This window comes from Sphingobium sp. LMC3-1-1.1 (assembly GCF_040676285.1).
Classification (GTDB): domain Bacteria; phylum Pseudomonadota; class Alphaproteobacteria; order Sphingomonadales; family Sphingomonadaceae; genus Sphingobium.
The window spans coordinates 219,948-275,199 of record NZ_JBEGHQ010000001.1 but is presented as its reverse complement, the minus strand read 5'-3'; the positions used below and the strand labels follow the sequence as shown (position 1 = coordinate 275,199).

General features: G+C 63.6%; 57 protein-coding genes and 2 tRNA genes (2 of these 59 only partly in view). 12 read left to right on the top strand and 47 right to left on the bottom strand.

Translation table 11 applies throughout. The features are described from left to right. Positions 1 to 856, bottom strand: partial view of a 2-hydroxyacid dehydrogenase gene (locus MRBLMC3_RS01465; protein ID WP_363735174.1) — the 5' portion only. Its footprint begins 143 nt before the window's first position; the window shows 856 of its 999 coding nt (coding positions 1-856); it begins with the start codon at positions 854 to 856; the stop codon falls past the left edge of the window. Between the two features lie 118 nt (positions 857 to 974). Between MRBLMC3_RS01465 and MRBLMC3_RS01460 the strand changes: the two genes are divergently transcribed. After that, positions 975 to 1,445, top strand: a complete 471-nt coding sequence (locus MRBLMC3_RS01460; protein ID WP_363753944.1) for an SH3 domain-containing protein — start codon at positions 975 to 977, stop codon at positions 1,443 to 1,445. Between the two features lie 7 nt (positions 1,446 to 1,452). Here MRBLMC3_RS01460 and MRBLMC3_RS01455 read toward each other — a convergent pair whose 3' ends face one another. After that, positions 1,453 to 2,973: a peptide MFS transporter gene (locus MRBLMC3_RS01455; RefSeq protein ID WP_363825330.1), complete on the bottom strand. Its 1,521-nt coding sequence runs from the start codon at positions 2,971 to 2,973 to the stop codon at positions 1,453 to 1,455. 242 nt (positions 2,974 to 3,215) lie between these two features. Here MRBLMC3_RS01455 and MRBLMC3_RS01450 point away from each other — a divergent pair, with 242 nt between their 5' ends. Beyond that, on the top strand, positions 3,216 to 3,794 hold the full coding sequence (locus tag MRBLMC3_RS01450) for a nitroreductase family protein (protein WP_363735402.1): 579 nt from the start codon (positions 3,216 to 3,218) through the stop codon (positions 3,792 to 3,794). Between the two features lie 73 nt (positions 3,795 to 3,867). Beyond that, positions 3,868 to 4,212, top strand: a complete 345-nt coding sequence (locus tag MRBLMC3_RS01445; RefSeq protein ID WP_133651779.1) for a GntR family transcriptional regulator — start codon at positions 3,868 to 3,870, stop codon at positions 4,210 to 4,212. 597 nt (positions 4,213 to 4,809) lie between these two features. Here MRBLMC3_RS01445 and prsR read toward each other — a convergent pair. The 7 genes from prsR to MRBLMC3_RS01410 all read right to left on the bottom strand — a co-directional run bounded on the left by prsR (position 4,810) and on the right by MRBLMC3_RS01410 (position 11,965). Continuing rightward, positions 4,810 to 6,174 carry a PEP-CTERM-box response regulator transcription factor gene (gene prsR / locus MRBLMC3_RS01440; protein ID WP_363753938.1) on the bottom strand — a complete coding sequence of 455 codons (1,365 nt, stop codon included), beginning with the start codon at positions 6,172 to 6,174 and terminating at the stop codon, positions 4,810 to 4,812. Next, complete coding sequence (gene prsK / locus MRBLMC3_RS01435; protein ID WP_363825327.1) at positions 6,174 to 8,243, bottom strand: XrtA/PEP-CTERM system histidine kinase PrsK; 2,070 nt, start codon at positions 8,241 to 8,243, stop codon at positions 6,174 to 6,176. Before prsK ends, prsR begins: the two co-directional genes overlap by 1 nt. After that, on the bottom strand, positions 8,240 to 9,628 hold the full coding sequence (locus MRBLMC3_RS01430) for a TIGR03013 family XrtA/PEP-CTERM system glycosyltransferase (RefSeq protein WP_363753933.1): 1,389 nt from the start codon (positions 9,626 to 9,628) through the stop codon (positions 8,240 to 8,242). The genes prsK and MRBLMC3_RS01430 overlap by 4 nt, the downstream gene beginning before the upstream one ends. A 244-nt stretch (positions 9,629 to 9,872) precedes the next feature. Continuing rightward, the gene (locus tag MRBLMC3_RS01425; RefSeq protein ID WP_363753930.1) at positions 9,873 to 10,124 is read right to left on the bottom strand and encodes a hypothetical protein; all 252 of its coding nucleotides are present in this window, start codon (positions 10,122 to 10,124) and stop codon (positions 9,873 to 9,875) included. A gap of 48 nt (positions 10,125 to 10,172) precedes the next feature. After that, on the bottom strand, positions 10,173 to 10,829 hold the full coding sequence (locus tag MRBLMC3_RS01420; protein ID WP_363735186.1) for a sigma-70 family RNA polymerase sigma factor: 657 nt from the start codon (positions 10,827 to 10,829) through the stop codon (positions 10,173 to 10,175). Positions 10,830 to 10,945: 116 nt separating this feature from the next. Then, positions 10,946 to 11,080 (bottom strand): hypothetical protein, encoded by a 135-nt coding sequence (locus MRBLMC3_RS01415; RefSeq protein WP_363735187.1) that lies wholly within the window; start codon positions 11,078 to 11,080, stop codon positions 10,946 to 10,948. A 90-nt stretch (positions 11,081 to 11,170) separates the two neighbouring features. After that, positions 11,171 to 11,965, bottom strand: coding sequence for a response regulator (locus tag MRBLMC3_RS01410; protein WP_133651773.1), 795 nt, complete (start codon positions 11,963 to 11,965; stop codon positions 11,171 to 11,173). Between the two features lie 155 nt (positions 11,966 to 12,120). Between MRBLMC3_RS01410 and MRBLMC3_RS01405 the strand changes: the two genes are divergently transcribed. Both MRBLMC3_RS01405 and MRBLMC3_RS01400 read left to right on the top strand, forming a co-directional pair. After that, complete coding sequence (locus MRBLMC3_RS01405) at positions 12,121 to 12,570, top strand: NepR family anti-sigma factor (protein WP_363735188.1); 450 nt, start codon at positions 12,121 to 12,123, stop codon at positions 12,568 to 12,570. A gap of 231 nt (positions 12,571 to 12,801) precedes the next feature. Continuing rightward, positions 12,802 to 14,310 carry a sensor histidine kinase gene (locus MRBLMC3_RS01400; RefSeq protein ID WP_363735404.1) on the top strand — a complete coding sequence of 503 codons (1,509 nt, stop codon included), beginning with the start codon at positions 12,802 to 12,804 and terminating at the stop codon, positions 14,308 to 14,310. A gap of 56 nt (positions 14,311 to 14,366) precedes the next feature. Here MRBLMC3_RS01400 and tgt read toward each other — a convergent pair whose 3' ends face one another. Further along, entirely contained in the window at positions 14,367 to 15,497 is a 1,131-nt protein-coding gene (gene tgt / locus MRBLMC3_RS01395; RefSeq protein ID WP_363826593.1) for a tRNA guanosine(34) transglycosylase Tgt, read from the bottom strand. A 53-nt stretch (positions 15,498 to 15,550) separates the two neighbouring features. Continuing rightward, complete coding sequence (locus MRBLMC3_RS01390) at positions 15,551 to 15,730, bottom strand: hypothetical protein (RefSeq protein WP_133651770.1); 180 nt, start codon at positions 15,728 to 15,730, stop codon at positions 15,551 to 15,553. A gap of 237 nt (positions 15,731 to 15,967) precedes the next feature. Between MRBLMC3_RS01390 and MRBLMC3_RS01385 the strand changes: the two genes are divergently transcribed. Continuing rightward, complete coding sequence (locus MRBLMC3_RS01385) at positions 15,968 to 16,921, top strand: crotonase/enoyl-CoA hydratase family protein (protein WP_363825324.1); 954 nt, start codon at positions 15,968 to 15,970, stop codon at positions 16,919 to 16,921. 6 nt (positions 16,922 to 16,927) lie between these two features. On the opposite strand, the gene MRBLMC3_RS01380 is transcribed toward MRBLMC3_RS01385, so the two are convergent. Continuing rightward, entirely contained in the window at positions 16,928 to 18,871 is a 1,944-nt protein-coding gene (locus MRBLMC3_RS01380) for a putative bifunctional diguanylate cyclase/phosphodiesterase (RefSeq protein ID WP_363826591.1), read from the bottom strand. A 215-nt stretch (positions 18,872 to 19,086) separates the two neighbouring features. Here MRBLMC3_RS01380 and MRBLMC3_RS01375 point away from each other — a divergent pair, with 215 nt between their 5' ends. Further along, on the top strand, positions 19,087 to 19,767 hold the full coding sequence (locus tag MRBLMC3_RS01375) for a GNAT family N-acetyltransferase (RefSeq protein WP_363825321.1): 681 nt from the start codon (positions 19,087 to 19,089) through the stop codon (positions 19,765 to 19,767). Positions 19,768 to 19,821: 54 nt separating this feature from the next. Here the strand turns inward: MRBLMC3_RS01375 and MRBLMC3_RS01370 are convergent, their stop codons facing one another. The 27 genes from MRBLMC3_RS01370 to tkt all read right to left on the bottom strand — a co-directional run bounded on the left by MRBLMC3_RS01370 (position 19,822) and on the right by tkt (position 47,626). Further along, positions 19,822 to 20,082 carry a DUF1467 family protein gene (locus MRBLMC3_RS01370; RefSeq protein WP_363825318.1) on the bottom strand — a complete coding sequence of 87 codons (261 nt, stop codon included), beginning with the start codon at positions 20,080 to 20,082 and terminating at the stop codon, positions 19,822 to 19,824. A gap of 10 nt (positions 20,083 to 20,092) precedes the next feature. Then, a complete protein-coding gene (locus MRBLMC3_RS01365; protein WP_363825315.1) occupies positions 20,093 to 21,730 on the bottom strand; it encodes a ribonuclease J in 1,638 nt (545 codons plus the stop codon). Next, positions 21,727 to 22,509 (bottom strand): type III pantothenate kinase, encoded by a 783-nt coding sequence (locus MRBLMC3_RS01360; RefSeq protein WP_133651765.1) that lies wholly within the window; start codon positions 22,507 to 22,509, stop codon positions 21,727 to 21,729. Before MRBLMC3_RS01360 ends, MRBLMC3_RS01365 begins: the two co-directional genes overlap by 4 nt. Positions 22,510 to 22,524: 15 nt before the next feature. Next, a complete protein-coding gene (locus tag MRBLMC3_RS01355; protein ID WP_363826588.1) occupies positions 22,525 to 23,232 on the bottom strand; it encodes a biotin--[acetyl-CoA-carboxylase] ligase in 708 nt (235 codons plus the stop codon). After that, positions 23,229 to 24,665: an NADH-quinone oxidoreductase subunit NuoN gene (gene nuoN, locus MRBLMC3_RS01350; protein ID WP_133651764.1), complete on the bottom strand. Its 1,437-nt coding sequence runs from the start codon at positions 24,663 to 24,665 to the stop codon at positions 23,229 to 23,231. Before nuoN ends, MRBLMC3_RS01355 begins: the two co-directional genes overlap by 4 nt. Continuing rightward, a complete protein-coding gene (locus MRBLMC3_RS01345) occupies positions 24,665 to 26,221 on the bottom strand; it encodes an NADH-quinone oxidoreductase subunit M (protein ID WP_363753917.1) in 1,557 nt (518 codons plus the stop codon). The genes nuoN and MRBLMC3_RS01345 overlap by 1 nt, the downstream gene beginning before the upstream one ends. Further along, complete coding sequence (gene nuoL, locus MRBLMC3_RS01340) at positions 26,221 to 28,278, bottom strand: NADH-quinone oxidoreductase subunit L (protein WP_363825312.1); 2,058 nt, start codon at positions 28,276 to 28,278, stop codon at positions 26,221 to 26,223. The genes MRBLMC3_RS01345 and nuoL overlap by 1 nt, the downstream gene beginning before the upstream one ends. Positions 28,279 to 28,284: 6 nt before the next feature. Continuing rightward, positions 28,285 to 28,590 (bottom strand): NADH-quinone oxidoreductase subunit NuoK, encoded by a 306-nt coding sequence (gene nuoK / locus MRBLMC3_RS01335; protein ID WP_004211745.1) that lies wholly within the window; start codon positions 28,588 to 28,590, stop codon positions 28,285 to 28,287. After that, positions 28,587 to 29,198, bottom strand: a complete 612-nt coding sequence (locus MRBLMC3_RS01330) for an NADH-quinone oxidoreductase subunit J (protein ID WP_363735197.1) — start codon at positions 29,196 to 29,198, stop codon at positions 28,587 to 28,589. Before MRBLMC3_RS01330 ends, nuoK begins: the two co-directional genes overlap by 4 nt. Positions 29,199 to 29,228: 30 nt before the next feature. Continuing rightward, a complete protein-coding gene (gene nuoI / locus MRBLMC3_RS01325; RefSeq protein ID WP_022682896.1) occupies positions 29,229 to 29,714 on the bottom strand; it encodes an NADH-quinone oxidoreductase subunit NuoI in 486 nt (161 codons plus the stop codon). After that, positions 29,711 to 30,760 carry an NADH-quinone oxidoreductase subunit NuoH gene (nuoH, locus tag MRBLMC3_RS01320; RefSeq protein ID WP_363825310.1) on the bottom strand — a complete coding sequence of 350 codons (1,050 nt, stop codon included), beginning with the start codon at positions 30,758 to 30,760 and terminating at the stop codon, positions 29,711 to 29,713. Before nuoH ends, nuoI begins: the two co-directional genes overlap by 4 nt. Next, on the bottom strand, positions 30,757 to 32,763 hold the full coding sequence (gene nuoG, locus MRBLMC3_RS01315) for an NADH-quinone oxidoreductase subunit NuoG (RefSeq protein WP_363825308.1): 2,007 nt from the start codon (positions 32,761 to 32,763) through the stop codon (positions 30,757 to 30,759). Before nuoG ends, nuoH begins: the two co-directional genes overlap by 4 nt. A 2-nt stretch (positions 32,764 to 32,765) precedes the next feature. Further along, positions 32,766 to 34,082, bottom strand: coding sequence for an NADH-quinone oxidoreductase subunit NuoF (gene nuoF, locus MRBLMC3_RS01310; RefSeq protein ID WP_363735200.1), 1,317 nt, complete (start codon positions 34,080 to 34,082; stop codon positions 32,766 to 32,768). Then, a complete protein-coding gene (nuoE, locus tag MRBLMC3_RS01305; protein ID WP_363825305.1) occupies positions 34,079 to 34,762 on the bottom strand; it encodes an NADH-quinone oxidoreductase subunit NuoE in 684 nt (227 codons plus the stop codon). Before nuoE ends, nuoF begins: the two co-directional genes overlap by 4 nt. After that, positions 34,762 to 35,997, bottom strand: a complete 1,236-nt coding sequence (locus MRBLMC3_RS01300; RefSeq protein WP_363825303.1) for an NADH-quinone oxidoreductase subunit D — start codon at positions 35,995 to 35,997, stop codon at positions 34,762 to 34,764. The genes nuoE and MRBLMC3_RS01300 overlap by 1 nt, the downstream gene beginning before the upstream one ends. Next, positions 35,997 to 36,758 (bottom strand): NADH-quinone oxidoreductase subunit C, encoded by a 762-nt coding sequence (locus tag MRBLMC3_RS01295; protein ID WP_363825300.1) that lies wholly within the window; start codon positions 36,756 to 36,758, stop codon positions 35,997 to 35,999. The genes MRBLMC3_RS01300 and MRBLMC3_RS01295 overlap by 1 nt, the downstream gene beginning before the upstream one ends. Position 36,759: 1 nt before the next feature. Continuing rightward, a complete protein-coding gene (locus MRBLMC3_RS01290; RefSeq protein ID WP_022682903.1) occupies positions 36,760 to 37,314 on the bottom strand; it encodes a NuoB/complex I 20 kDa subunit family protein in 555 nt (184 codons plus the stop codon). Then, entirely contained in the window at positions 37,305 to 37,679 is a 375-nt protein-coding gene (locus MRBLMC3_RS01285) for an NADH-quinone oxidoreductase subunit A (RefSeq protein ID WP_133651754.1), read from the bottom strand. The genes MRBLMC3_RS01290 and MRBLMC3_RS01285 overlap by 10 nt, the downstream gene beginning before the upstream one ends. A gap of 130 nt (positions 37,680 to 37,809) precedes the next feature. Further along, positions 37,810 to 38,622: an inositol monophosphatase family protein gene (locus tag MRBLMC3_RS01280; protein WP_363735205.1), complete on the bottom strand. Its 813-nt coding sequence runs from the start codon at positions 38,620 to 38,622 to the stop codon at positions 37,810 to 37,812. 148 nt (positions 38,623 to 38,770) lie between these two features. After that, a complete protein-coding gene (efp, locus tag MRBLMC3_RS01275; protein WP_025549544.1) occupies positions 38,771 to 39,334 on the bottom strand; it encodes an elongation factor P in 564 nt (187 codons plus the stop codon). A 99-nt stretch (positions 39,335 to 39,433) separates the two neighbouring features. Further along, on the bottom strand, positions 39,434 to 39,994 hold the full coding sequence (locus MRBLMC3_RS01270) for a M23 family metallopeptidase (RefSeq protein ID WP_363825298.1): 561 nt from the start codon (positions 39,992 to 39,994) through the stop codon (positions 39,434 to 39,436). Next, positions 39,991 to 41,079, bottom strand: coding sequence for a L,D-transpeptidase family protein (locus tag MRBLMC3_RS01265; RefSeq protein ID WP_363825295.1), 1,089 nt, complete (start codon positions 41,077 to 41,079; stop codon positions 39,991 to 39,993). Before MRBLMC3_RS01265 ends, MRBLMC3_RS01270 begins: the two co-directional genes overlap by 4 nt. Before the next feature lie 135 nt (positions 41,080 to 41,214). Next, positions 41,215 to 41,910, bottom strand: a complete 696-nt coding sequence (gene thiE, locus MRBLMC3_RS01260; protein WP_363825292.1) for a thiamine phosphate synthase — start codon at positions 41,908 to 41,910, stop codon at positions 41,215 to 41,217. Positions 41,911 to 42,318: 408 nt separating this feature from the next. Continuing rightward, positions 42,319 to 43,215, bottom strand: coding sequence for a fructose bisphosphate aldolase (locus MRBLMC3_RS01255; protein ID WP_363826585.1), 897 nt, complete (start codon positions 43,213 to 43,215; stop codon positions 42,319 to 42,321). Positions 43,216 to 43,342: 127 nt separating this feature from the next. Then, entirely contained in the window at positions 43,343 to 44,545 is a 1,203-nt protein-coding gene (locus tag MRBLMC3_RS01250; RefSeq protein WP_363825289.1) for a phosphoglycerate kinase, read from the bottom strand. 74 nt (positions 44,546 to 44,619) lie between these two features. Next, positions 44,620 to 45,630 (bottom strand): type I glyceraldehyde-3-phosphate dehydrogenase, encoded by a 1,011-nt coding sequence (gene gap, locus MRBLMC3_RS01245; protein WP_363735212.1) that lies wholly within the window; start codon positions 45,628 to 45,630, stop codon positions 44,620 to 44,622. A 28-nt stretch (positions 45,631 to 45,658) separates the two neighbouring features. Continuing rightward, the gene (gene tkt, locus MRBLMC3_RS01240) at positions 45,659 to 47,626 is read right to left on the bottom strand and encodes a transketolase (RefSeq protein ID WP_363825286.1); all 1,968 of its coding nucleotides are present in this window, start codon (positions 47,624 to 47,626) and stop codon (positions 45,659 to 45,661) included. A 173-nt stretch (positions 47,627 to 47,799) separates the two neighbouring features. Between tkt and MRBLMC3_RS01235 the strand changes: the two genes are divergently transcribed. From MRBLMC3_RS01235 to MRBLMC3_RS01220, 4 genes are all read left to right on the top strand, one after another. Continuing rightward, positions 47,800 to 48,006: a hypothetical protein gene (locus MRBLMC3_RS01235; RefSeq protein ID WP_363825283.1), complete on the top strand. Its 207-nt coding sequence runs from the start codon at positions 47,800 to 47,802 to the stop codon at positions 48,004 to 48,006. After that, on the top strand, positions 47,999 to 48,334 hold the full coding sequence (locus MRBLMC3_RS01230; RefSeq protein ID WP_363735218.1) for a cell division protein ZapA: 336 nt from the start codon (positions 47,999 to 48,001) through the stop codon (positions 48,332 to 48,334). The genes MRBLMC3_RS01235 and MRBLMC3_RS01230 overlap by 8 nt, the downstream gene beginning before the upstream one ends. 199 nt (positions 48,335 to 48,533) lie before the next feature. Then, positions 48,534 to 49,112: a 5-formyltetrahydrofolate cyclo-ligase gene (locus tag MRBLMC3_RS01225; protein WP_363825280.1), complete on the top strand. Its 579-nt coding sequence runs from the start codon at positions 48,534 to 48,536 to the stop codon at positions 49,110 to 49,112. Then, positions 49,109 to 49,351 carry a DUF2842 domain-containing protein gene (locus MRBLMC3_RS01220; RefSeq protein ID WP_363735221.1) on the top strand — a complete coding sequence of 81 codons (243 nt, stop codon included), beginning with the start codon at positions 49,109 to 49,111 and terminating at the stop codon, positions 49,349 to 49,351. The genes MRBLMC3_RS01225 and MRBLMC3_RS01220 overlap by 4 nt, the downstream gene beginning before the upstream one ends. Before the next feature lie 50 nt (positions 49,352 to 49,401). On the opposite strand, the gene MRBLMC3_RS01215 is transcribed toward MRBLMC3_RS01220, so the two are convergent. The 5 genes from MRBLMC3_RS01215 to MRBLMC3_RS01195 all read right to left on the bottom strand — a co-directional run bounded on the left by MRBLMC3_RS01215 (position 49,402) and on the right by MRBLMC3_RS01195 (position 51,746). Beyond that, a complete protein-coding gene (locus MRBLMC3_RS01215) occupies positions 49,402 to 49,653 on the bottom strand; it encodes a hypothetical protein (protein ID WP_363825277.1) in 252 nt (83 codons plus the stop codon). A gap of 149 nt (positions 49,654 to 49,802) precedes the next feature. Then, complete coding sequence (locus tag MRBLMC3_RS01210) at positions 49,803 to 50,027, bottom strand: hypothetical protein (RefSeq protein ID WP_363825274.1); 225 nt, start codon at positions 50,025 to 50,027, stop codon at positions 49,803 to 49,805. Positions 50,028 to 50,315: 288 nt separating this feature from the next. Then, positions 50,316 to 50,392: transfer RNA gene (locus MRBLMC3_RS01205), tRNA-Asp, on the bottom strand. Positions 50,393 to 50,473: 81 nt separating this feature from the next. Further along, a tRNA-Asp gene (locus MRBLMC3_RS01200) sits at positions 50,474 to 50,550 on the bottom strand. 41 nt (positions 50,551 to 50,591) lie between these two features. Next, positions 50,592 to 51,746 (bottom strand): AI-2E family transporter, encoded by a 1,155-nt coding sequence (locus tag MRBLMC3_RS01195; RefSeq protein WP_363735223.1) that lies wholly within the window; start codon positions 51,744 to 51,746, stop codon positions 50,592 to 50,594. Positions 51,747 to 52,022: 276 nt separating this feature from the next. Here MRBLMC3_RS01195 and MRBLMC3_RS01190 point away from each other — a divergent pair, with 276 nt between their 5' ends. Continuing rightward, a complete protein-coding gene (locus tag MRBLMC3_RS01190) occupies positions 52,023 to 52,490 on the top strand; it encodes a hypothetical protein (RefSeq protein WP_363825271.1) in 468 nt (155 codons plus the stop codon). A 95-nt stretch (positions 52,491 to 52,585) separates the two neighbouring features. Here MRBLMC3_RS01190 and MRBLMC3_RS01185 read toward each other — a convergent pair whose 3' ends face one another. The 3 genes in view from MRBLMC3_RS01185 to MRBLMC3_RS01175 are tightly spaced (at most 50 nt apart) and all read right to left on the bottom strand, a layout consistent with a single transcriptional unit that may run on beyond the window. After that, entirely contained in the window at positions 52,586 to 53,884 is a 1,299-nt protein-coding gene (locus MRBLMC3_RS01185) for a dihydrolipoamide acetyltransferase family protein (RefSeq protein ID WP_363825268.1), read from the bottom strand. Positions 53,885 to 53,893: 9 nt separating this feature from the next. Continuing rightward, positions 53,894 to 54,898 carry an alpha-ketoacid dehydrogenase subunit beta gene (locus MRBLMC3_RS01180; protein WP_363826582.1) on the bottom strand — a complete coding sequence of 335 codons (1,005 nt, stop codon included), beginning with the start codon at positions 54,896 to 54,898 and terminating at the stop codon, positions 53,894 to 53,896. A gap of 50 nt (positions 54,899 to 54,948) precedes the next feature. Then, positions 54,949 to 55,252 carry the 3' end of a 3-methyl-2-oxobutanoate dehydrogenase (2-methylpropanoyl-transferring) subunit alpha gene (locus MRBLMC3_RS01175; RefSeq protein WP_363735226.1) on the bottom strand. Its footprint extends 992 nt past the window's final position, so only the last 304 of its 1,296 coding nucleotides appear in the window; its start codon lies off the right edge, out of view; it ends in the stop codon at positions 54,949 to 54,951.

Sequence of the window (55,252 nt, the reverse complement as noted above, 5' to 3'; positions counted from 1 at the left end):
GGTCCAGCAGGCGCGGATCAACAGCCGGCTCATGGGTGTAGACGTCCAGCCCCGCCCCCGCGATCCGTCCTTCCGCGAGCGCGCCGATCAGGGCGGATTCATCCGTGATCTCTGCCCGCGACGTATTGATCAGATAGGCATCGGGCCGCATCAGCGCGATCCGCCGGGCATCGATCATCGCCCGGCTGTCGGCATTGAGCGGACAATGTATCGACACGATGTCGCTTGCCGCCAGCAGGGAATCGACATCCTCGTGCCAATGGGCCTGCAATTCCTGCTCGACCTCGAAAGGCAGGCGATGGCGGTTGTGGTAGGCGATGGACAGGCCAAAGGCCGCCGCGCGGCGGGCGACGGCGCGGCCGATGCGGCCCATGCCGATGATGCCCAGCTTCTTGCCGCCGATGCGATGCCCCAGCATGCCCGAGGGGCTCCAGCCGGTCCACGCGCCGGATCGCACCAGCTTCTCCCCCTCCGCCAGGCGGCGCGGCACCGACAGGATCAGCGCCATCGTCATGTCCGCCGTATCCTCGGTCAGAACGCCGGGCGTGTTGGTGACGATGATCCCCTTCTTCCGCGCGGCATTGAGGTCGATATGGTCGACGCCGCTGCCGAAGCTGGCGATCAGTTGCAGCCGTTCAGGCGCCGCATCGATCAGCGCGGCGTCGATCTGGTCGGTGACCGCGGGGACCAGCACGTCGCATTGCGCCATGGCGCGGGTCAGCGCTGGCCGGTCCATCGGCACGTCGCCGATGTTGAAGACGGTGTCGAACAGTTCGGCCATGCGCGCCTCGACATTGGGAGGCAGGCGGCGCGTGACAATGACGCGCGGCGTGGCGGGGCGCGGTTTCTTGGCCATGTCTGGCCGCTATTCCCCGTGAGGACGATGGTCAAGCGCTTATCCATATGCGCAAGAGAGCGGTTGTCGCTGGCGGCCGCGAACGGCTATGGTCGGGCGGTCAGATGATGGGGACGATATGGGCATGAAGGGCTATCTGGGCGCGGGCATGGTCGCGGCGCTGTGCTGGGCGGGCGGAGCATGGGCCACGCCAGCGAAGCCGGTGCCCTATTGGGCTTCGCTGACGCAGGCGGAGGCACGCATGCGGGTCGGCCCCAGCCTCGATTACCCGTCAAACTGGGTCTATCGCCGCCGCGACCTGCCGGTGAAGGTGGTGCAGGTGCTGGGCCTGTGGCGCAAGGTCGAGGATTCGACCGGCACGCAGGGGTGGATGCATGTCCGCTTGCTGAGCGATACGCCGACCGCCATCGTCACCGCCGACATCGCGCCGATGCGCGATTCCCCCAGTGACGACGCCCGCGCCCTGTTCCGCGCGCAGAAGGGCGTGGTGGGGCGGCTTTCCTCCTGCGGCAAGGGCTGGTGCGCATTCGACGTCGGCGGCCAGAAGGGCTTCGTCCGCGCCAGCGACATATGGGGCGCGACGCAGTAGCGCGGCCTTATTCGCCCTCTTGATCGAAGCGGTCGGCATGCATCAGGCGCTTCGCCAGGGGCGCCAGCGCCATGACGGCCAGCCCCGCGCCCACCGACCACCAGCCGATCGTCCCGTAGACCGCCAGCACATCGCCGCGGGAGGCCGCACCGCCCTCCCCGCCCGTGGCGGCCGCGATCAGCCCGGCGGCATATTCGCCAAGAGCCATGGCCAGGAACCAGATGCCCATCATCAGGCCGATCATGCGCGAGGGCGCCAGTTTCGACATGGCGGACAGGCCGACCGGCGACAGGCAGAGTTCGCCCAGCGTGTGGCAAAGGTAGAGCAGGAAGATGAACAGCACCGGCGTGAGCGTGCCGGGCGCGCCGGCCCCCGTCACCAGGATGAGGAAACCGGCACCGACAAGGGTAAGCGCGATGCCGAACTTGGCCGGGGTGGAGGGTTCCCATCCCCGCTTCGCCAGCCATATCCACAAACCCGCCAGCACGGGTCCGAACATCAGGATATAGGCCGCGTTGACCGACTGGAACATCGATGCGGGAACATTGAAGCCCCATATGTTGCGATCCGTATAGCGGTCCGTGAACAGGCTGAGCGATGATCCGGTCTGTTCATAGAGACCCCAGAAAAGCGGGTTGATGACCAGCAGGAACAATGCCGCCAGCATCCGGTCGCGACCGATCCGCTCCATGCGGCCAAAGGCTTCCCACAGGATGTACAGCACGACCGCGGCGCTCGCCACGGCAAGCATCCAGCCGACGATCACATGGTTCTGGATCAGGGCCCAGCACAGCCCGATCGACGCCAGGCTGGAGAGATAGACCAGCCATTCGCGGCTGACGATGCCGCCGACCCGTTCCTTCAGATGATCGGGATCGCGGGGTTCCCCCCTTCCCTGCAACAGTGGCTTGCACAGCATGAAGCCGATGACGCCGGCGATCATGCCGACCGATGCCGCGCCGAAGCCCCAGTGCCAGCCCCATGTCTGGCCCAGATAGCCGCAGATGACGGGACCGATGGTCGCGCCGGCATTGATGCCCATGTAGAAGATCGTATAGGCCGGGTCGCGCCGCATGTCGTCGCGCGGATAAAGCTGTCCCACCAGCGCCGACGCGCTGGACTTCAGGAAACCCGTGCCGGTGATCACCGTCGCCAGGCCGAGCCAGAACAGGCCAAGGCCCATGGCGCCCGCATCGTCGCTTTCCATGCCCAGGATGAGGTGGCCGATGGCGATCACGACGCCGCCGAACAGAACCGCCTTGCGCTGGCCCAGATAGCGGTCGGCCAGATAGCCGCCCATCAGCGGGGATATGTAGATCAGCGACATATAGGCGCCATAGGCATGGCTGGCGTCGCGGTCGGAAAAGAGGAAATGCTGCGTCAGGTAGAAGATCAGCAGCGCGCGCATGCCGTAGAAGGAGAAACGTTCCCACATTTCCACGAAGAACAGCAGGAACAGCCCGCGGGGATGGCCGAGCCAGGTCTTGCCCTTACCCGGTGCGTCGGCATTTGAAACTGAGGTCGCCATCCGGCCCCTTATCCTATCCTGTTGCGGACGCGCGAAGGGCATCCCTGGTCGGCCCCAGCCTGCAGCATTTTCCGGGCGGATGGAATCATCTGCCGCCGGGAAAACACTGCAAAACAAACATCTGGAGCAGCCGAGCCGACAAGGCCGGACCGGCACCTGCTCTTCTAGAGCCCGAATTATTCATCTGTCAAAGAGCGGCCATGCCCTTGCGTCATCGTCTCCGCCGCTCCATTTGGGCCAGCATGTTCAATGATCGCAGCTCCCCCCTCTCGCTCCTGCAGACCCGTCGGTCCGGCAAGCCGCGCGACCTGATCGCGCCGGGACCGGACGAAGACCAGCTTCGCACGATATTGGAAGTCGCGCAGCGCACGCCCGATCACGGCAAGCTGGCGCCATGGCGCTTCGTCATCGTGCCGCTGGAAAGGCGTGACGCTCTGGCAGCGCTGCTCGAACGGGCCTATCGCGCCGAGAAGCCCGATGCCGGGCGGCTGGAGATAGAGGCCATGCACCAGTTCGCGCACCAGGCGCCGACACTGGTCGTCGCGCTTTCCGCGCCGGTGGAGGGCAGCAAGATCCCGCTGTGGGAACAGGAGCTTTCGGCGGGCGCCGCGATCATGAACCTGCTTCACGCGACCCATGCCCTGGGATTTGCGGGCGGCTGGCTGACCGGCTGGGCCAGCTATAATGAGGATGTGCGCGCGGCTTTCGCCAAGGGGCAGGAAAGGATTGCCGGCTTCATCTTCATCGGCACGCCGGGCCGGCCGCAGGACGAGCGGCCCCGGCCAGAATATGACAATATAGTTTCGGTCTGGGACAGATAGTTACAGGATTGACGGGGTATTAGGTAAGGCCATCGCTTGACGCGCACCGCTGTATTATGGCACTGATGCACCCATGGCCGACGATACAAAACCCGTCTATCTCCGCCTTCGGGAGATCATCGCCGCTTCGATACTGGACGGGGAATTTCGCGACGGAGACATGCTGCCGTCGGTGCGCGCGCTTGCCGCGCAGCAGGGCGCCAATCCGCTGACGGTGGCGAAGGCCTATCAATGCTTTCAGGACGATGGACTGATCGTGGTGAAGCGCGGCGTGGGCATGTTCGTTGCCGACGGCGCTACCCGGCGACTGCGGGAGGCCGAGCGCATGCGCTTCCTGGAAACCGTCTGGCCGCCCGTGGCGGAGCAGATCAGGCGACTGGGGATCAGCGCGGCCGATCTGGGGGTCGAGCGGGTCTAGGGATCGGCATTCTGTGCCGGGCAGGGGCGGAAGGCCGGGCCGGGTGGATGAATTCGGGATGTCGGCAAACGACCAGAAATCGCCGTCCGCAGACAGTTTTTGCTTTCCCGACATCCGTCGTTACCTCAAAACTGTGGACACCTTTGGGTCTACAGAATGGCGACGGTGTGGGATGACGATATTCATTTTGTTATTAGCAGCGTCTGCGTCGCCGCTGCCGCCAACTAACTCTCTGACCGAATATAAAAAGTGCTTAATAGGTAGCCGACAGGATGAGGCTCCACCTGGATCGCCGGTTGAAGCTATGGCAGCCGCGATAGTGAGGTGCGGGGCAAAGCGTGAAGCTGCAATTACACTTTTACATGCGGATGCACCAAAGGACGAAGAAGCGCGAAACAGGGCAGAATTAGAGCTTATCCAACAGGAAATGAGTTTGATCTGGACGCAGGCCCGGCAACGTTTGCCGATATCAGTTCATAGCGACAGATGGGGTTCTAACGGGCCCTGCCTATGAGGTCCGCTTTCAACGAATACCGACCAAAAGCCGACAGTCCGCAATCCACCCAGATCAGTCGGTCCGCACAGCGGGGAACGCCCTCAATTCTGCATCTGATATTGCTTCAGCAGGTCGTAGAGCGTCGGCCGGCTGATCCCCAGCATCTTTGCCGCGCCTGATATGTTGCCGTCCGTCCGGGCGATGGCGCGGCGGATCGCGCGGCGGTCCGCCATTTCGCGTGCCGCCTTCAGGTTCACCGCATCGCCGCCTTCGGCGCGATCTCCGTCGAGGTCGAGATCCGCGGCGGTGACGTGCTTGCCGTCCGCCATGATGACCGCGCGCTTCATGCGGTTTTCCAGCTCTCGCACATTGCCGGGCCAACCCCATGCGTCAAGCGCCGCCAGTGCATCCGGCGCAAGGCCCTTGACCTGCGGATTCATGTCCTTGGCGAAGCGGCGCAGGAAGTGTCGCGCCAGCAGCGCGGGGTCGCCCGGCCGCTCCCTGAGCGCGGGAATGCGCACAACGATCTCCGCCAGGCGGTAATAGAGATCCTCGCGGAAGGTACCCGCGACGATCATGGCGTCGACATCCTGATGCGTGGCGCAGACGATCCGCGTGTCGACCGCAATGGGCTGGCGTCCGCCGATCCGCTCGATCGCCCGCTCCTGCAGGAAGCGCAGCAATTTGACCTGCAAGGCGAGCGGTATGTCACCCACTTCGTCCAGGAAGAGGGTGCCTCCCTGCGCCTGCTCGATCTTCCCCGGCACGGTCTTGATCGCGCCGGTAAAGGCGCCCTTCTCATGGCCGAACAGCTCTGCCTCCAGCAAGGTTTCGGGGATCGCCGCGCAGTTGATCGCGACAAAGGCCCCTTCCCGGCGCGGGCTGGCATCATGCAGGCCCTGAGCCAGCAATTCCTTTCCGGTTCCACTTGCCCCCAGCAGCAGGACGGAAACGTCCGCAGCCGCCACCCGCTCTATGGTGCGCGCGACCTTCATCATTTCCGGCGCGGCGGTGATCAGCCGGCCCAGCACGCGCCCGCTTTCCGGCGCGGTTTCGGCCATCCGGGCATTTTCCCGCTCCAGCGCATGGACGTGGAAGGCACGGCGGACGATCAGCCCCAGCTCGTCAATATCGACCGGCTTCTGGTAAAAATCATAGGCGCCGCCGGAAATGGCCTGAAGCGCGCTTTCCCGCGCGCCATGGCCGGAAGCGACGATGACCTTGGTATCCGGCTTGATGCGCAGGATCTCCGCCAGGGTCGCGAACCCCTCGCTGGTGCCGTCGGGATCAGGCGGCAGGCCGAGGTCCAGCGTCACCACATCGGGCGCCTGCTCGCGCAGCATCTCGATCGCTTCCTCGCGGTCGCCGGCGATGAAGAGCTGATATTCCTCATAGGCCCAGCGCAATTGCCGCTGCAGGCCCGGATCATCCTCCACGATCAGCAATTTCGGTCGCGTGTCGCTCATCAGGCGGCCTTCCCCCTCATATCCTGTTGCGCCAAGGGCAGGCGCAGCGTGAACCGGCTTCCCACGCCGGGCTTGCTTTCCACATCGATGCTCCCGTCCATGGCCTGCGCAAGCGCCCGCGCCTCGAACGCGCCGATGCCAAAGCCCCCCGCCTTGTTGGAGGAGAAAGGCTTGAAAAGTTCGCGGCGAATGAATTCCGCGGTCATCCCCCGGCCCTGGTCGATCACCGCCAGCGAAGCGCCCTGGTCATCGGCGGACAACCGCAGTTCGACGGAACTTTGCGGCTCGCTGGCGTCGATCGCATTCTGAAGCAGGTGGGTGACGATCTGTTCGACCCGCGCAGGATCGGCCATTACGGGCGGCGCGTCTCCGGTCACGCTTATCTCATGCTGGCGCGAGCGGGTGCGCGCGACCTGTTCCGCCACATCGCGCAGCGCCATGGGACGGGGTTCCTCCGCACGCCCCTTGTTATGCTGCGACAGGCGGGCGAGCATATCGTTCATCTTGCCCACCGATTCCTTCAGCGTCAGCACCATGTCGGCCCGGAAATCCGGATTGTCGGCGTGCCGCTCCGCATTGCGGGTGAGCAGGGAAAGCTGGCTCACCAGATTCTTGACGTCATGCATGATGAAGGCAAAGCGGCGGTTGAACTCCTCGAAACGCTGGGCATCGTCCAGCGCCTGTTGCCCCTGCGCCTCGCTCAGATAGCTGGCCGCTTGCCGTCCGGCGGCGCGCAGCATGTCGAAATCCTCCCAGTCCAGGCGCCGGTCGATCGGCGGGCGGGCCAGCAGGATCGCGCCGATCAGCCGGCCGAAATGGATCAGCGGCACCAGCGCCCAGGCGCGGCGGTCGAGGCTCATCCAGCCCGGCGCGCTGATTTCCCCGGCACCCGAAGGCGGGCGGTCGATGTCGATGATCCAGCCGCTCTGTTCGATCAGGGCGGCGAGCGGCGCGGGCACGACCGATCCGTCAGGCCTCTCGCCCTGCCAGTTCCAGTGCGTTTCGAACGCCAGCGCGCCGTCATCCGCGCGCAGCATCAGCAGCGCTGCGGGAGAATCGGTGATGTCGGCCACTGCCTTCGCCACCCGTTCCCCCAATGGCAGGGCATTGTCGCCCGGACGGCCTATGGTGTCGCCAAAACGCATCCATTCGGTGCGATAGTCATAGCGGTGCTGGAAAAAATGCTTGGCCACCTGCACCTTCCAGAAGGCGCGCAGCCGGCGGGAGGGCAGCAGCACGAGCGCGCTGACGGCCAGGAAGAAGACGCAGCCGATCTCCACGACCCGCGCATAGGGGCCGGCGACCAGTTCCAGCAGCACCGCCGCAGCAGCCAGCACCACGACGTAGAGCGCGATCGCCGCGAGCGAAAGCGACTGGAAGGTCAGCGCGCGCGACAGTTGCAGCCGTCCGGCCATGTCGGCGCGCATGCCCGCCCCGATCACCGGCGCCAGCAGCGCCATCATCGCCCCGCGCAGGGCATAAAGGTCGCTCGCGCGATCGATGGCAAAGGTGGCGATGGCATAGAGATTGAGGTCATATGTCCACATCGCCGCCAGCGCGCCCAGCAGCAGCGCCACCCGTTCCTTTTCCCGCGCCGGCCAGCTGACATAGAGGTGATGGACCAGCATCAGCCCGCCGATGGCGGTCATCATGTGCAGCACCAGCGAGACGTGAAGAAGCGCGCGGTGCAGATCGCTCGATGTCGGCAATTGCCGCCAGATGAGATCGGTAAATGTCTGGAGCAGGATGATCCCCGCCACGGCGGCGTAGACCGAGCCGATCGCCAACAGGGGTTCGCCCCGCGCCGCGCCGTTCCGGCGCATCATCGCGAAGAGCAGCAGCAGCCAGGCAGCGTTGCGGATATTCTCGCCAATGCCGGTCAGCGGCTTTTCGACCCCGCCGAAGGAAACATAGAGCGACCAGCAGGAGGTCAGCAACAGCGCGGCCGCCAGCAGGCGCTGTTCGGCTGCGTCGTCCCGGCGGCGCAGGACGAAGATGCCGAGCGCCGCGAACAGCACGGCGGCCAGGGCATGACCCCAGTCCCCGATGAAGTGCAGCAGGCTGCTCACCGCGCCCCCTCTGGCCAGAGCACGACGCGCAGGGTCTGGATGAGGATCAGCAGATCAAGGAACGGCGTGTAGTTCTTGGCGTAATAAAGATCATATTCCAGCTTGTTGCGGGCATCCTCTATCGATGCGCCATAGGGATAGTTGATCTGCGCCCAGCCGGTGATGCCGGGCTTTACCATATGGCGTTCCGCATAATAGCGCAGATGCTGTTCCAGATCCTCGACGAACTGGCGGCGTTCGGGCCGCGGCCCGACGAAGCTCATCTCGCCCTTCAGCACGGTCCAGGTCTGGGGCAGTTCGTCGATGCGCAGCTTGCGCAGCCAATAGCCGAGGCGCGTGATGCGCGGATCATCCTTTTCCGCCCACACCGCCTGGCCGGACAGTTCGGCATCCTGCCGCATCGTGCGCAGCTTCACGATCCAGAATTCCTCGCCATAGAGGCCGATGCGCTGCTGGCGGTAAAAGGCAGGCCCCTTGCTGTCGAGCTTCACCAACAGCGCGGCCAGCAGAATCATGGGCCCGGTCAGCAGCAGCAGTATCGAGCTGGCGATCACGTCGAACAGCCGCTTGGCGATGCTGGACAGGCGGCGACCGGCGGAAAAGCCGTCGGAGAAGATCAGCCAGCTCGGATTCACGCTGTCCAGGTCGACGCGGCCGGTTTCCCGTTCCAGGAAGGTGGAGATCTCGTTCACATGGACGCCAGTGGTCTTGATGCGCAGCAGGTCGCCCAGCGGCAGGGCGTTGCGCCGTTCCTCCAGCGCCAGCACGACCTCGCTCGCTGCCAGGCGGACCACGAAATCGGCGAGATTGTAGATGGCGCTGCGGTTGATCGCCTCCGGGATCACCTGCACGCCATCGTTCATGGCGATATAGCCGACGACAAGAAAGCCCGATCCCTTGCGCTGCTCGATCTCGCGGATGCGGTCGGCGCGATTGCCCGCGCCCAGCACGACCAGACGGCGCTTGAACGCCTCGCCACCCAGCATCGAGCCCAGAAGAATGCGGATCCCCAGCAGCAGGGCAATGGAAAGCCCCATGGCATAGAGCGAATTGGACCGCCACAGGGTGATGTCCGGCAGCAGGAAATGCATGACCGACAGGAACAGCACGCCCAGCGAAATCGCCACCAGCAGGCGCGCCAGCGCGTAGCGGATCGATTGCAGCGCCTCCGGCCCATAGACGCCGACCGCGATCATCGCGGTCTGGATGGCGATGCTGAAGCTGAGCAACGGCGCGATGCGAGTCGCGATATGATCGACGTCCATGCCGATCTGGCGCGCGCGCAGGATCCACCCGCCCTCGGCCGCCGCCATCAAGAGCATGAAGTCCAACAGGCCGAGCAGCAGAACAGCGTGCGGCACATAATGTTTGAACAATCTGATCATTCGTCGCGCGTTCCCGCTGCGCCCTGCGGGCAGGTGATGGCCGGATCATCTTACAGGCACTGTAAGAAAATCCGACACTGGCCGGCAGAATGCACGACAATCACAAAGATTTTCTGAACGACATCATCGCTGCGGGCCTTTCGCCCGCGACAGCGCGCTGGAAATGGGAACCGGTTTTCCGCTTGTTACGAATGACAATAAAGGCGCAACGCGCTCCACCGCACGGCTGGATGCCGCGGGGCGATCAATTGCGCTTGTGGAGGGTGTCGGCCGCGTTCCTGGCAGCATCGCCCACCACATGGGCGGCGCTGTCGACAGAGTCCACCGCCTGCGTCAACGCGTCGGTGCGGCTCGTATCGCGTTCCTTGGTCATGTAGAAGAAGCCGATTGCCAGCACGAGGGCGATGGCGACCAGCAGGAATATGATCAGGCTCCCCCGTGACCGGCGTGGCAAGGACCCCGGCCCGAAGGATTCGTCGTCACGACCTCCGTCCATTCTCCTTCTCCTGATCCTCGTATGCCGAGGTGGAGAGTATAGCACAGATCAATCGGGATCGGAGTCGGTATCTGCGTTGCCTTCCCTGACTTCCCGGCCGCGGCTCAATCTGTCCACATCGTCCATGATCTCGTCCAGTACGGCGCCCTCGCTGCTTTCCTGGCTCCGGCGTGACGGCAGTTCGCCATTTTCCAATATATGTTCGAGCGCGGCCCGACCGCGCGCCACGCGGCTCTTGATCGTGCCCACGGCAACGCCGCAGATTTCGGCGGCCTCCTCATAGGCGAAGCCACCCGCGCCGACCAGGATCAGCGCCTCCCGCTGGGGCTGCGGCAATTGCAGCAATGCGCGCTGCATGTCGGACAGTTCAACATGCTTGTCCTGTCCGGCGGGCGCCGCGAGCAGGCGGTCGGCCGCCAGATCATCCCAGTCGCCCCGGAAGCGGGAACGGCGCATCTGCGACAGATAGTGATTGCGCAGGATGATGAAGGTCCAGGCACGCATGTTGGTGCCCGCCTGGAAGCGGCTGCGCGCGGCCCATGCCTTCAGCAGCGTTTCCTGCACCAGGTCGTCGGCAACGTCGCGATTGCCCGACAGCGATCGGCCGAAGGCGCGAAGATGGGGAATGACGGCAGCCAGTTCCCGCTTGAAGTCCGTGTCGGACAGCGTCTCCCGCTCAACATCCTGACCTACGCCTTCGCTCATGGAAACAACCCCTTCACCGGCTGTCGCCCTCGCTGCATGAACGGAAGTCGTCAAAGCCATATGTCCGCCCGCATCCCAATCTTTTTCTTCTCAAGGACCAATTGCCGCAGAAGCATTCAATAGCCCCACAATATCACAATCATCACGATGATCGCGAGTGTCAGCGAAACGCCGAGAATATATCGCACCACATGCGGCGTGGAGCCCGCACGGGCCTCTTCCGTCGTAATGTGCCGCTCCTGTTCGGCCATGGAGTCTCTCCCGATCGTTACGCATCAATAACGCGAGTCGCGGACGGGGGTTCCCCTTTTTCCAGCCTATTTCGAACGCCGACCTGAATGTCAGGCCGGGGCGGTGGCTTCGTCGAAGAACAACGCCTGCGAAATCGCGGCCTTGACCGTCGAGCGCTGAAAGGGCTTGGTGATGAGGAAGGTCGGCTCCGGCCGCTCGCCCGTCAACAGGCGTTCGGGGAAAGCGGTGATGAAAATCACCGGCACGGAGAATTCGGCCAGTATGTCCTTTACCGCGTCGATGCCGCTCGAATCATCGGCGAGCTGGATGTCGGCCAGCACCAGGCCCGGCCGTTCGGCCATGGCCTCGCGAACCGCATCTTCCCGCGTCACGGCGATGGCGGTGACTTCGTGGCCCAGGTCGCGGACGATGGTTTCTATGTCCATCGCGATGATCGGCTCATCCTCTATGATCAGCACCTTGGCGCGGGTCTGCGCCTCGATCTCGCCCAGCGCTTCCTTGACAAGCGCCTCGACATCGTCGCTGTCCAGGCTGATCAGGTAACCGACGTCGTCGACGGTAAAGCCCTCCAGCGCGGTGAGCAGCAGCGCCTGGCGCGGCAGCGGCGTGAGGCGGGCAAGCCGCGCCTGCGCGATCGCCTCCTGCCCGTCCGCGCCGTTCAGCACCGGCACGTCTTCCAGATGGGATGACGACCAGATCGCGTGAAAAGTCTTGTAGAGCCCGAGACGTGGGTCGACATTCGACGGAAATTCGTCGGGCGCCGCCACGATCGCTTCCAGCGTGGCGCGGACATAGGCGTCGCCATGCGCCTGGCTGCCCGTCAACGCGCGCGCATAACGCCGCAGGAAAGGAAGGTGGGGGTGCAGTTGCTGACCAAGCGACATCTGTAAAACTTCTCCCAGCCCATCGGGCGCCTTGTCCCATGTTAAAGCGATGCCTTAACCCAATTCCGAAACATTCGCCGGATCGGGAGGATGGATGGACGATGCCGACGTGGCAAGCCCCCTGCCCCCCTTTTCAGAATGGAAAAGCTTCAGGCATGAGCGCCCAAATCCCCTCCATTCTCGCCGCCGACTGCGCGCGGCGGGCAAAAAATGCTTCGCGAAGGGAACCAACAACCCACCGATTTGTTTCACTGCCGTTCGGTTTTTTCGAAAAACTTTGGAATTTTGTGTTTTTATTTCCCGGACGTCGAATTGACGTCAGTCGGGGAAAGCCGCAAACAGAGCAGGCTGGCATGACATTGGCTGCAGAGGGACGTGTTTTGGTTGCTTCAACGACGGAACGGAATGTGACGGGAGGGGACAGGAAAGATGTCGGCACCAACACTCCGGATTCTGGTGTGAAAGGCAATGTCGCCCGAAAGAAGCGCGCCTTGGCCGCGAAGGACGAGGGGCAGGTCGCCAACGCCCTGCGATCTGTCTATCAGCGCGCAGTCGATGAGGATATTCCTTCGGAAATGCTTGACCTTCTGAGCAAGCTCGACTGACTCTCCCTGACGGCCGGACCCGGGGAGCCGGCAAAAAGCGGAGGGGACATGGGGCATCTGGTAAAATCCGGCAGGCGGGCAACGCTTCCTCGAACAGATCGGCGTTTGATGTTCAGCGTCAGATAAATGGACAAAAGCCCCCCTCCGCCGCCAGAAGCAGGCCCGCCGTCAACGGCCGCCGCTTCCTTGCTCAAAAGACTGAACACCCTGTCCCAATCGACCGGCGTCAAGATGTTCCTGATCCTGACGCTGGCGCTGTTGCCGCTGGGCCTGATCGCGCTGGTGGCCTCGCTCCAGGCGATCCGCACCACTGATCTGGAAAAGGAAGCGCTGCTGCGCATCGCGGTGACGCAGAGCGCGCGGAAATTGTCCGCCGACCTTGCGTCGGATCGAACGGCGCTGATGCTGACCGCCAATGCTTTCGAGACGTCGGGGCTTGATCCGGCGATGTGCGCGCGCCTTTCCGACTTCCTATCGTCTCACGATCGTGGCGGGGGCCGCTATTATATCTACGACCGGCTGGGCCGGAAGTTCTGCGGATCGAGCCTGCCCGAGCCGGCGGGGCTTTCGCTGTCGGACCGCTTCGACGATGCCGCGGCGCAACTGCTGCCGGGCTCGCCCTATCTGGTCAGCCGGGCCAGGAGCGCCAATGGCGCGGTGGTCGCCATCGCTTATTATTCTCGCGCCCGTCTGGAGACCATGACCAACCCGGCGGGCACCATGCAGAACCGGCAGATCAGCTTGCACGACGGCGAACGCAGCCTGCTCATCACCCACCCGGCCAGCCTTGAGGGCGGACGGAGCACGACGCTGTCCGCCCGGCTCGACCCGCCCAACATCGTCCTGACGATGACCGTGCGCGATCCGCCGGTCACGATCGCGCGCATGTTGTCGCTGTTCCTGCCGCTGGTGATGTGGTTCGCCGCGGCGGCCATTGGCTGGTTCGTCGTCAATCGCCTGCTGATCCGGCCCCTTGTGCTGCTTCGGCGCACGGTGGCGGCCTATGAGCCGGGCGAAGTTCTGGAGCCGATGCGGCGCATCCGCACGCCGGCGCAGGAGATCGTCGCGCTGGGCAACACATTCCGCGCCATCAGCGAGGATGTCGCCACCCATGAGGCGGAGATGGCAGAGGGCCTGGAAACGCAGCGCAAGCTGACACGGGAAGTCCATCACCGGGTCAAGAACAACCTGCAGATCATTGCCAGCCTGATCAACCTGCATGCGCGATCAGCCCATGACGCCGAAGCGGTCGAGGCCTATGCGACCATCCAGCGCCGCGTCGATGCACTGTCGGTCGTGCACCGCAACCATTATGCGGAGCTGGAGGAGCATCGCGGTGTCGGCGTCCGGTCGCTGATCAGCGAACTGTCGGCGAGCCTGCGCAGCACTGCCCCGGCCGAAGCGCGCCGATTCGGCATTCAGATCGACAGCGACAATCTGCACATCAGCCAGGATGTGGCCGTGCCGGTCGCCTTCCTGCTGACCGAACTGGTGGAACTCGCCATGCTGTCCGATCCACGCACGGCCATGCGCATATCCGTGCAGCTGGAACAGGGCCGGACGGACCGGGCGGTTCTCCATATCCTGTCCCCTGCGCTGCGCGGATCACCGGACATGACCGCGCGGCTGGAGGAACGCTATGGCCGCGTGCTTACCGGCTTGTCGCGCCAGTTGCGCGCGCCACTGGATCATGACCCCGACACCGGCGACTATGCGATCGCCATCACCGTGCTGCAATAGCCGCCGGGAAGGCCATTCATCCAGCACATTGCGCGAATTCCGAAGGCGTCAGGCCATCAGGCCCGCTGATAATCCCGCCGGAAATCAGCCGCGAAGCGCGCAAAGCGCCCAGCGGCGATGCTGTCGCGGATCTCCTGCATCAGCGCCTGGTAGAAGTGGATATTATGCTGCGTCATCAGCATCGCGCCCAGCATCTCTCCGGCCTTGACCAGATGATGTAGATAGGAGCGGCTCCAGGTCGCGCAGACGGGGCAGGCGCAGCGGGGATCGAGCGGCCCCCTGTCCTCTGCGAAGCGGGCGTTGCGGATATTGAGCGGTCCCGCCCATGTGAACGCCTGTCCGTTGCGCCCGCTGCGCGTCGGCAGGACGCAATCGAACATGTCGATCCCGCGCTCCACGGCACCGACAATGTCATCGGGCTTGCCCACGCCCATCAGATAGCGCGGCTTGTCGACGGGCAGCATGCCGGGGGCGAAATCGAGCGTGGCGAACATCGCCTCCTGCCCCTCACCCACCGCAAGGCCGCCCACGGCATAGCCGTCGAACCCGATGTCGATCAGCTTTTCCGCTGAAGTCCGCCGCAGCCCCTCATCCAGCGACCCCTGCTGAATGCCGAACAAGGCAGCGCGTTCGGCATGCTCGCCCCCCGCGTCGAAGCCATCGCGCGACCGCTTCGCCCAGCGCATCGAACGCTCCATGGACTTGGCCGCCTCGTCATGGGTGCAGCCGTTCCGCGTACATTCGTCGAAGGCCATGACGATGTCGCTGTCCAGCAACCGCTGGATCTCCATCGATCGCTCAGGGGTCAACATATGCCTTGACCCGTCGATATGGCTGGAGAAGGCTACGCCATCCTCGCTCATCTTCGTCAGCGCGCTGAGGCTCATCACCTGGTAACCGCCGCTATCGGTCAGGATCGGGCGGTCCCAGCCCATGAAACCGTGCAGCCCACCCAGGCGGGCCACGCGTTCCGCGCCAGGGCGAAGCATCAGGTGATAGGTGTTGCCCAGGATGATGTCGGCACCGGTCGCACGCACCTCGGCCGGGCGCATTGCCTTGACCGTGGCAGCGGTGCCCACGGGCATGAAAGCGGGTGTGCGAATCTCGCCCCGGCGCATCTGGATGGCACCGGTGCGGGCCTTGCCGTCAGTCGCGGCGATCGAAAAGGAAAAGCGGGAATGGGTCACGACCCGCGCTGTACGGTCCAAAGACGCGCCAGACAAGGCCGCAAAGCGGGGGTTCACCCCTTCTTGCGCAAGCCGTCCAGCGCCACGATGGCGTCTATGTTGAAGCCTTCGACGCGGCGATAATTGCCGATGAAGCCCAGGCAGTCGGCAGCCAGGCTGAGCTGCCATGACTCCCCTTGCGCGTCGTGCAGCAGCAGCGTCACAAGCTGCCTGTCGGTTCGGTGCGTGTTCATGACTCGGAGGGGTAATTAATAAAGGTTAACAAAAGGCTGAAGCGATTTCTTGCCGATTCTTCCCAAGGCGCGTTTGTTGCAAAGATGCAACCATAAGCCTTTCGAAACATGTTTTCGCGCGACATTTTCGCAACGATTACCGATTAATTGGTTAATTCGAGAACAATGTGCGCGGGTGCGATTGCATAAGGCCCGCAACCCTGTTTTGCTGGCCGCAGAGGTGATTTGGGGGCTCATATGGTTGATTCCGGGCGATTTAATTCCACGCGTGAACATGTGGACGACCTGACGCCCGCCCATGTTCCAGAGGATGTGGTGTTCGCCTCAACGGCAGATAGCAGCATATCACGACCGGAAATCGGCACCTCCACAATGTTCGATCTGGGGCAGATCGACATAAGCTGGGATGCGGATGCCGCTGCCCTCTGGGCGTTCATGACGCCTTCCGATCGACCCAACTACAGCATGCCGATGCTGCGTGACATCAGAATATGGCAGACAGAGACCCGTCGCCTGTTCGATGATGGCCTGCTTCCGGTGAAATATATGGTGCTGGGATCGCGCTTTCCCGGCGTGTTCAATCTGGGTGGCGACCTGGAGCTCTTTGCAAGCTGCATAGAACGTGGCGATTTGCCTGCCCTTATAAAATATGGCCATGCATGCATCGACGTCGTGCATCGCGCATGGCGCAATGCCGACGTGCCGGTCGTCTCGATCGCGCTGGCGCAGGGCGATGCATTGGGCGGTGGATTCGAAGCGCTGTTGTGCTTCGACATAGTCATCGCGGAACGGAGCGCGCGCTTTGGTCTTCCTGAAATGCTGTTCGGACTTTTCCCCGGGATGGGCGCCTATTCCATCCTCGGCCGAAAACTGGGTCACCGAATGGCAGAACGCATGATCCTTTCGGGCAAGGTCTATTCGGCGGAGGAAATGGCCGATATGGGAATCGTCACCATCCTAGTGGATGACGGCGAAGGTGAACAGGCGGTGCGGGACTATATCGCCGAGAACCAAAGGCGCCATGCCGGCCATGTCGGCGTGTTCGAGGCAGGTCGCCGCGTCAATCCGCTGGAATATGCAGAACTGAAGGATATCGTCGAAAAATGGGCGGCCACGGCCCTCAAGCTCGATATCAAGGACGTCAGGATGATGCGCCGTCTGGCTTCAGCCCAGACCCGGCTTCACAAATAGCCTTTCTCAGGCGCGCAAACGATCCTGGGTTGATGCCAGACTTTGTGTCTCTGCGTGAACACCTTGCATCATCTCAAGTATCTGCGCTGCGGGAATCGGCCGGCTCAGCACGAAGCCCTGGACATTGGTGAAGCCCATCTCACGGGCGCAGCGCAGTTGATCATCGGTCTCGATCCCCTCGGCCACCGTTTCCACGTCCAGAGAATGGGCCAGATAGGCAACCGACTGGACGATCGCCCTATGGCGTGAATTGCCATCCACGCCGCGCATGAAGCTCTGGTCGACCTTGATCGTGTCGAAGGCATAGTCCCGCAGATAGCCGAGGGAGGAATAGCCCGTCCCGAAATCGTCCAGCGCCAGCCGCAGGCCAATGCGCTGGAGGTCGGACAGGATGAGGTTAGTCCGGCCGCTATCCTCCAGGAAGATCGACTCGGTTACTTCCAGCTCGAGCCGGCGAGCCTTCAGCCCCGATAGCATCAACGCCGCGATCACCGCACGGGGCAGGCCGTCACTCTTGATCAGCGCCGGGGATATATTGACCGCGACGCGGACATTCTCATCCCATTCCATCGCGTCCTGGCAGGCTCGTTCCAATGCCCAGGCAGTGATCGGCTCGATCATCGAGCAGCTTTCCGCGATAGGAATGAACTCCGCCGGAGAAATGCGGCCAAGCGTCGGATGGTCCCAGCGCATCAGCGCTTCGCAGATCGCGATCTTCCCGGTCGTCGTGTCGAAGATCGGCTGATAGTGCAGCATAAGTTCATTGTTCGCCAAGGCGCTGCGCAGACCCATTTCCAGCTCATAGGTCCGGTTCTGCCGCTCCTTCATCGACCAGGTGAAATGCGCGTGACGATTTCGCCCGGCATGCTTCGCCTGGTAGAGCGCCATGTCCGCATGCTGAAGCAATTCGTCGCCATCGCTGCCGTCGCCCGGCGCTACGGCTATCCCCATGGAGGCAGTCACGCCCAGCGTGTAGCCGCCCACGTCGAAGTCATGGGTGAATTCCGTCATGACATCGCGGGCGATCAGTTCCGCATCCTGCCGATCCGCGTCCGGACAGATCAGCACAAATTCGTCTCCGCCAAAACGCGCGACATGGCCACGCCCGTCCAGCGCATGAGACAGCCTTTCGGCGACCCTGCACAAGAGCTGGTCGCCGATCATATGCCCTAGGGAATCGTTGATTTCCTTGAAGCGATCGAGATCCATCCAGAACACCGCCATCGGATCGTGACTGGATCGTCGTCCGTCGAACAATTCGCGCAGCCGCATCTGCATCGCCATGCGATTTTCGACACCGGTCAGGCTGTCGAACCGGGCCAGCCGCTCGAACTTGATAGCGAGCTGGGATTTCTCATATTTGCCCTGCAATGCCTCCACAACGATGCGATGCGTCGTCTTGGTGATCTCTGCCATGGCAAAAATCATCAGGAACAGCATTATTGCCAGCACCCTGTAGCCAAGACCCCCGGAAATGACCAAGCCGAGACAGGTGGGCAACAGCGCAAAGCAAGTTTGGCCAATGGCGATATGGACGCGGCCGGCATTCCGCCCTGCAATTCCGCCAGAATAGGCCGCTACCAGGCAGACACTCAGAGTATGCAGCTTCGCATCCGCGCTTAACAGAAGGGTGACGAACGCCATTATCCCCAATAATGCTGCATAGCCCCATGCGCCCAGTTCATAGGCCAATCCCCAGACAGGCTGCGATACATTATGTTGGTGGGCAAGCTGTCGTTGGAAATACACCGCCGAAATCGACCGGCTGAGGCCGACGAGGCAGATCAGGATCGCGATCACGGTGATGGCGGTGAGGTGCGCATGCCAGGCAATCACCAGCCCAAGCGCACCGCCGGCGACCGCGCCGATCATCAGGGAAGCCGGGGAAGCGTAGAGAGATTTGACGAGATTCGCTTGCACTTCAGCACTTTGCTGAGTGTCGGGCGTCATGCGCCCGCGCAAGAATGCGATCAAGTTTCGTCCAGGGCGTGACACGTTGGCACCACCATTGCCCAAACATGATTTCCATTTGGTAAATCGGCGCGCCCGGAAGTGCCGTAAAAAAGGGGATCGTTACGGAATCAATCGGGCATTGAGGATGATCCAGCAGGGTGATGCAGCAAGGGCTTGCTTTCCCGGACTCCAACCAGGAAAATGGCGCCATCATGTCGTTCCATCCTCTTCACCGCCCCATCTGGCACGCCCTCAACAGCGGCTGGGCGTCATTGGCCGAAGGGGATGGGTTCGCGCTGCGGATCGACCCGCGTTATGGCCCATTCGCCGCCGCGGCCGACGGCAGCCCCGCAGCGCAGGCGGCGCTGGCTGCCTTGGTGCCCGAAGGGGGCGAGTTGTGGATCGTGGAACCCGAGCCACAAAGCCCCCCACCGGGTACGCGCCTGATCCGGGAGGCGATGCTGGCGCAGATGGTGGCGGAAGATATTGCCGGCGAGGCCCCTGCCCTGGAACCGGCCGTTCTGACTGACCAGGATGCCGCGGAGATGCGTGCCCTTGCCCTGATGACGAAGCCGGGGCCGTTCCTGCCCCTCACCCATCGTCTTGGCCGTTTCGTCGGTATCAGGGAAGAAGGCAGGCTGATCGCCATGGCCGGCGAGCGGATGCGCGTGCCGGGCTTTGCCGAGGTCAGCGGCGTTTGCACACACCCCGACCATCGCGGACGGGGTCATGCGAAAGGGCTGATGCAGGTCGTTGCTCGCGCCATGCTGCAACGCGGCGAAACGCCGTTCCTCCACGCCTATGCCGCGCATGAGGCGACAGTGGCGCTCTACGAAACGCTTGGCTTCCGCATAAGGGCGCGGATGCACATGATGGTGATCGCCGCCGGCTGAATTTCCTGGCGGCACGGGCTCAGGGCGCTTGATCAGGTGGCGTCAGCCTGACTTTCAGCTGATATGCGTGAAGCGCTCCAGCGTGACCCAGCCTTCGACATAATTGGCGTAATAGAGGCCGAACAGGGCAGCCGAGAGGATCGTCGCGCGAATCACCACACTGCCGGGGCGGAAATTGCTCGGCGCGCTGTCCGCCTGTCCCGGGTGCAGGACCTCACCTGTTTCATCGGGCGTGCGGATGCCGAAGGGCAGCACGATGAAGGCGCTGATCACCCAGAACAATATATATATCGCAAAGCTGGCATACCAGTTCATGGGCGCAGGCTTAGGCCCTAATGAGCAGCACGTCCACCACCGGCTTCTTGCCGGTCCAGCGCGTCGCGGTGCGCCGTACCGCCAGCCTTATCCGCTCGCGAAGCGCCTCTTCTTCCTGCGATCCCTTGGCAATGGCGCCCGCCGCCTCTTCGGCAGCTTCCTCAAGAAAGGCGGCCTTGTCTTCCTCCACAGGCACGCCCTGGGTGCGCAAGGCCGGGGAACCGATGACCCTGCCCTTGCCGTCCAGCGCCACCGCGACGCTGATCTGGCCATGCAGCGCGACCTTGCGCCGCTCGTTCATCGTCGCGCCGTCAGCCGGCAGGATGACGTCGCCATCCAGCACCAGTCGCCCTGTCCCCTGATTGCCGATAATCTCCGGCCCGTTGGGCGCGAGCCGCAGCACATCGCCATTGGATTGGACCACCGCACGGGGCACGCCGCTCGCCAGGCCCAGGCGGGCCTGTTCCGCCATATGCCGCCGCTCGCCATGGACCGGCAGCAATATCTGCGGCCGCACCCAGCGATACATGGCCTCCAGCTCCGGCCGCCCCGGATGGCCCGATACGTGGACCTCCGCCTGGCGGTCGGTGACCATCAGCACGCCCTTGGCCGCCAGCGCGTTCTGGATGCGGCCGATGGCGATTTCATTGCCCGGAATCTGCTTGGAGGAGAAGACGACCAGATCGCCCTCGCCCAGCTTGATCGGATGGCTGTCGAAGGCGATGCGCGACAAGGCCGCCCGCGCCTCCCCCTGCCCGCCCGTGGCGATGATCATCACCTCATCATGCGGCAGGGCCATGGCATCGTCCCAATCGACGGTGGGCGGGAAATCCCGGAGATAGCCAGCCGTCCGCGCCGTCGAGATGATCCGGTCGAGCGAGCGCCCGGCCACGCAGAGCTTGCGCCCGACGGTGTTGGCGACCTCACCCAGGGTCTGCAGGCGGGCGGCATTGGAGGCGAAGGTGGTGACAAGCACGCGCCCCTTCGCGCCCCTGATCGTCTCCATCAGTCCTTCGCGGACATCGCCCTCCGACCCGCTTGCCTCCGGATTGAAGACATTGGTGCTGTCGCACACCAGCGCCAGCACGCCCTCGTCGCCGATCGCCGTCAATTCCTCCGGTGTCGAGGGCTGGCCCAGCAGCGGCGTCTCATCCAGCTTCCAGTCGCCGGTGTGGAAGACCTTTCCAAAAGGCGTGTCGATCAGCACCGCATTGCCCTCGGGAATCGAGTGGGCAAGCGGCACATAGCGGAAACCGAACGGCCCCAGCGCGAAGCTGCCCTCATTGTCGATGACGTTGAGTTCGACCTCCGCCGTCAGCCCTTCCTCATCCAGCTTCAGCCGGATCAGCCCCGCGGTGAACGGCGTCGCGTAGAGCGGCACGCCGAGATCCGCCGCGAGATAGGGTATGGCGCCGATATGGTCCTCATGCCCATGGGTCAGGACGATGCCCAGCAGGTCATCCTTCCGATCCTCGATGAAGCTCAGGTCCGGCAGCACCAGTTCCACGCCGGGATAAGCGGGATCGGCAAAGGTCAGGCCCAGGTCGACCATCACCCATTTGCCCTGGCAACCATATAGATTGACGTTCATGCCAATCTCCCCCGAACCGCCAAGGGCCAGGAAGATCAGCTCATTTCCAGGTGTCATTCTGATTTCAAACTCCGTTCATACAGCAATGCGAGGCCCTGGATCGTGAGATCGGGCGCGATCGCATCGAAAATATCGCTATTGTCGTCGAAGAGGACCGCGAGGCCCCCGGTTGCAATCACCTTCGAAGGACGGCCGATTTCGGCGCGAATACGAGCGACCAGCCCTTCCATCATCGCCACATATCCCCAGAATACGCCGATATGCATCTGCGCTTCCGTGGTGCGGCCGATGACCGATCGGTTTTCCGGCGGGGCGATCGCGATCTTCGGCAACTTCGCGGCCGCAGCAACCAGCGCGTCCAGCGACAGGTTGATGCCCGGCGCGATGATGCCGCCCTTGTAGGCGCCGTGATAGTCGATGACGTCGAAGGTCGTGGCCGTGCCGAAATCGATGACGATCAGGTCTTCGGCATGAAGATGGTGCGCGGCGATGGCATTTACAACCCGGTCCGCGCCGACCGACGCCGGTTCGGCGACGTCCAGCTGAATGCCCCACTCCACTGGCGCCTGGCCCGCAAGAAGCGCCGTCGTCTTGAAATATTTCTCCGCCAGCACCTGGAGATTGTGCAGCGCGCGCGGGACGACGGTCGCTATGATCACCGCCTCGACATCCGCGATCCTGTAGCCTTCCAGCATCAGAAGCTGGTTCAGCCACACCGCATATTCGTCGGCGGTGCGCCGGGGATCTGTCGCGATCCGCCAGCGGGCGCGTATATCCCGCCCTTCGAGCAGCGCAAAAACCACATTGGTGTTACCCGCGTCGATCGCGAGAAGCATGGCCGATCCCCGATGTCAGATGAGAAGGATATCGCCGGCATGAATGGCACGGCTCTCACCGTTCGCCAAGCGCAGGATCAGCATGCCGTCGCGGTCAAGGGTATCGAAGCTGCCTTCGACCGTCGCGCCGTCGGGCGGCACCACCCGCATCGGCGTGCCGGCGGGATGCGCGTTGGCGAGCCAGTGCGCGCGCACCGGATCCAGCCCCTGCACCCGCCAGATCGCCAGCCAATGGGCAAAAAGCTCGGCAAGCCGGACCTGCAGCGCGGCCGCGTCGCCATCCGGCATTCCCTGCGCAAGGAGGCTGGTCACTGGCCGGTCCAGTCCGACCGGATGCCCCGTCACATTGATGCCAATCCCGGCGACAACGGCATCGCCGGTCCGTTCGAGCAGGATACCGGCGATCTTCGCGCCGTCGGCCAGCACGTCATTGGGCCATTTGATCCGCACTTCTCCCGCGCAAAGCGGCGCCAGCAGGGCATGGACAGCATTGGCCGCGACCAGGGCCAGCGTATGCGGCGGGGGATCGCCATCTCGCAGCCGGATCACGGTCGAGCAGTAGAGATTGCCTTCAGGACTTTCCCAATGGCGTCCCATTCGACCGCGTCCGCCGGTCTGCCGCCCCGCGCGCAGCCAACAGCCCTCAGAAGCGCCTTGCCCCACCAATGCAAGCATGTCGGCATTGGTGGAGCCAGTCTCCGCAACGAAGCGAAGCTCGGTCAGAACAGCGACGCCGCTGCCGCCGCGCTCGCCTTGTCGAGGACGGGATTGAGGAAGTAACCAAGGACGATCACCGCGGCGCATGCCGTCAGGATGATATTCTCGACAGCACCGCCGCGCGCTTCATAGGGCGCCGCCGGCTCATCGAAATACATCGTCTTGATGACCTTCAGATAATAGAAGGCGCCGATCACCGACATGGCGATGCCGAAGGCGGCCAGTGCCGTCAGGCCGGCCGCCACTGCCGCGTCGAACACCAGGAACTTCGCCCAGAAGCCGAAGAGCGGCGGAATGCCGGCCATGGAGAACATGAAGATCGCCAGCGCCGCCGCCAGTCCCTTGCGGGAGCGCGACAGGCCGGCAAGGCTTGCAATGGTCTCGACCGGACGGCCATCCGCATCGCGCATCTGCAGGATGCAGGCGAAACCGCCGATGGTCATGACCACGTAGATCGCCATATAGCTCATCGTCGCCGCCGCGCCGGCAGGCGTCCCGGCAGCGAGACCGATCAGCGCGAAGCCGACATTGTTGATCGACGAATAGGCCATCAGGCGCTTGATATTGGTCTGGCCGATAGCCGCGACCGCGCCGAAGAGGATCGAGGCGAGCGCCACGAAGATCACCACCTGCTGCCAGTCAAGTCCGGCCGGACCGAGCGCCTCTATCGCGACGCGGACGGTGAGGCCCATGGCCGCAACCTTCGGCGCGCTGGCGAAGAAGGTCGTGACCGGCGTCGGCGCGCCTTCGTACACGTCCGGCGTCCACATATGGAACGGCACGGCGCTGATCTTGAACGCCAGGCCAGCGAGCACGAACACCAGGCCGAACAGCTCGCCCTTCGACACGCCATCGCCCAGCGCGACCGCAATGCCGTCGAACGCGGTGCTGCCGGTGAAACCGTAGAGCAGCGCAATGCCGTAGAGCAGGATGCCGCTCGCCAGCGAACCGAGAACGAAATATTTGAGGCCCGCTTCGGAGGAGCGTTCATCCTGACGCATGAAGCTCGCCAGCACATAGGAGGCAAGGCTGTTCATTTCGAGGCCGACATAAAGCGTCAGCATGTCGCCTGCCGACACCATCATCCCCATGCCGATGGCGGCGAAGAGGATCAGGATCGGATATTCGGGACGCAGCGCCCCGCCGGTGATGAAATAGCGAGGCGCCAGCAGGATCGCCGCCGCCGCTGCGCCATAGATCAGCGCCTTCGCAAAGACCGAGAAGGCGTCGGCCCGCACCAGCCCGTCAAAGGCCACCGGCCCATGGGCGAGCGAGCAGGACAGCGCCACGCCCGCCACCGCCAGCGTCAGCACCGACAGCCAGTTGATGACGCGGGCCGTCGCATCACCGCCATAGGCCGCGATCAGCATCAGGATCAGGCCACCGGCCGTCAGGATGAGTTCCGGCAGGACTGCCAGAAGGGAAGCGGAATCAATCATCAGTGCGCCTCCCCATGCGCGGCAGCAGCTTCTTCATGATGGGCCTCCGCAGCCGGGATGGCCGGACCCATTTTGATCTTGGAGTCTCCCGCAGGCGCGGCAGAGGCGATGCGCGCTTCAAGCGCACGGATGTCAGACCGCATGGGCGCCAAGAAGCTCTCGGGATAGATGCCCATCCACAGCACGGCGGCGGCAATCGGCGCCAGCAGCCAGACTTCGCGCATCGACAGATCGGGCATGGCGGCCGCGTCCGCATTCTTCTGCTCGCCATAGCAGATGCGGCGATAGAGATAGAGCATATAGGCCGCGCCCAGAATGATGCCGGTGGTGCAGACCAGTGCGACCCAGCTCGACGCCTGATAGATGCCCATCAGCGAGAGGAATTCGCCCACGAAGTTGCTGGTGCCCGGCAAACCGACCGACGCCATGGTGAACAGCATGAACAGAACCGCATATTTCGGCATGTTGATGCTGAGGCCGCCATAACGGCTGATCTCGCGGGTATGCAGCCGGTCGTAGATGACGCCGACGCAGAGGAAGAGCGCGCCCGACACCAGGCCATGGCCCAGCATCACCATCATCGCGCCTTCGATGCCCGCCTGGTTGAACGCGAACAGACCGACGGTGACGATGGCCATATGCGCGACCGACGAATAGGCGATCAGCTTCTTCATGTCGGACTGAACCAGCGCGACGAGGCTGGTATAGACGACCGCGACCATCGAGAGGCCCCAGACCAGCGGCGCGAGTTGCGCGGACGCTTCGGGGAACATCGGCAGCGAGAAGCGGATGAAGCCGTAGCCGCCCATTTTCAGCAGCACACCGGCCAGAATGACCGACCCCGCCGTCGGCGCCTGCACGTGCGCGTCGGGGAGCCAGGTGTGGACCGGCCACATCGGCATCTTCACCGCGAAACTGGCGAAGAAGGCGAGCCACAACCAGACCTGGACATGCGGATCGAAATTATAGGCCATCAATGTCGGGATGTCGGTCGTGCCCGCTTCATGCACCATCCACATCATCGCGATCAGCATCAGCACCGAGCCGAGCAGCGTGTAGAGGAAGAATTTGTACGAAGCGTAGATGCGATCCGCCCCGCCCCAGATGCCGATGATGAGGTACATCGGGATCAGGCCGGCTTCGAACATGATATAGAAAAGGTAGAGATCCTGCGCCGTGAAGACGCCGATCATCAGCACCTCCATGAACAGGAAGGCCGCCATATATTCGCCGACGCGCTTCTCGATCGCGAGCCAGCTCGCCCCGATGCAGATCGGCATCAGGAACACCGTCAGCATGATCAACACCAGCGCGATGCCATCGATGCCCAACGCCCAGGCGAAGCGGCCGAAGATCGGCGCATATTCCTGGAACTGCCACTGGGCCGCCGTGCCCGACTGGTCGAAATTCATCCAGAGCACGACGCCCAGGACGAGATCGACCAGCGTCGCCACCAGCGCGATCAAACGCGCCTGACTGGCTCCTGCATAGAGACAGGCGATGGCCCCCGCCATCGGCACTGCCATCATCAGGGAAAGGATGGGGAAGCCGTCCATTATCGTGTCATCGCCCAGGTTGCGGCCGCGGCGAGGCCAATCAGCATCACCAGCGCGTAAGTGTAGAGGTAGCCGGACTGAAGCCGACGGGTGACTTTATTGCCCTGCACGACCAGCGCAGCCAGACCATTCGGGCCGAAGCGATCGATGAAGCCCACATCACCGAACTTCCAGAAGAAGCGGCCGATGGCGAAGGCAGGCTTGACGAACAGGAAATGATACAGCTCGTCGAAATACCATTTGTTGAGCAGGAACTGGTACAGCGCACCGAAGGTAGCGACGAAACGCCGCGGCCAGTCGGTGTTCTTAATGTAGCTCAGCCAGGCGATCGCGAGGCCGGTGATCATCACCGCGAAGGGACCGAATTTGACCCAGGTCGGAACTTCATGGCTCGCATGCATCAGGTGACTGTCGAACGCGAGCGCGCCCTTCCAGAACTCGATGCCGCCTTCCGGACCGATGAACTGGTCATGGAAGAGGAAGCCGGCAAACACCGCGCCCAGGCTCAACAACACCAGCGGGATCAGCATCACCCACGGACTTTCGTGTGGATGATAGCCCGCCGTGCCGGTCTGCTCATGAGCATGGTGGTCATGATCGTCATGACCGTGGGCATCGTGACCATGGCCGTCCTCTTCGTCCACACCCTCATGATGGCCGTGGACGGCATGCTGGATATGTTCCGAAGCGGCCCAGCGAGGCTTGCCGAAGAAGGTCAGGAACACCAGGCGCCAGCTGTAGAAGCTGGTGAGCAAAGCCGCGAACACGCCGACCAGATAGGCACCAACGCCCGATCCGCCCGAAGCATAGGCCGCTTCGAGAATGCCGTCCTTCGAATAGAAGCCGGCAAAGCCATAACCAGCCAGCGGGATGCCGACGCCCGTGATGGCGAGCGTGCCCAGCGTCATCGTCCAGAAGGTGATCGGGATCTCCTTCCTGAGAGCGCCATAGTAACGCATGTCCTGCTCATGGTGCATCGCGTGGATGACCGAACCGGCGCCAAGGAACAGCAGCGCCTTGAAGAAGGCATGGGTGAAGAGGTGGAACATCGCCGCGCCATAGGCACCGACGCCCGCCGCGAAGAACATATAGCCAAGCTGCGAACAGGTCGAATAGGCGATGACGCGCTTTATGTCGTTCTGCACCGTGCCCACGGTCGCCGCGAACAGGCAGGTCGCCGCGCCTATGAAGGTCACGAAGCCCAACGCCGTCGGCGAGGTTTCGAACATGGGTGACAGGCGGCACACCATGAACACGCCTGCGGTCACCATGGTCGCGGCGTGGATCAGCGCCGACACCGGGGTCGGGCCTTCCATCGCGTCCGGCAGCCAGGTGTGGAGGCCAAGCTGCGCCGACTTGCCCATCGCGCCGATGAACAGCAGCAGGCAAAGCACGGTCATGGTGTCGAAGCGGTGACCGAGGAAACCGATGGTCGAACCCGCCATGGAGGGCGCTGCCGCAAGGATTTCCGGGATCGAGATGGTGTTGAACACCAGATAGGTGCCGAAAATGCCCATCATGAAGCCAAGGTCACCGACGCGGTTGACGACGAAAGCCTTGATCGCGGCCGCATTGGCCGATGGCTTGCGGAACCAGAAGCCGATCAGCAGATAGGAAGCAAGGCCCACGCCTTCCCAGCCGAAGAACATCTGAAGCAGGTTGTTCGCCGTCACGAGCATCAGCATCGCGAAGGTGAAGAGCGACAGATAGGCGAAGAAGCGCGGCTGGTCCGGCTCCTCCTCCATATAGCCCCAGCTGTAGAGGTGGACGAGGCTCGACACGCTGGTGATCACCACCAGCATGACCGCGGTCATCGTGTCGACCCGCAGGGCCCATTGCGCGTCGAAGCTGCCTGACTGGATCCAGGTGAAGGCCGGCGCCACATAGGGTTCGGCATGGCCGGTCAGGAAGCTGATGAAGATCGGCCAGCTCATCGCGCAGGAGGCAAAGAGCGCGCCGGTGGTGACGATCTTCGCCGGCAATTTGCCGAGCGCCTTGTTGCCAAGGCCGGCGATGGCAGCAGCCAGCAAGGGGAGAAGGACGATAAGCTGGATCATCGAGCTTTAGCCCTTCATCCGATTGACATCGTCGACGGCGATGGTGCCGCGACCGCGGAAATAGATGACGAGGATGGCAAGGCCGATGGCCGCCTCACCCGCCGCGACGGTCAGCACGAACATGCTGAAAACCTGTCCGACCAGATCGCCGAGGAAGGCGCTGAAGGCGACAAGGTTGATATTCACGCTGAGCAGGATCAACTCGATCGCCATCAGGATGATGATGACATTCTTGCGGTTGATGAAGATGCCCAGCACCCCCATCACGAAGAGGATCGCGCTGACCACCATATAGTGCTGAAGGCCGATCACAGCTCCACCCCCTGCCCAACTGGCTGATTGACGTTACGCACGGCGTCTTCGGGACGACGGCGATTCTGGCGGGCGATGTTCTGGCCGCGCACGCCGCCACGGGCACGATGGGTCAGCACGATCGCGCCGATCATCGCCACCAGCAGGACTATGCCCGCCGCTTCGAACAGGAAGATGTAGCGCGTATAGAGCAGCGTCCCGATCGCCTGGATATTGCTGAGCTCCGGCTTCATCGGCGCCGCGCGCTGCGCCAGTTCGATGGGCCCGGCACGCCAGAGGCCGATGCCCAGCACGATCTCCGCCAGCAGCACCAGCGCGATCAGCAGCCCGAAGGGAAGATAATCAACGAAACCGGCACGCAGTTCGGCGAAGTCGATGTCAAGCATCATGACCACGAACAGGAACAGCACGGCGACCGCCCCTACATAGACGATGACCAACAGCATCGCGATGAATTCAGCGCCCAGCAGGACCATCAGCCCCGCCGCGTTGAAGAAGGCGAGGATCAGCCACAGCACCGAATGAACCGGATTGCGCGACAGGATCGTAAGCGCGCCGCTGCACACCACGATCGCGGCGAACAGGTAAAAGGCAAGCACGTGAATCACAGGATCATGTTCCCCTTCGGCGGCTGCGGCTTAACGGTAGGGTGCATCGGCGGCAAGGTTCGCGGCGATCGCGCGCTCCCACTTGTCACCATTTTCAAGGAGCTTGGCCTTGTCGTAGATCAGCTCCTCGCGGGTTTCGGTCGAGAATTCGAAGTTCGGACCCTCGACGACCGCGTCCACCGGGCAGGCTTCCTGACAGAAGCCGCAATAGATGCACTTGGTCATGTCGATGTCGTAGCGCGTGGTGCGACGGCTGCCGTCCTCGCGCGGCTGCGCCTCGATGGTGATCGCCTGCGCCGGGCAGATGGCCTCGCACAGCTTGCACGCGATGCAGCGCTCTTCCCCATTGGGGTAGCGGCGCAGCGCATGCTCGCCCCGGAACCGCGGCGAGATCGGGTTCTTCTCATAGGGGTAGTTGATCGTCGCCTTGGGCTTGAAAAAATATTTCAAGGTCAGGGCGTGCGCCTTCACGAACTCCCAGAGGGTGAAGGACTTGACGTAGTAGCCGAGGCTCATTGAGCGCCTCCGTAACGCGTGAACATGAGGAAGCCCGAAACCAGGAAGACGAAGAAGAGCGAGGTCGGCAGGAAGATCTTCCAGCCCAGCCGCATCAGCTGGTCGTAACGGTAGCGGGGCACCGTCGCCTTCACCCAGGAGAAGACGAAGAAGAAGAAGGCGATCTTGGCGAGCAGCCAGATGATGCCCGGCACATAATAAAGCGGCGCCCAGTCGAGCGGCGGCAGATAGCCGCCCCAGAAGAGGATCGCGTTGAGCGCGCACATCAGGATGACGTTCGCATATTCGCCGAGCCAGAAGAGCGCGAAGGCCATGGACGAATATTCGGTCTGGTAACCCGCGACGAGTTCCGATTCCGCTTCTGTGAGGTCGAACGGCGCGCGACCGGTTTCCGCCATGGCGGAGATCAGGAACATGATCGCCATCGGGAAGAGCAGCGGGTTGAAGCCGTTGCCGTTCAGGAAGCCATAATAGCCCTTCTGGCTTTCGACGATCGCGGTCAGGTTGAAGCTGCCGGCCCAGAGCACGACGCAGACCAGGATGAAGCCGATCGAGACTTCATAGGAGATCATCTGCGCGCTGGCGCGGATCGCGGAATAGAAGGGATATTTGGAGTTGGACGCCCAGCCCGACAGCACGATGCCGTACACGCCAAGCGAGCTGACGGCCAGAATGTAGAGCAGTCCGACATTGATGTTGGCGACCACCACGCCGACCTGGAACGGGATCACCGCCCAGGCGATCAGCGCCACCGTGAAGGTGATGATCGGCGCGATCAGGAAGAGTGCGCGGTTCGCGGCCGACGGGATGATGGTTTCCTGAAGGAAGACCTTTGCGCCGTCCGCGAAGGACTGGAGCAGGCCAAAGGGACCGACGACGTTGGGACCACGGCGCAGCGCCATGGCCGCCCAGATCTTGCGGTCGGCATAGATGATCATCGCCACCGCCAGCATCAGCGGCAGGGCAATCACCAGAATGCCGATGATCGTGGAAAGCAGCCAGGCGCCTTCAAAGGGGAGGCCGAGATTTTGGAAGAAAGCGGTCACTCTGCGGCCTCCGCATAGGTCTCGCCATGGATCAGTTCGGCCGAGCATTGCTGCATCGTCGGGCTGGCGCGGCAGATGGCGTTGGTCAGGTAGAAATCCTTGATCGGCGAACCGAATTCACCGGTGGCGCCGGTCGGAAGCTTGGGGCTGGACCAGCCATAATCGGCCAGGCCCTCGACGCCCAGCGCCGGAACCGCCTTGGCCATTTCGGCGCGCAAAGCCTCGAAGCTGTCGAAAGGCAGGGTCGCGCCCAGCACTTCCGACAAGGCCCGCAGGATCGACCAGTCCTCGCGCGCGTCGCCCGGCGCGAACACGGCCTTTTCGCCACGCTGCACGCGGCCTTCCAGGTTGACGTAAGTGCCTGCCTTCTCCGCATAGCTCGCGCCCGGCAGGATCACGTCCGCCGCATGCGCTCCCTTGTCGCCATGGTGGCCGACATAGACCTTGAAGCTGTCCTCGAACGCCGAATAGTCGACTTCGTCCGCACCGAGCGAGAAAAGCAGCTTCGGCTTGGCCGCCGCCACCGCCTTGACGCCGCCCTGCGTCGCATAGCCGAGCATCAGCCCGCCCATGCGCGCCGCCGCGAAGTGCAGGACGTTATAGCCGTTCCAGCCATCCTTGATGAGGCCCAGCGTTTCGACCAGCGCCAGCGTGTCGCCATGTGCGCCGTCCTTGGCCAGCACGCCGCCGCCGACGATCATCGCCGGACGCGCGGCCTTGCCGAAGGCTTCCACCACTGCTTGCGGCAGCTTCGCGAGCAGCGAGGCGTCATTGCCCAGCCATTCGACCTTGTAGGTGAGGTCGACCTGCGGGCCGAGAGCGAAGACCTTGGCGCCCTTCTTGATCGCCTTGCGGATGCGGGTGTTCACCAGCGGCGCTTCCCAGCGCAGATTGGTGCCCACCAGCAGGATGACGTCGGCCGTCTCGATGCCGTTCAGGGTGGTATTGAAGTTGACCGCGCTCAGGCTGGACACGTCATAGGCAAGGCCGGTCTGACGCCCTTCCAGCATGGTGCCGCCGAGCCGTTCGACCAGCAGCTTGCCGGCGAACATCGTCTCGCAATCGAGCAGGTCACCCGCCAGCGCCGCAACGCTGCCGCCATGCTGGACCGCGGCGATGGCGGCAAAGGCCTCTGCCCAGGTCACCGGAACCAGCTTGCCGTCCTTGCGCACGAACGGCTTGTCCAGACGCTTGCGGACCAGCCCGTCGACATTGTGCCGGGTCTTGTCGCTCGCCCACTCCTCGTTCACATCATCGTTGATGCGCGGCACGGCGCGCAGCACCTGGCGGCCGCGGCTGTCGAGGCGGATGTTGGTGCCGACAGCGTCCATAACGTCGATGGCATGGGTCTTCTTCAGTTCCCAGGGACGCGCCTCGAACGCATAGGGCTTCGACGTCAGCGCGCCGACCGGGCAGAGATCGACCACATTGCCCGACAGCTCGCTCTTGGCGGCATGTTCGAGATAGGTGGTGATCTGCATATTCTCGCCGCGATAGATGGCGCCGATTTCCGGCACGCCCGCGACTTCCTCGGCAAAGCGCACGCAGCGGGTGCACTGGATGCAGCGGGTCATGACCGTCTTGACGATCGGACCCATATATTTCTCGGTAACGGCGCGCTTATTCTCTTCGAAGCGGCTGCCGCCACGGCCATAGGCCACCGACTGGTCCTGCAGGTCGCACTCGCCGCCCTGGTCACAGATCGGGCAGTCGAGCGGGTGATTGATGAGCAGGAACTCCATCACCCCCTCACGCGCCTTCTTCACCATCTCGGTCTGGGTGAAGATTTCCTGATTTTCGGCAGCGGGGAGCGCGCAGCTTGCCTGCGGCTTGGGCGGCCCAGGCTTCACCTCGACCAGGCACATGCGGCAATTGCCCGCAATGCTGAGGCGCTCATGATAGCAGAAGCGCGGGATTTCCTTGCCCGCCAGCTCGCAGGCCTGGAGGACCGTCGCGCCCGCCGGAACTTCGAGTTCTACGCCGTCTACTTTGACCTTCGGCATGGTTACTCCGCTGCCTCCATGACCGGGGCGTTACCCTTGTTCTCATTGATCCGGCGCTCGATCTCAGGCCGGAAATGCCGGATCAGGCCCTGGATCGGCCAGGCCGCCGCGTCGCCGAGCGCGCAGATGGTGTGGCCTTCGACCTGCTTGGTGACCTGGAACAGCATGTCGATCTCGCTCTGGTCGGCATCGCCGGTGCGCAGCCGCTCCATCACCCGCCACATCCAGCCGGTGCCTTCGCGGCAGGGCGTGCACTGGCCGCAGCTCTCATGCTTGTAGAAGTAGGAGAGGCGCGAAATGGCGCGGACGATGTCGGTCGACTTGTCCATGACGATGACGGCAGCGGTGCCAAGGCCGGAGCCCAGCGCCCGCAGGCCGTCGAAATCCATCGGCGCGTCCATGATCTCCTTGGCCGGCACCAGCGGCACAGAGGAGCCGCCGGGGATCACCGCCAGCAGATTGTCCCAGCCGCCGCGAATGCCGCCGCAATGCCGGTCGATCAGTTCCTTGAAGCTGATGCCCATCGATTCCTCGACGACGCAGGGCTTGTTCACATGGCCGCTGATCTGGAAGAGCTTGGTGCCCTTGTTGTTCTCCCGCCCGAAGCTGGAGAACCATGCGGCTCCGCGACGCAGGATGGTCGGCGCGACCGCGATCGATTCGACGTTGTTGACCGTGGTCGGGCAGCCATAGAGGCCAGCGCCGGCCGGGAAAGGCGGCTTGAGCCGGGGCTGGCCCTTCTTGCCCTCCAGGCTTTCGATCTGCGCGGTTTCCTCGCCGCAGATATAGGCGCCCGCGCCGCGATGGACGAAGACGTCGAAATCATAGCCCGAACCGCAGGCATTCTTGCCGAGGAAGCCCTTTTCATAGGCCTGCTCGACGGCAGCGAAGAGCACCTTCGCCTCGTAGATGAACTCGCCCCGAATATAGATGTACGCCGCGCGCGCCCGCATCGCGAAACCGGCGACCAGCGCGCCTTCGATCAGTTTGTGCGGATCGTGGCGGATGATCTCCCGATCCTTGCAGCTACCCGGCTCGGACTCGTCGGCGTTGATGACGAGGAAGCTCGGACGACCGTCCCTGCTTTCCTTGGGCATGAAGCTCCACTTCATGCCGGTCGGGAAGCCCGCGCCGCCACGGCCGCGCAGGCCGGACGCCTTGATGCGCTCGATGATCTCGTCCTGGCCGATTTCCAGCAGCTTCTTGGTATTATCCCAATCGCCGCGCTTGATCGCCGCGTCGATGCCCCAGTCCTGGAAGCCATAGACGTTGGTGAAGATGCGATCCTTGTCGCTGAGAGGCGCAATCACGTCGCTCATGCCTCCGCTCCCACATTCCATTGGCCGCGATAATCGTGATTTTCGCTGACCATTTCCCTGAGGGTCGTCGGCCCACCTTCCGGCGCGCTCGTCTGACGCTCGATCTGCGGCCCGATCTTGGGCTGCTTGCCAGCGGCGAGATCGTCGAGGATCGCGCTCATGCTGTCATAGGTCAGGTCTTCGAAATTATCGTCGTTGATCTGGACCATCGGCGCATTGGCGCAGGCGCCCAGACACTCGACCTCGGTCAGCGTGAACAGGCCGTCCGGCGTGGTGCCGCCCTTGACCAGACCCTTGTTCTTGCAGGCCGAAAACACGTCGTCGGAGCCGCGCAGCATGCAGGGCGTCGTGCCGCAGACCTGCACATGATAGCGGCCGACCGGCGCCAGATTATACATGGTGTAGAAGGTCGCGACCTCGTAAACGCGCATGTACGGCATTTCGAGCTGGTCGGCGATATATTCCATCACCGGCACCGGCAGCCAGCCGTTGGTCTGCGTTTCCACGCCGACCTGACGCTGGGCGAGGTCGAGCAGCGGCATCACCGCCGACTGCTGACGGCCGGCGGGATAGCGGGCGATGACCTTCTTCGCCTGTTCGGCATTTTCGGTCGTCCACGCGAACGCGCCCCAGCGCGCGCGCGTTTCGGCCTCGTCCGGGATATGAACTGCGTCAGCCATTAGCGGTCACATTCTCCAAACACGATGTCCATGGCGCCCAGGACAGCGGTTGTGTCGGCCAGCATGTGGCCCTTCATCATGAAATCCATCGCCTGCAGGTGGCTAAAGGCGGTCGGACGGATCTTGCAGCGATAGGGCTTGTTGGAGCCGTCCGCGACCAGATAGACGCCGAACTCGCCCTTGGGGCTTTCGGTGGCGACATAGACTTCGCCCGCCGGGACGTGGAAGCCCTCGGTATAGAGCTTGAAGTGATGGATCAGCGCTTCCATCGAGCGCTTCATTTCGCCACGCTTGGGCGGCGAAACCTTGCGGTCGAAGCTGGCGATCGGCCCTTCCGGCATTTCGTTGAGGCACTGCTTCATGATCCGCGCGGACTGGCGGACTTCCTCGACCCGCACCATGAACCGGTCATAGCAGTCGAAATTGGTACCGACCGGAACGTCGAATTCCATCCGGTCATAAACGTCATAGGGCTGCGCCTTGCGGATATCCCAGGGGATACCGGAGCCACGGATCATCGGCCCGGAGAAGCCCCATTTCAGCGCGTCTTCCTTGCTAACCACGGCGATGTCGACGTTGCGCTGCTTGAAGATGCGGTTGTCGACCACCAGGCTCATCGCGTCTTCGAACAGGCGCGGCAGGCGGGTGTCGAGCCAGTCGGCAATGTCGGTCAGCAGCTTGAGCGGCACATCCTGATGCACGCCGCCCGGCCGGAAATAGGCCGAGTGCATGCGGGCGCCCGAAGCGCGCTCGAAGAAGTTGAGGCAATCCTCGCGAATTTCAAACAGCCACAGGTTCGGCGTCATCGCGCCTACGTCCATGACGTGCGAACCCAGGTTCAGCATGTGATTGCAGATGCGGGTCAGTTCCGCGAAGAACACGCGCAGATATTGCGCGCGCAGCGGCACTTCCAGGTCCAGCAGCTTTTCGATGGCAAGGACATAGCTATGCTCCATGCCCAGCGGCGAACAATAGTCCAACCGGTCGAAATAGGGCAGCGCCTGGAGATAGGTCTTGTATTCGATCAGCTTTTCGGTGCCGCGATGCAGCAGCCCGACATGCGGGTCGCAGCGCTCGACGATCTCCCCGTCCAGCTCCATGACCAGGCGCAGCACGCCGTGCGCAGCGGGATGCTGCGGACCGAAGTTGATCGTATAGTTCTGGATTTCCGTATCGCCGAACGACGGGTCCGCCGCATCGGTAACATGGTCCAGCTTTTCCAGATAATCGGACATCAGGCCTTGTCCTCGGACTTCTTGTTCGCCTCGCTGTCGGCCGGCTCCCCTGCCCCGCTGACGCCTGGCTTATCGGTCGTCTTGGGCGTGCCGCCCTTGGGAGCGGCGGGCGGCGGCGGAGCGGCGGCGGGCGTTGGAGCACCGGGCGCCTGTGGCGCCTTCTCATCGCCCGGCAGCACATATTGCGCGCCTTCCCACGGGCTCATGAAATCGAACTGGCGGAAATCCTGCGCCAGCTTCACCGGCTTGTAGACGACACGCTTGTCCTCTTCGGAATACCACATCTCGACATAGCCGGTCAGCGGGAAGTCCTTGCGCTGCGGATGGCCCTTGAAACCATAGTCGGTCAGGATGCGGCGCAGGTCGGCATTGCCCTCGAAGATGACGCCGTACATGTCGAACACCTCCCGCTCCAGCCAGCCGGCGACCGGCCAGATGTGCGTGACGGTGGGAACAGGCATGTCCTCATCGGTCTGTACCTTGACCCGAACGCGGTGGTTCCGCGTGACGCTCAGCAGATGATAGCAGACCTCGAACCGCTCCGGGCGGTCGGGATAGTCGACGCCGGCGATTTCCATCAGCTGCTGATATTGCGCGCGGTCGCGCAGCAGGACCATCGCGTCCGCCAGCTTTTCCCGAACGACGGTGAAGCTCAGCTCATCGGCATGGTCGACGGTTTCGACCAGCATCGATCCCAGCAGGCCGGCAATTTCCTGCGCGATCCCGTCTATGGTCGCGATTCTAGGAGCAGAATGACCCATATCAGCGCTCAATCGTCCCGATGCGGCGGATTTTCCGCTGCAGCTGCATTACGCCATAGAGCAGGGCTTCCGCGGTCGGCGGGCAACCCGGCACATAGATGTCGACCGGCACGATGCGGTCGCAGCCGCGCACCACCGAATAGCTGTAGTGATAATAGCCGCCCCCGTTCGCGCAGCTGCCCATCGAAATCACATATTTCGGATTGGACATCTGGTCGTAAACCTTGCGCAACGCCGGAGCCATCTTGTTGCACAGGGTGCCTGCCACGATCATCACGTCGGACTGGCGCGGGGAAGCCCGCGGCGCGGCGCCGAAGCGCTCCATGTCGTAACGCGGCATGTTGACGTGGATCATCTCCACCGCGCAACAGGCGAGGCCAAAGGTCATCCACCAGAGCGAGCCGGTGCGAGCCCATTGGAACAGTTCCTCTGTCGAGGTGACCAGGAAGCCCTTGTCGCTCACCTCGCTGTTCAACGCGTTGAAGAAATCCTGGTCGGGCTGGGTTCCGGCGGGCAGCAGGGTGCCAGGCGCGGGCCGCTCAAGTTCTACTCCCAATCGAGTGCTCCCTTCTTCCACGCATAGACGAGGCCGAGCACCAGCTCCGCTATGAAGATCATCATCGTCGCCCAGCCGGCCCAGCCGATCTGCTGCAGGCTGACCGCCCAGGGGTAGAGAAACGCCGCCTCCAGATCGAAGATGATGAACAGGATCGCGACGAGATAGAATCGCACGTCGAACTGGCTGCGCGGTTCCTCGAACGCCGGGAAACCGCATTCATATTCGCTGAGCTTGGCCGGGTCGGGCTGATGCGCGCCGGTAAGGCGCCCCACCAGCATCGGCAGGAACACGAACGCGCTAGAAAGCAGCAAGGCGATCCCGAGAAAGATCAGGATCGGCAGATATTGGGCTAGATCGACCAACGGAATCCCCTGGGCGAAAATGATTTACGGCCGCGCTTTAGGCCCGCTGCATATGCGAAGCAAGGCCCGGAGGCATGAGAATGATTCGCAACAATTGCTGCTATGTCTTCACGCTATCAAAGGCCCTGCCTCAGCGCAGCGCTCCAGCCACCAACTTATGCAATTTGCTGTGGATGGCATCGTTGCCGGCGATCACTTCCTTGCGCTCGATCGGCTGGTCACCGCCGCGGAAGTCGGACACGAAGCCGCCCGCCTCCCGCACCATCAGCAGGCCCGCCGCGACGTCCCAAGGCTGAAGGCCGCTCTCCCAGAAGCCGTCATAGCGACCGGAGGCGACATGGGCGAGGTCCAGCGATGCCGCGCCGAACCGGCGGATGCCGGCCACCGAAGGAGCGACCGCCCCGAAGATGCGCGTCCATTGCGCGAAATCGCCATGTCCCAGGAAGGGGATGCCCGTGGCGATCAGGCAATCACCCAGATCACGCCGCGCCGAAACGCGCAGCCGCTGGTCGTGGCGCCAGGCGCCCCTGCTCTTTTCCGCCCAATAGCTTTCGTCGGTCACCGGCTGATAGACGAGGCCGGTCGTCACCTCCCGCTTGCCGCCATACAGCGGCTCCTCGACTGCGATGGAGATCGCGAAGTGCGGGATGCCGTGGAGGAAATTGCTGGTGCCGTCGAGCGGATCGATGATCCAGCGCGGCTTGTTGGGGTCGCCGGCGATCTCGCCACCTTCCTCCAGCAGGAAGCCCCAGTCGGGCCGGGCCTTCTGCAATTCCTCGACCAGCGTCTTTTCCGCCTGCTGGTCGGCCTTGGACACGAAGTCCGCCGGTCCCTTGCGCGACACCTGCAGATGTTCGACCTCGCCAAAGTCGCGGCGCAGCCTGGAGCCTGCCTTGCGCGCGGCGCGTTCCATGACGGTCAAGAGGCCCGAGTGCGATACCATTTTTTTGTCTCCCCCCTCCCGCAGAGGGAGGGGCCGGGGGTGGGCGGCCGGGTCAGCGGCCTTTTTGAAAACGGAAAGGGCAGGAAGCTCGCTTATGCTCGCCACCCACCCCTTGACCCCTCCCGCCAGCGGGAGGGGGAATCGGATATCAATCCGCGCGCTTCACATATTCGCGCTCATACACGTCGACGACGATGCGCGTGCCGGTGACGATGTGCGGCGGCACCATGACGCGCACGCCATTGTCGAGGATGGCGGGCTTGTAGCTCGCCGAAGCGGTCTGCCCCTTCACCACGGCATCGGCCTCCACGACGGTCGCCTCGACCGTTTCGGGAAGCTGCACGGAGATCGGGCGTTCCTCATACATTTCCAGCATGACCATCATGCCGTCCTGCAGGAAGGCCGATGCGTCGCCCACCAGATCCTGGGGCAGGTTGATCTGCTCATAGGTTTCCGTGTCCATGAAGACGAGCATGTCGCCTTCCGCATAGAGATACTGGAAATCCTTGGTGTCGAGGCGGATGCGCTCCACCGTCTCGGCGGAACGGAAGCGGACATTGTTCTTGCGCCCGTCGATCAGGTTCTTCAGTTCCACCTGCATATAGGCGCCGCCCTTGCCGGGCTGGGTATGCTGGATCTTCACGGCGCGCCAGAGGCTGCCGTCATATTCGATGTTGTTGCCGGGACGAATCTCGACGCCGCTGATCTTCATGGGAAGAGCCTGCCTATATGTCTGAAGGTGAAAAGAGCCGGCCTCTGGAGGCTGGCCGCGCCCTTACATGGATGAGGGCGAAAGGGCAAGAGGCGGCGCCTATCGCCTTGCCGCCAGCAACGGATAGGGATTGATCGCCCGCCCGCCATGCCAGGGTTCTCCCGGACGCATTTCATGCACCGCGAAGTGCAGATGCGGCGCCGCCGGATCTGCATTGCCCGTGCTGCCGACGCTTGCGATGCGCTGTCCGCGCCTTACCGCCTGCCCTTCCGCGAGATCCGGCGCATAGCTGTCCAGATGCGCATAATAATAGATGCGCCGACCGTCCGCCGACCGTTCATAGATCGTGCGCCCGCCCTCCCCGCTCCAGAACAGCTTTTCGATCCGTCCGTCCGCCGCCGCCAGCACCGCCCTGCCCCGCGCCGCCATGATGTCGATCGCATCATGCGGGCGCGCGCCGCTTGCCCGCGCCTGGGTGAAGCTGTCGTTGAGCGCGGAGGGCGGCACGCCTTCGACCGGGATCAGCAATCCCCCTGCCCGCACCGTCGCGGGACGGGACGGCTCGGGCGCTCCCGCCGGGACGATCCGCACGCAACTGCGCAGCACGGCAGCGCCGACCAGCACGGCCAGGCCGATACCGGCCCAACCGCGCGCCCTCATGGCTGGAATACCGCCTTGACGCCGGACTTCACCATCTGCGCCAGCCGGGCGGCATCCCAATTGGTGAGCCGGATGCAGCCATGGCTTTCTGTCCGCCCGATCAACTGCGGCTCGGGCGTGCCGTGGATGCCGTAATGCGGTTTGGAAAGGTCGATCCACACCACGCCCACAGGGCCGTTGGGACCAGGCTTCAACACCGCCTTCTGATCGGTCGAGGCCGCATCCCAGAACAGGTTGGGATTATAATGGAAGTCAGGATTGCGGCTCAATCCCTTGATTTCCCATGTTCCGATTGGCAGGGGATCGTGCTGCGACCCCATGGTGGCGGGGAATTGGGCAATGAGTCGATTGTCGGCGTCATAGGCCCTCAGCACCCCGTCCGACTTGTCGACGACTATATGGTCGGCCTGCGGCTGGTCCCGGGCGACGGCAAGGCTCGCAAGCGTCGCGCCCCATCCCCGCTCGTCCCCCTCGATCCGGGCGACGGGCTGGTTGGCGATGGCGGGCACGCGGACCGTGGCGCCTGGCCCGATCCTGCTGTTCGGCGGGTTGAGCGCGACCAGCGCCTCCGGCCGGGTGTGGAAACGCTCCGCCAGCTTTTCCAGCAGATTGCGATAGCCGAGCGCGGGCAGCTTCGCCTGATCGTTGAGATCCCTGGGGATGGCGTAGAACGGGCCGCGGGCAAACGCGGCGGGTATCTTCACCAGCCAGGTGGCAGGAGGCGGCCTGTCACCCAGAAGGGCCTTTGCCGTCGCGTCATCATATTGCCCCGTGGGCGGCAGGCCCCTGGCCTCCTGAAAACCCTTGAGCGCGGTGGAGAAGGACATGCCCTCCTTTCCATCCAGCACGCCCGGCGAGAAGCCGGCCCTGTCCAGCGCCACCTGCGCCTGCAACACCCGATCCGCACGCGCTGGCGCACCGACCGGCTCTGGCAGGATGACGAAGGCGTAGGGATCGCCGGCTGGCGCGGACGGGCGCGAGGCGGTCTCCTTCGTCTGCTTGGCCGGCGCGGTCTCGTTCGCGTCCGTCACCGTCATATTGCAGGCCGCACAGAGCAGCGTCAGGATCAGCGGACAGGTTTTCAAGGCGATACTCTCCCTATTTTGGCCCTGTTGTGGCCCTATTGCGGGAGAGAAAACGCGTGAAATGCGGGAAAGCTGCCTGCCTGCTTTCCTGGCCGCCTTCCTGACATGCGCCTGCCAGGGCAGGAGCGGGAGAAACTATGGCTGCGCCAGCACCGGCCCGAACGCCGCCACGCCCGCCTGCGGCCCCTGCGGATGGGCCCATACCGCCGAACTCACCGCCAGGAAATCCGCGCCGGCCTTCACCAGCGGCGCGGCATTGTCCGGCGTGATCCCGCCGATCGCCACGCAGGGCAGTTCGAACAATGCGGTCCACCAGCCCAGGATAGACGGGTCAGGCCGGTGGAGCGTTTCCTTGGTGGTCGTGGGAAAGAAGGCACCGAAAGCGACATAGTCTGCGCCCGCCTCCCCCGCCTCCATCGCCAGATGGCGGCTGTCATGGCAGGTGATGCCGATCTGCACCGAAGGACCGAGCAGCTTGCGCGCCTCACGCGCATCGCCGTCGCCCTGCCCCAGATGGACGCCATCGGCGCCCAGGCGCTTTGCCAGCGTCATGCTGTCATTGATGATGAAGGCCACGTCCCGATCCGCGCAGAGCCTTTGCAGCGGCTCTGCGGCGCGGGCGACGGCATCTTCGTCGAGTCCCTTCAACCGCAACTGGAAGGCCGCAACCCCGCCGCCGTCAAAGGCAGCGGCAAGGTTGCCGACAAAGCCCGTGTCGATTGCCGGCGGGGAAATCAGATAGAGCTGACAGGGCGGCCGCCGGTCGTTGCTGTCGAACCGGGCCGCAAAATCGGGATCGAGCGCCAGCTCTTCATCGGTAAAGTCGGTCATGGGCTTCGCCTTAGCCGCTTTTGATGGCGTTGGAAAAGGGTGGAGCCGATCCGCCCTCGCCTGCGTTCCTCCCGCATGATCAGGATGGGATGTTCGGGATGGAATTACCGAGATTGGCGCGGCCACTTCTACCCGGAAAAAATGGCGGCGATCATGACGCGCAGGCGATTATCGATGCCCGCATCTTGAAGGAGTTGACGGAGGGCAGTTAGTCTTTGCCCTGCCGGAGCCGAACCGTGCTCCTGCGAAGGCACTCGAACGAAACAGGCGGCTCGCGAGGGCCCTGTTCAGCCGCTGCGGCCATTAACTGGCGTCGAAACTGGGCTCCTGCCTTCGCAGGAGCACGTTGCGCCTTGGCCGTATGACGGCCACGAACGCTTAACCCGCGCTCGCGGCCGTCATCATGGATCAGGCCGCCTTCTGGGTCGAAGCGCCGTGGATCTCGTCGATCGCTTCGCCCAGCGAGGCGTTGAACTCGGCGTCGCTCATCTGGTGACGCAGGTCATTCAGCAGCGCACGGCTGAAGCTGGCGATGATGCCGCGATTCCTGGCCAGCTCTTTGCAGGCTTCCGAACGCGAAAAACCGCCCGAAAGCGCCACGACGCGCAGCACGCGGGGATGATCGACCAGCGGATCGAACAGGCCGGCCTTGGTCGGCAGCGACAGCTTCAGCATCACCTTGTCGTCGCCCGGCAGCGCGTCGAGATTCTTGAGGATCTCTTCCAGCAGGATCTGGTCCGCCTCGGCACGTTCGGGGCTCTTGATATTCACTTCCGGCTCGATGATCGGGACCAGGCCCGCGGCCAGAACCTGGCGTCCGACCTCGAACTGCTGCTTCACCACGGCGGCGATGCCCTCCCGATTGGCGAGGTTGATCACCGAACGCTCCTTGGTGCCGAACACGCCCAGCGCCTTGGCGCGGTGCAGCAGCGTGTCGAGCCCCGGATTGGGCTTCATCAACTGCACGCCGTTCGCTTCGTCCTCCAGGCCCTTGTCGATCTTGATGAAGGGCACCACGCCGCGCTCGATCAGCGCCTGCGGCACGGATTTGCCGCCCGCTTCGCCGTCCATGGTGCGCTCGAACAGGATCGCGCCCAGCACCTTTTCACCCGAAAAGACCGGCGCGGTGATGATGCGGCTGCGCATGTCGTGGATCAGTGCGAACATCTCCTCTTCGCTGCCCCATGCATCTTCCTCGATGCCATAGCCCTTCAGCGCCTTGGGCGTCGATCCGCCGCTCTGGTCGAGCGCCGCGATGAAGCCGTTGCCGCCCTCGATCTTCGCCTTCATGTCCTCGAACTGCATCTGCACATACCTCTTCGTTGGATGCGCCGCCCTCCCGGCAGCGCGTCTAGGGGAAAGGACGCCCTTGCACGGCGTCCACGGTCGAGCCGGACCGGCCACTCTCCACAGGCCGGTCCCGCAATCCGGTTCAGGCCATCAGCGCCTTCACGCCCGGCAACTCCTTGCCTTCCATCCATTCCAGGAAAGCGCCGCCGGCGGTCGAGACGAAGCTGAAATCGCCAGCCACGCCGGCATGATTGAGCGCCGCGACGGTGTCGCCACCGCCCGCGACGGAGGTCAGGCCGCCTTCCTTGGTGAGCGCGGCGGCCGTCTTCGCCAGTGCCACGGTCGCCTTGTCGAAGGGCGCGATCTCGAACGCGCCGAGCGGACCGTTCCACACGAGCGTCCGGCAATTCTTGATCGCGTCGCCCAGCGCCTCGACAGCGGCGGGGCCGACGTCGAGGATCATCTCGTCCTCCGCCACTTCATGCACGTTGCACGTGCGCAAGGACGGCGGATTGGCGGCGAATTCCTTCGCCACGACGACATCATAGGGCAGATGGATGGTGCAACCCGCCGCTTCCGCCTTGTCGAATATCGCGTCCGCGGTCTGCGCCAGGTCCTTCTCGCACAGCGACTTGCCGACATCCACGCCGCGCGCGAACAGGAAGGTGTTGGCCATGCCGCCGCCGATGATGAGATGATCGACCCTGGCGACCAGGTTGTTGAGCACGTCGAGCTTCGTCGAAACCTTCGCGCCACCGACGACCGCGGCGACCGGCTTCACCGGCTCGCCCAGCGCGGCCTGCAGCGCGTCCAGTTCCTTTTCCATCGAACGGCCGGCGAAGGCAGGCAGCTTGTGCGCCAGCCCCTCGGTCGAGGCATGCGCGCGGTGCGCAGCGGAGAAGGCGTCGTTGACGTACAAGTCGCCAATCGCGGCCATCGCATCCACCAGCGCCGGATCATTCTTTTCCTCGCCGGGATGGAAGCGGGTGTTTTCCAGAATGGCGATGTCGCCGGGACGCATCACAGCGATGCCGTCAACCGCAGCCTCCCCCTGGCAGTCGGGAATGAACTGCACCTCGCGGCCCAGCACGGCGCTGAGCGGGCGAGTGATCTTGGAAAGCGAAAATTCGGGGTTCTTCTGGCCCTTGGGGCGACCGAAATGCGCGAGGATCAGCACCTTGGCACCGCGATCCGCCAGCTCCAGCACAGTGGGCATCGCCGCGCGCAGGCGGGTGTCGTCGGAGACGGAACCATCCTGCATCGGCACGTTCAGATCCTCGCGCACCAGCACCACCTTGCCCGTGATGTCTCCCATGTCGTCGAGTGTCTTGAACGGCTTTGCCATGATCGCTCCCTGCTGCGAAATAAGGATGATGTTGAAAAACCCCGCCGGAGCGGTCCGGCGGGGTTCGTGTCGTTTTAGAGGAACTTCGCCACGACGCCGGTGGTGTCGATCATGCGGTTCGAGAAGCCCCATTCATTGTCGTACCAGCTGAGCACGCGGACCAGCGTGCCGTCGATCACCGCCGTTTCCAGGCTGTCGACGGTGGAGCTGCGCGGGTCGCCATTATAGTCGATCGACACCAGCGGCTCTTCCGAATAGCCCAGAATGCCCTTCAGCGGGCCGGCTTCCGAGGCGGCCTTCAGCAGTTCGTTGACTTCCTGGACGGTGGTGGCGCGCCTGGCGATGAACTTCAGGTCCACGACCGAGACGTTCGGGGTCGGCACGCGCACCGACGAACCATCCAGCTTGCCCTTCAGTTCCGGCATCACCTCTCCCACGGCGCGCGCGGCGCCGGTGGTGGTCGGGATCATCGACAGGGCAGCAGCACGGGCGCGGCGCATGTCCTTGTGAAGCTGGTCCAGCGTGTTCTGGTCGTTGGTGTAGCTGTGGATCGTGGTCATGAAGCCCTTTTCGATGCCGATGGCATCATGCAGGACCTTCGCCAGCGGCGCGAGGCAGTTGGTGGTGCAGCTCGCGTTCGAGATGACGACGTCGGCGGCGCTCAGCGTCTCGTGATTGACGCCGAAGACCACGGTCTTGTCGACACCCGTGGCGGGTGCGGAGATGACGACGCGCTTGGCGCCCGCGGTCAGATGCGCGCTGGCCTTTTCCTTGTCCGCGAAAATGCCGGTGCATTCCAGCGCGATGTCCACGCCCTGCGCGGCATGGGGCAGCTTGGCCGGGTCGCGTTCGGCGGTCACGGCGATACGCTTGCCGTTGATGATCAGGGCATCGCCGTCGACGCTCACCTCGCCGGCCCAGTTGCCGTGCACGGAGTCGCGCTTGAACAGCAGGGCGTTCGACTTGGCGTCGCCCAGGTCGTTGATGCTCACCAGTTCCAGATCATGGTCGGTGCGCGAAAGGATCGCCCGGGCCACCAGACGGCCGATGCGGCCGAAACCGTTGATTGCTACCTTCGTTGCCACTGCACTTGTCTCCCGGTTGGTTTGAATTTCAGTCGAGCGCGGCCACGATCTGCGGCGCGATCTTGGCGGCGGTCAGGCCGAAATGATCGTAGAGTACCTCCGCCGGAGCCGAAGCGCCGAACGTATCAATGCCGAAACGCAGGCCGGCGATGCCGACATAACGCTCCCATCCGAAAGTGGTCCCTGCCTCAATTGAGGCGCGAAGGACATGGTGCGGAAGGAGATCATCCTTATACGCCTGCGGCTGCGCATCGAAATGCGCCCAGCTCGGCATGGAGACGATATCGGCGCCGATGCCCTGCTCTTCCAGCAGCGCGGCGGTGGCGACGGCGATCTCGACCTCCGACCCTGTGGCGACCAGCACGACCTTGCGCTCGGCCGTCGCCGCCTTCAGGCGATAGGCGCCCCTGGCGGAGAGATTTTCGCCCGCCTTTTCGGTGCGAAGCTGCGGCAGGTTCTGGCGGGTCAGCGCCAGAACCGACGGGCCGTCTGCATCCTTCAGCGCCAGTTCCCAGCACTCTGCCGTCTCGACGATGTCCGCCGGGCGATAGACGTCCAGGTTCGGGATCATGCGCAGCGACATGACATGCTCGATCGGCTGGTGGGTGGGACCGTCCTCACCCAGGCCGATGGAGTCATGGGTCAGCACATGGATGGCGCGGATCTGCTGAAGCGCCGCGAGGCGAATGCCTCCGCGCATATAGTCGGAAAAGACCAGGAAGGTGCCGCCATAAGGAATGACGCCGCCATGCAGCGCCATGCCGTTCATCGCGCAGGCCATGCCGAACTCGCGAATGCCGTAATAGACGTAACGGCCGGCATAATCGTCCCTGGTCAGCGGCCCGGTCGATTTGGTCTTGGTATTGTTGGAGCCGGTGAGGTCCGCCGAGCCGCCCAGCGTTTCAGGCAGAAGGTCGTTGATCGCGCCCAGCGTCAGTTCGCTTGCCTTGCGAGTGGCCACCTTCTGCGGATTGGCGATCAACGTGTCGATATAGGCGTCGAGCGAGAAGCCTGCGGGCAGTTCGCCCGCCATGCGGCGCTCGAACTCGGCCTTCTGCGCGCTGGAGCCAAGGCGATCGGCCCAGGCCGCATGGGCGTCGCCGCCCCTGGCGCCGATGGCGTTCCAGGCGGCGGCAATGTCTTCGGGGATCACGAAAGGTTCGGCCGACCAGCCGAGGAACTCGCGGGCGGCAGCCACTTCGGCTTCACCCAGGGCAGAGCCGTGGACGCCCGAAGTGCCCGCCTTGTTGGGAGCGCCATAGCCGATCTTGGTGGCGCAGGCGATCAGCGAGGGACGCGGATCGGCCAGCGCTTCGTCGATGGCGCGGCGCACATCGGCCACGTCATGACCGTCGCAGGACACGACATGCCAGCCGGTCGCGGCATAGCGGGCGCGGACATCCTCGCTGCTCGACAGATCGACCGCCCCGTCGATGGTGATCTTGTTGTCATCCCACAGCACGATCAGCCGGCCGAGGTTCAGGTGCCCCGCAAGACCGATGGCCTCATGGTTGATGCCCTCCATCAGGCAGCCGTCGCCGGCCAGCACCCAGGTGCGGTGGTCGACCAGATCGTCGCCGAACTGGGCATTGAGATGCCGTTCGGCGATCGCCATGCCGACCGCGGTGGCGAGGCCGGAACCCAGCGGCCCGGTGGTCGCTTCCACCCCAGCCAGCTCGAAATTCTCCGGATGGCCGGCGCAGGGGCTGCCCAATTGACGGAAATTCGCGATATCCTCGATGGTCGGACGCGCATAGCCGGTCAGGTGCAGCAGCGAGTAGATCAGCATCGATCCATGGCCCGCCGACAGCACGAAACGGTCGCGGTCGGCCCATTTGGGCGCCTTGGGATCGAACTTCAGATAATCCTTGAACAGCACGGTGGCGACATCGGCCATGCCCATCGGCATGCCCGGATGGCCGCTGTTCGCGGCCTGCACCGCGTCCATGGAAAGCGCCCGGATGGCGTTGGCGAGGGACTTGTCGGAAACAGTCATGGAAGCGGCGTCTTTCCTGGCTTGTCTATGGCCCCCTGTTAAGGCCAGCGAATCGAAATTGCGCCCCCTTTGTCGCCTCCGGGACAAGGCGTCAACCACGGGTGGCCCCCAGGCTGCGCCAAGCCGCCGAATGACGGCTTTTGCGCGGTGAAAACTTTGTCTATGCGTAGGGCATGGCAAGTGACCGAATGATGCAGGCGATCCGGGCCCTGGAAGGCGCGATCGACCGGCTCGAACAGGATGTGGAGGGCCTTGTTTTGGCCGCACCCGACCCCGCCTCCGGCATCGACGCTGCGGCCGCCCGCGCGGCGCTGCGGTCGCTGGATGGCCTCATCACCGAGTTGAAGGGACAGGATGTGAAGGAGCAGGCAAGTGGCTGAAACCACGTTGCACATCGCCGGGCGCGTCTATGACCTGCGCTGCCGTGACGGGGAGGAAGCGCACCTGGCGCATCTCGCCAATCTGATCGAGCGCAAGGCGCGGCTGGCGCAGCAGAACACGCCGGGCCTGACCGAAGTGCGCACGCTGCTGTTCGCCGCACTGTTCCTGGCCGATGAACTCAACGAGTTGAAGCGCGAAGCGATAGGGCGGCAACAGACCCTGGCGCTGGAGCCGGAGGACGAGCCCGCCGTCCGTGCAGTCGAATCCCTCACCACGCGCATAGAAAAGCTGCGCGAGAGGCTTGTCGCCGCCGCGTCCCGAGCCTAAATAGGGAAGCGACGGGTACTGCGCGGTATCGAGCTTTAGCGAACATCCCTGAGGCGATAATCACATCCACGGGGGCTGTCCCTGGGCGGGCTCTGGCCCGATCTACATGGTTCCCACCTGACGTTGAGGCGTCAGAGGATTTTCCAGCACACGGCCGAGGCGGTCCCGTCACCCTTCCTCCCCCGGTTCAAGGCCACCGATGAGCGACGATACCGACAAGGCGACCCTGCGTGCCATCGCCCGGCAGAGGCGGCGCGCCTTTGTGGCTTCGCTCGATCCGCTGGCGCACCGGCTGGCCTTCAAGGTGGTTCCTTCGCCCCTGGCACAGCGGCTGGCGCAGGCCAGGACCGTGGCTCTCTATATGGGACTGGACGATGAGGCGCCCGCGCAGAGGCTGGCCGCGCCCTTGCAGGCCATGGGCAAGACGCTGGCACTGCCGCGCGTGCTGGATCGGCTGGGCAGCATGGATTTCGTGCACTGGAACCCGGAGGATCAGCTTTTCCCGGGCCTGTTCGGCACCAGCCATCCCGAACCCGTGGGCGATCCGGCGACGCCCGACGTCATCATCGCGCCCCTGGTGGGATTTGACCGGGCGATGAACCGGCTGGGCCAGGGCGGCGGCTATTATGACCGGGTGTTCGCCCGCTATCCCGATGCCTTGAGGGTGGGGCTGGGCTGGTCGGTGCAGGAACATGACGCCCTCCCCGCCGATCCATGGGACTTGCCGCTCCACCTGATCCTGACCGAAGTCGAACTGATCGAAGGATATGAGGAATGAACCCGGACCCACGGCCCGCCTACAAGCCAAGCTGGCGCAAGCCGGCGGGCATGTTCATGATCCTGGGCCTGATCGCGCTCTGGGCCGTGCTGGTGGGCAGCCTGTCAGGCCCGATCGGGCGGCTGCCGATGGTGGTGCAGGTGCCGGTTTACGTCTTTCTTGGGCTGGTCTGGATATGGATATTGCCGCTCAAGCGCCTGCTAGCCTGGATGGAGACCGGACGCTGGCGCGGTTTTTAGGCAATTTTGGGTGGAAAGCAGAACGGCGGGTTCCGACACGCTGACAGCAGTTAGCTGTCGTCCGCTTTTAATGCCGCTATGCGATCTCGCATCCAGTCACGCTTGAACGTCGCATAATTCGGGTCTTTTTGCCGAATGTCTGCGTCGTCTGCCCAGTGGCTCAATTGCTCCCAAGCATCCTTTTCCAGCGGGTCGAGGGCCAGCGGATTCGGCACGGCGGCGTCGAGTTCATCTTGCTCAATGTCGCCACCATCGGCGACGCGCTGAAGTGTCTCTAGCAGGTAGGTGCGAATGACCGTCATCGGGCAATCATATGGGTTTGTGGGACGACTGCAAATGGTCGGGATTGCGCTGGTGCCGCCATTAGGGATTATCCGGGTCGTCGTAACGCAGGGCAAGCAGGACCGAGATGCCATAGGCAACCGACAGCCAAAAAATGATCTGCCGATAGTCAGGAGTGATAAGCTCTAAGGCGTCGCCTATCTGCAATGCAATCACCACCCACAATATAGGGGCAAAGATGGTGATGAAGAAATATCTCGACGTGAGCGCCTTTAGAAATCGCCGCATGCAGTGACAGGTAAGCTGAATTTTCAATCAAGCCAACGGCAACTTTCGGCGGACGCTTAGGCTGGATTGAACGATCGCAGTTGGTCGCTTCCAGACCGTCTGTCATCCCCACCGTCCCTGACGGCCGCCGGGAATGATGCGTGACCCATCGGCCACAACATCCTCGAAAAACTTCCTATTTTTCCAACAGCCCGAAATTCAGCCTGTCCTATTTCACCCCGACCGGCCTATCCTCCCAGCCTCTTTGAAATGTCCGATACGCAACGCATACGCGCGCCCAGGCACGCGCGCGCATACACTGTGAACTTCGACGAAAAACGTCGGAAATCAGCCATTGTTGATGAACGAAAGGCGAAGGCCTCGTCCAACAGCATATCATTTTGATCTTGAAGAATGGCGCGAGTGACGGGGCTCGAACCCGCGACCTCCGGCGTGACAGGCCGGCGCTCTAACCAACTGAGCTACACCCGCGCAGGGCGGCATCTTGGCGTGACCCATGCGGGCCACCAGACGATGCTGATCTGGAAAACCTTCCGACCCTCCTGAAGAGAGTGGCGCGAGTGACGGGGCTCGAACCCGCGACCTCCGGCGTGACAGGCCGGCGCTCTAACCAACTGAGCTACACCCGCGTTCGGTGTGGGCGGGCATCTATGCGGCCCCGTTCCCCCTGTCAACTGCCTGCAACATCAGTTTCGCGGCTTTCGTCATTTTCTTTGCGCGGGTCGACCGTCAGCGTCCCGCGCTCGAACAGGAAACCGGCGATATCCGGGGTTCCGGCGGCCGACACGACGGTCTGGATGATGATCAGCAACGGCACGCCCAGCAAGGCGCCCGGCGTTCCCCACACCCATCCCCAAAAGGTCAGCGACACCAGAATCAGCAGGGGATTCATGGTCAGCCGCCGGCCCAATATCGTTGGCGTTATGACATTGGCCTCCACCAGATGGAATCCGACCTGCAAGGCCGCCGGCAGCAGCGCCTTCCACACATCGTCGAACACCATGAGCCCGCCGAGCGCCAGCAGCGCCGCCGCCAGCATCGGCCCGAAATAAGGGACGAAGTTCAGCAGCGCGACGATGCCGCCCCACATCAGCGGCGAAGGCATGCCGATCAGCCATAGCGCCAGCGCGACCGCCAGGCCGAGGCACAGGTTGATCGTCGCGATGGTGAGGACATAGGCGGATGTCGCGTCGACCACATTCTGGATCACCCGCGCGACCGCCATGGCGCCGTCGAAACTGCCCCGGCTGTTGATCGTCCGACGCCGCAGCCGCGTCCAGCCCGCAAGGAAGAAATAGATGATGAGCAGCGCGAACACCATCTGGATGATGGCCGCCGGGGCGGAGGTGGCCGCGAACTGAAGCAGCGATCGGGGCGCGTCCACCGCGGCCGTCTGCGCCGCTGCCACCGGGCCGGTCGCCAGCATCTGCACCGTCTCGTCCACGAAGCGCTGGAGCTGCGAATAGAAATCGATCAGGGGCGCGAGATTGTTCTGAATCTGGGGCAGACGCTCTGGCAGCAACCGGAACCAGTCGGCCGCCGGCACGACGATCAGCACCAGGGCCGTATTCGCCACCACCAGGAAGGCGATCAATGCCGTCAGCGCCGCCAGCGTGGATGGCACGCCTCGCCGCTCCATCCACTCTAGGAACGGCACCAGCGCAATGGCGATCACCAATGCGGCCGTCAGCGGCAGAAAAAATTCCGCCCCTTCCCGCAGGGCAAAGGGCAGCGCGAGGATCAGCCCGATGCCGGTCGTCAACGCTATCGACGCCAGCAATCGGTCCCGCCGCCGGTTGATCTCCTGCTGCTCCTGGGGTGTCACGCCTGAAAATGTCCTTGCCCGCCGCCCCGTTTCTGCACCGGCAGTTCCGATCCGTCAATTTCGAGCATCGTGCGGGAAAGCGGGAACCGGTTTTCGGCTTGAAAAGAGGCGGCAATGAAATCTGGAGCACGCGACCTGCGCCTGATTCAGCGCAGCGCTCCCCCGACCGGGCGATTTACATCAGCGAAACGGACGGATAGCAAGGGAAACAAGGTTTTAACCAAATCTTCGGCACCTGCTGCCACATTCGGCCACGCAACAGCATGGGGGACTGTGATGAAATCGGGGGCTTTGTTCATCGCCCTGGCCTGCGTGGCAGTGCCGGAGGCGGCGTCAGCGCGGCAGGACGTCCGGCTGGACCGGCAGATGTTCGTGGAACGGGTCAGCACCGACATCAACGGTCGCGCCCGCCGGGTGCTGGAAAGCGCCGATCGGGCGGGATCGGGCGACCAGCTTATCTTCGTCGTCAACTGGCGCAATGAGGGCAGCCGTCCGGTGCGCGGCCTGGCCGTCACCAACGCCGTGCCTCGCGGGACGCAGCTCGACCTCAGCGATCCGGCCATGCAGGTGTCTGTGGATGGCGGCGCCCATTGGGGCCGCATTGCCGACCTTTGGCTGCCGACGCCCCTTGGCGGCAACCGCCGGGCCGTGCCCGCCGACATCACCCATGTCCGGTGGACCGTGCCGGACGAAATCTCACCGGGGGAGAGCGGCCGGCTGAGCTATCGCGCTACCGTTCGCTGAGCGATATGGCGACCGGGACAGGATCGGCAGATCCGGCGCGGTCGCCTTTTTCTGAACGGGAGGAGAAACGGCTTGGAACCGCCCCTCCCGACATATCAATCCGCAAACAGCAGGACCGGCGTCTCCAGCAATTTCCGCACTGCCTGGACAAAGCTCGCCGCATCCCAGCCGTCGACCACCCGATGGTCGCAACTGATCGACAGATTCATGAGCTTGGCGGGGACCACTTCCCTGCCGCGGAAGACCGGCCGCTCGATGATGCGGTTTGGACCGATGATCGCCACTTCCGGCCGGTTGATGACCGGCGTGGTGGCCACTCCGCCTAGCGGCCCCAGCGAGGTCAGCGTCAGGGTCGAGCCGGACAGTTCCTCCGGCTTCGCCTTGCCGGCGCGCGCCGTGTCAGCCAGCCGCTTGATCTCCGCCGCGAGCTGCCAGACATTGCGGTCCTGCGCATCGCGGATCACCGGCACCATCAGCCCGGCGTCGGTCTGGGTCGCGATTCCCATGTGCACGGCGCCGTAGCGCGTCACCACCCCCACTTCATCGTCATAGCGGGCATTCAGCATCGGAAATTCGGGCAGCGCGCGGCAGATCGCGACGATCAGGAGCGGCAGCAGGGTGAGCTTCGGCTTGTCGCCGCGATGGGCATTCAGCTGCTCGCGGGTTGCCTCCAGCGCCGTGACGTCGATCTCCTCCACATAGGAGAAATGCGGGATGGCGCGTTTCGAAGCGGCCATGTTCTCCGCGATGCGGCGGCGCAGGCCGATGACCTTCACCTCCTCATCCGCCCGCCTTGCCCCGCGCCCGGCCGGGCGATAGCCCTGCCCCGATCCGTAAAGGAGGAAAGCGTCGAGATCGGAATGGCGGATATGATCGCCGCTCGGCTTCACCTGCGACAGATCGACGCCGAGTTCCCTGGCGCGCGCGCGAACGGCGGGGGAAGCCAGCACATCGGCCTTCGCCGTCACCCGTTCGTCCCGCGAGGGGGCGACCGAAGGAGTGGCCGAGGGAACCGGTGCGGCAGGCTTTCCTTCTGCGACGATCGGAGCAGGCTCGCTCTGCCCGTTACCCTTCCCCGCCGGTTTCGCAAGGGACGTCATGGCGGCTGGGGCCGGAGCCACCTCGGCACGAGGAACAGGCGCGTCGCCCTCTCCTTCCGTCTCGATCTCCACCAGCATCGATCCGATGGCGATCTGCTGCCCCGGCTCGCCGGCCAGCCGGACCACCGTACCGGCAACCGGCGATTCCATTTCCACCGTCGCCTTGTCGGTCATCATGTCGGCGATCGGCTGGTCTTCCTCGATCCGGTCGCCGACCTTCACATGCCAGCCGACAATCTCCGCCTCTGCGATGCCTTCGCCGATGTCCGGCAACCTGAACGTATAAAGCGCCATGACAGCCCCTCAATCCTTCAAAATCTTGTTGATGGCCTCGCGAATGCGCACCGGGCCAGGGAAATAGGCCCATTCCAGACTGTGCGGATAAGGCGTGTCGAATCCGGTCACGCGCTCGATCGGCGCTTCGAGATGGTAGAAGCACCGCTCCTGCACCAGCGCGGAGAGTTCCGCGCCGAAACCGCTCGTCCGGGTCGCCTCATGCACGATCATGCAGCGCCCGGTCTTGCGCACCGACCGCTCGATTGCGCCGATATCCAGCGGCACCAGCGTGCGCAGGTCGAGGATTTCCGCGTCGACGCCCATTTCCGCAACGACGTTCTCGACCACATGGACCATCGTGCCATAGCAAAGCACCGTCAGCGCCTCGCCCGAGCGGGCCACCCGCGCCTCGCCCAGCGGAATACGGTAATAGCCCGTGGGAACCTGCGCCTGCGCATGCCCGGACCAGCTTCTGGCCGGGGTGTCGTAATGTCCGTCGAACGGCCCGTTATAGATGCGCTTGGGTTCGAAGAAAATCGTGGGATCATTATCCTCTATGGACGCGATCAACAGGCCCTTGGCGTCATAGGGGGTCGATGGAATCACAGTCTTCACGCCCGACACATGGGTGAAGATACCTTCAGGCGACTGGCTGTGCGTCTGCCCCCCGAAAATGCCGCCGCCAAAGGGCGAGCGTACCGTCATGGGCGAGATGAACTCCCCGGCAGAGCGGTAGCGCAGCCGAGCCGCTTCGGACACAAGCTGGTCGAGCGCAGGATAGATATAGTCGGCAAACTGGATTTCCGGCACCGGCCTCAGGCCATAGGCGCCCATGCCCACCGCAACGCCGATGATGCCGCATTCGGTGATCGGCGTATCAAAAACCCGGTTCTTGCCATATTTCTGCTGCAGCCCCGCCGTCGCGCGGAAGACGCCGCCGAAATAGCCGACATCCTCGCCCATCACGACCACATCGGGATCGCGCTCCATCATCACGTCCAGCGCGCTGTTGATCGCCTGGATCATGTTCATCTGCACGGTATCGCCACGGGCTTCCGTCACAGCTTCGCTCATCATGTCGCTCACAGGCCGGCTGCCTTCCATTCGTCGAGCATTTTCTGCTGCTGCTCGCGCAGGTGCCAGGGCATCTCCTCGAACACATCCTCGAACATCGATTCCATCGGATGGTGGAGACCATGACCCAGAATGCCGTTCTTCTCCGCCTCCCGCGCAGCGTCGCGGACCATTTCGGCCAGTTCCCTGTCCATCGCAGCGTGCCGATCCTCGTCCCAGATGCCGAGCGCGATGCAATGCTTTTTCAGGCGCGCGATGGGATCGCCCAGCGGCCAATGGCTTGCCTCGTCAGCGGAGCGATAGGCGCTGGGA

What these genes read in the sequence shown, in the direction of transcription:
- MRBLMC3_RS01460 (WP_363753944.1), top strand. Translation starts at nt 975, where the DNA reads ATGGGCATGAAGGGCTATCTGGGCGCGGGCATGGTCGCGGCGCTGTGC.
- MRBLMC3_RS01455 (WP_363825330.1), bottom strand. Translation starts at nt 2,973, where the DNA reads ATGGCGACCTCAGTTTCAAATGCCGACGCACCGGGTAAGGGCAAGACC.
- MRBLMC3_RS01450 (WP_363735402.1), top strand. Translation starts at nt 3,216, where the DNA reads ATGTTCAATGATCGCAGCTCCCCCCTCTCGCTCCTGCAGACCCGTCGG.
- MRBLMC3_RS01445 (WP_133651779.1), top strand. Translation starts at nt 3,868, where the DNA reads ATGGCCGACGATACAAAACCCGTCTATCTCCGCCTTCGGGAGATCATC.
- prsR (WP_363753938.1), bottom strand. Translation starts at nt 6,174, where the DNA reads ATGAGCGACACGCGACCGAAATTGCTGATCGTGGAGGATGATCCGGGC.
- MRBLMC3_RS01430 (WP_363753933.1), bottom strand. Translation starts at nt 9,628, where the DNA reads ATGATCAGATTGTTCAAACATTATGTGCCGCACGCTGTTCTGCTGCTC.
- MRBLMC3_RS01425 (WP_363753930.1), bottom strand. Translation starts at nt 10,124, where the DNA reads ATGGACGGAGGTCGTGACGACGAATCCTTCGGGCCGGGGTCCTTGCCA.
- MRBLMC3_RS01420 (WP_363735186.1), bottom strand. Translation starts at nt 10,829, where the DNA reads ATGAGCGAAGGCGTAGGTCAGGATGTTGAGCGGGAGACGCTGTCCGAC.
- MRBLMC3_RS01415 (WP_363735187.1), bottom strand. Translation starts at nt 11,080, where the DNA reads ATGGCCGAACAGGAGCGGCACATTACGACGGAAGAGGCCCGTGCGGGC.
- MRBLMC3_RS01410 (WP_133651773.1), bottom strand. Translation starts at nt 11,965, where the DNA reads ATGTCGCTTGGTCAGCAACTGCACCCCCACCTTCCTTTCCTGCGGCGT.
- MRBLMC3_RS01405 (WP_363735188.1), top strand. Translation starts at nt 12,121, where the DNA reads ATGAGCGCCCAAATCCCCTCCATTCTCGCCGCCGACTGCGCGCGGCGG.
- MRBLMC3_RS01400 (WP_363735404.1), top strand. Translation starts at nt 12,802, where the DNA reads ATGTTCCTGATCCTGACGCTGGCGCTGTTGCCGCTGGGCCTGATCGCG.
- MRBLMC3_RS01390 (WP_133651770.1), bottom strand. Translation starts at nt 15,730, where the DNA reads ATGAACACGCACCGAACCGACAGGCAGCTTGTGACGCTGCTGCTGCAC.
- MRBLMC3_RS01385 (WP_363825324.1), top strand. Translation starts at nt 15,968, where the DNA reads ATGGTTGATTCCGGGCGATTTAATTCCACGCGTGAACATGTGGACGAC.
- MRBLMC3_RS01380 (WP_363826591.1), bottom strand. Translation starts at nt 18,871, where the DNA reads ATGACGCCCGACACTCAGCAAAGTGCTGAAGTGCAAGCGAATCTCGTC.
- MRBLMC3_RS01375 (WP_363825321.1), top strand. Translation starts at nt 19,087, where the DNA reads ATGTCGTTCCATCCTCTTCACCGCCCCATCTGGCACGCCCTCAACAGC.
- MRBLMC3_RS01370 (WP_363825318.1), bottom strand. Translation starts at nt 20,082, where the DNA reads ATGAACTGGTATGCCAGCTTTGCGATATATATATTGTTCTGGGTGATC.
- MRBLMC3_RS01365 (WP_363825315.1), bottom strand. Translation starts at nt 21,730, where the DNA reads ATGACACCTGGAAATGAGCTGATCTTCCTGGCCCTTGGCGGTTCGGGG.
- MRBLMC3_RS01360 (WP_133651765.1), bottom strand. Translation starts at nt 22,509, where the DNA reads ATGCTTCTCGCGATCGACGCGGGTAACACCAATGTGGTTTTTGCGCTG.
- nuoN (WP_133651764.1), bottom strand. Translation starts at nt 24,665, where the DNA reads ATGATTGATTCCGCTTCCCTTCTGGCAGTCCTGCCGGAACTCATCCTG.
- MRBLMC3_RS01345 (WP_363753917.1), bottom strand. Translation starts at nt 26,221, where the DNA reads ATGGACGGCTTCCCCATCCTTTCCCTGATGATGGCAGTGCCGATGGCG.
- nuoL (WP_363825312.1), bottom strand. Translation starts at nt 28,278, where the DNA reads ATGATCCAGCTTATCGTCCTTCTCCCCTTGCTGGCTGCTGCCATCGCC.
- nuoI (WP_022682896.1), bottom strand. Translation starts at nt 29,714, where the DNA reads ATGAGCCTCGGCTACTACGTCAAGTCCTTCACCCTCTGGGAGTTCGTG.
- nuoG (WP_363825308.1), bottom strand. Translation starts at nt 32,763, where the DNA reads ATGCCGAAGGTCAAAGTAGACGGCGTAGAACTCGAAGTTCCGGCGGGC.
- nuoF (WP_363735200.1), bottom strand. Translation starts at nt 34,082, where the DNA reads ATGAGCGACGTGATTGCGCCTCTCAGCGACAAGGATCGCATCTTCACC.
- nuoE (WP_363825305.1), bottom strand. Translation starts at nt 34,762, where the DNA reads ATGGCTGACGCAGTTCATATCCCGGACGAGGCCGAAACGCGCGCGCGC.
- MRBLMC3_RS01300 (WP_363825303.1), bottom strand. Translation starts at nt 35,997, where the DNA reads ATGTCCGATTATCTGGAAAAGCTGGACCATGTTACCGATGCGGCGGAC.
- MRBLMC3_RS01295 (WP_363825300.1), bottom strand. Translation starts at nt 36,758, where the DNA reads ATGGGTCATTCTGCTCCTAGAATCGCGACCATAGACGGGATCGCGCAG.
- MRBLMC3_RS01280 (WP_363735205.1), bottom strand. Translation starts at nt 38,622, where the DNA reads ATGGTATCGCACTCGGGCCTCTTGACCGTCATGGAACGCGCCGCGCGC.
- efp (WP_025549544.1), bottom strand. Translation starts at nt 39,334, where the DNA reads ATGAAGATCAGCGGCGTCGAGATTCGTCCCGGCAACAACATCGAATAT.
- MRBLMC3_RS01270 (WP_363825298.1), bottom strand. Translation starts at nt 39,994, where the DNA reads ATGAGGGCGCGCGGTTGGGCCGGTATCGGCCTGGCCGTGCTGGTCGGC.
- thiE (WP_363825292.1), bottom strand. Translation starts at nt 41,910, where the DNA reads ATGACCGACTTTACCGATGAAGAGCTGGCGCTCGATCCCGATTTTGCG.
- MRBLMC3_RS01255 (WP_363826585.1), bottom strand. Translation starts at nt 43,215, where the DNA reads ATGCAGTTCGAGGACATGAAGGCGAAGATCGAGGGCGGCAACGGCTTC.
- MRBLMC3_RS01250 (WP_363825289.1), bottom strand. Translation starts at nt 44,545, where the DNA reads ATGGCAAAGCCGTTCAAGACACTCGACGACATGGGAGACATCACGGGC.
- tkt (WP_363825286.1), bottom strand. Translation starts at nt 47,626, where the DNA reads ATGACTGTTTCCGACAAGTCCCTCGCCAACGCCATCCGGGCGCTTTCC.
- MRBLMC3_RS01235 (WP_363825283.1), top strand. Translation starts at nt 47,800, where the DNA reads ATGGCAAGTGACCGAATGATGCAGGCGATCCGGGCCCTGGAAGGCGCG.
- MRBLMC3_RS01225 (WP_363825280.1), top strand. Translation starts at nt 48,534, where the DNA reads ATGAGCGACGATACCGACAAGGCGACCCTGCGTGCCATCGCCCGGCAG.
- MRBLMC3_RS01220 (WP_363735221.1), top strand. Translation starts at nt 49,109, where the DNA reads ATGAACCCGGACCCACGGCCCGCCTACAAGCCAAGCTGGCGCAAGCCG.
- MRBLMC3_RS01215 (WP_363825277.1), bottom strand. Translation starts at nt 49,653, where the DNA reads ATGACGGTCATTCGCACCTACCTGCTAGAGACACTTCAGCGCGTCGCC.
- MRBLMC3_RS01210 (WP_363825274.1), bottom strand. Translation starts at nt 50,027, where the DNA reads ATGACAGACGGTCTGGAAGCGACCAACTGCGATCGTTCAATCCAGCCT.
- MRBLMC3_RS01190 (WP_363825271.1), top strand. Translation starts at nt 52,023, where the DNA reads ATGAAATCGGGGGCTTTGTTCATCGCCCTGGCCTGCGTGGCAGTGCCG.
- MRBLMC3_RS01185 (WP_363825268.1), bottom strand. Translation starts at nt 53,884, where the DNA reads ATGGCGCTTTATACGTTCAGGTTGCCGGACATCGGCGAAGGCATCGCA.
- MRBLMC3_RS01180 (WP_363826582.1), bottom strand. Translation starts at nt 54,898, where the DNA reads ATGAACATGATCCAGGCGATCAACAGCGCGCTGGACGTGATGATGGAG.